This is a genomic window from Gilliamella sp. BG1 (assembly GCF_046635625.1).
In the GTDB taxonomy this organism is placed as follows: domain Bacteria; phylum Pseudomonadota; class Gammaproteobacteria; order Enterobacterales; family Orbaceae; genus Gilliamella; species Gilliamella bombi.
Genome location: NZ_JBIDFG010000010.1, coordinates 1 through 47,404, shown reverse-complemented (window position 1 = coordinate 47,404; position 47,404 = coordinate 1). Strand labels below are relative to the sequence as shown.

The following is a 47,404-nucleotide window of genomic DNA, read 5'->3' as shown; positions in this document are numbered from 1 at the left end:
AGGCACAAGGCACAAGGCACAAGGCACAAGGCACAAGGCACAAGGCACAAGGCACAAGGCACAAGGCACAAGGCACAAGGCACAAGCTAACCTACGTCTTAAATTTATCTAATAACCCTATTCGACGAGTTTTTGCACGAAACTCATTTATATCTTCGAAATTATCCATAAAATTATTTTCAAAAGTTCCATTGGTATTAGCGCTATTGTTGTTATTGCCGTACTCCATAGAATCGCAGGCTTTGTCGGCAACGACTTCTGAGCGCATTCACGGTACTGCGCCTTATTTAACTTTTGATGGCGGTGTTACTAAAGTGACTAAAACAGATGACTTATTAACTATTAAATTATCAAATGGACGAACATTCACACCGCAAAATAATCCTTCATCATCGACAGTTCCAATCGAGTTACCTAACATAGGGGATACTTTGGCTAATATCGATATGATAGTCCAGCCAGCTGATTCAGTGAGCTTAAATGATTTGGTGACACAAGGTAAATGGGGCGATGATGATGGTGATAATCAGGTAACGGCAATGGGGAATATATCGGTATCATTTATGGATAAAAATGGTAATACCGTTAGTCGTCGTGATGCTTTAGATATTTGTAAGGCACCTTATAAGATAACATTAAGTAGTACGGGAGGTAGTTTAGCAACGCAGTATGGCGTGCCCAAAAGTAGTACTTTCAGTGAAGGTACTGCGGTGTATTATATCACTCCGCCGCCACAACCAGTTATTTGTTCGGTCAGGCCGAATTTGCTATATGGTGGTACGACTGGTATCGATTCTAACGACAATCCTAAATTCGCTGGTCCATCTAGCATATGGAGTACTACTAAAGGTTTTCTAACTCAATCTACAAGTTCATCATCTTACGATTTAAATTTCCCAACTACAGGTGCGCATAATTTATATTTTGATTTACTCATAACTGGAGTAGATATAAATGAATTGACATGGGCACCTGTCACGCATGAGGGAATCACTGCAACAGTGACCAATGTTGTGCCTAATGATAGGTGGATTCCTAATTGGGATAAGGGAAAAGCCGTAGCTCGTGTTAAGCTAACAGGTCCAGAGGCAAGAAATCAATGGAACAATCCTAAACCTAATCAAATAGCTAAGCCAAGGTTACCGAAGACCTTTGAGTTAGTGGGGAGGGATCGTAGTAATAATGTAGTGGTGAGGTATGGATTTAAGTTAAAGCAGTGGTTTGTTAACCGAGGAAGTAAATACGATACAGTTTCTGTTCAAACAACATGGTGTAGTCGTTTGGGGTATCGTCTTTCGCAGATAAGAGATTTAACCAATGCAGTCAGAACAGCTAGTGTTCCTATTTCTGGCGCCACACCGCCTTCAGTTTGGAATGGTTACCAGCGTCGAATTGGAGCTGGATTTTTCACGGAGTGGGGTTACATGTCTCATTATGCTGATGCGGACTTCGCCTACAGCACCCACTCCCACTATGGTTACTGGATGAGTGATGCCATATCTAACAGTCAGTTTTATGTCTACTCCGACACTGGCTATATCAATAGCAATAACATGGGTGCCACCTTCGGCTATTATGCTGTTTGCACCACACCTTAGTTTTTAGCTTTTATTACTTAATCCTTAGGGCGAAGGGGCGATTTTGGTACAAATAGAGGTAATCTAACAAAGAATCCAGCCCCCGCTCAGTTGGACGCTGAGCAGGTATGACTGCATTAATGACTGAAAGTCAAAAAATGCTCCCGACCGACTACGCATAGGCATGGTTGGCATTAAAAGGGTAAGTTTTAAATGTAATTTGTTCGGTAATGTTTCGGATGTTGACTCTAGCGTTATTTATTTTCCCAAAGGTTAAAACGTCCGAAACTTAACCTCATCCACATAGACTTTACTTAAATACAAAATCCCCAAAAACGGACTATAATTATTTAATTCCATTAAAAAATAACCAATAAAAATTTAATAAAATCAATTTAATATCTAAGCTGTTTTATAGAAAAACATTTCGATTTTTCACAACACTTAAAGGTTAATATAGTCATTAATCTAGCATTAGAATAAGCCCAGAGCTGATAAAGGGCTGTAGCAAAAATAGTCAGTTAGAGTGTTGATTTTATTTGTATTTTTTGCAAAAACAAATAATTTATAATTAGTTATTTCCATAAATGATTATTTATTATAATTAAACTTGACAAAGCATGAGCAACTGTTGATAATAGCGCCGTTTTTTTAACCTGAATTTTTTGTTATAGCGAGGTGGCAAAATGCCTGTAGTTAACACTTTATCTTAATGCCGACTTGGTATCTTCTATCATATTGTCTTTTGCTTAGTATTATCTAAGCCCCTTCGTTGCAATTCAATCTATAGATTTTTGCCTTGTCGGTTTTCCCTTATTTTTTTGGAGAAAACATTATGACAATGGAATCTTATATTCAAAATTTAGAATTAATTAAATATCCACGAACACCGCACCTAGAAAGCTCACGCTTACAGTTTGGTGATAGTGAACATGGACAACGTCCTTATAAGCAATTAGCTGGTCAATATATTGTTATTGAAGAAAAACTTGACGGTGCAAACTGTGCTATCAGTTTTTCAGCTAGTGGTGAGCTGTTGCTTCAATCTCGAGGACATTACTTAATAGGTGGTTCACGAGAACGCCAATTCAACCTTTTAAAGCATTGGGCTTGCGTGCATGAATATTGGTTACTTGAGCGTTTAGAAGATCGCTATATTCTTTATGGTGAATGGTTACACAAAAAACATGCTATTTTTTATGATGCTTTACCGCACTATTTTTGCGAGTTTGATATTTGGGATAGACAACAAAACTGTTTTTTATCTACCCTAAAGCGACATCAATTATTAGCTGATGGTCCTGTTTTATCGGTGCCTGTGTTGTTTGCAGGGATTGCACCTTCTAAATTGAGCGATTTATTGGCGTTAGTCAAACCATCTTTGGCTAAAACCGCTAATTGGCGTACTTGCTTTGAACAAATCGTGATACGTGAAAGGCTTGACTTAAGCAAAGCTTGGCAACAATGCGATAACTCTGACTTGATGGAAGGGTTATATCTTAAAATCGAATCGGAAGAACAAACCATTGATCGATTAAAATGGGTTAGGCAGGATTTTGTTCAGGCGATTTTAGATGCAGGGCAACATCATAGTGAACAGCCTTTTATTCCAAACCAATTGGCTCAAGGTGTTGAGTTATATACACCTCAATTAACAGTGAATTGGAATAATGGATGCCTAAACGGGGGTAAATTATGAATTACCAAGTACTAAAACAACAAATAGCAAGTACGTTGGCAACAGATGATTTTAGCCCATGGTTAACCTGTATTCCTGAATTGAATAGTTTAATAATAACGCCACAAGATCCCTCGCATCATGGAGAGGGGAACGTTTGGGTTCATACGCAAATGGTTGTGCGTGCATTATTAACGCAAGAAGAGTTTACCAACGCAACAGAAGATGAGCAGTTTGTATTATTTATGACTGCTTTATTACATGATATCGCTAAGCCAGAAACCACCGTCATAGATGAGTTGACAGGTAAAATTACACAACCAAGGCATTCCAAAAAAGGCGAGATCCGTAGTCGTATATTATTATGGCGAATGGGGGTGCCATTTGATTTGCGGGAACAAATCTGCCGAATTATTAGTGTACATCAAGTGCCTTTTTTTGCTTTAAGTGATGGCGTAAGAAATAAATCACCCGAATATTTAATTCACCGCTTATCGTGGCAATTGCCTATTTGGATGTTGTGTTTGCAAGCTAAAGCAGATATGGAAGGTCGTATTTGTGCTGATAAACGCCGAGCGCTTGATGAAGTTGAACTCTTTAGGCAATTGGCACTTGAAGAAGGGTGTTTATATCAACCTCGCCAATTTGTTGATGATTATACTCGTATCGAATATTTTCGAGGTAGTAATGTATTACCCGATTATGCATTATATCCTCAAGAAGGATCTAAGGTGATTATGCTAGCTGGTTTACCTGCATCGGGTAAAAATAGTTGGGTGAGTAAACATTATCCAACATGGGATGTTGCTTCTTATGATGATGCTAGATCTGAGCTAAAACTAAAGCACGGTGAAAACGAAGGGCTGGTTATTCAGTTTGTGTTAGCAAAGGTTAAACAGTGGTTAAGAACAAAACAACCTTTTATTTGGAATGCGACCCACTTATCGCAAGAAATGCGTCAAAAAGCACTCGATTTGCTTTATGCTTATCATGCGAATGTGGAAATTGTCTATCTTGAACAACCAGAAAAAGAGTTGTATCGCCGTAATTCAGCACGAGATACTACGTTGCCAAATAAAGCAATTCAGCGGTTATTAAATAAATGGGAAGTTCCATTACCGACTGAAGCACATAAGGTGAGTTATTTTATTAATCAATAATTATTACTCATCTTTGGTTATATTAATTGGGGCCGATATTAAAGCCCCAAAATTAATTGGAGAATAGTGTTAAATATTAAATTCTGTTATTTTTAATTACTTTTTATATCAATAAATCTTATCTTTTTATTGTCTTGTTTTATCCATTATATTGAGACAAAAACCAAGTAATCGCAATTAAATCCGCTGATCCGCCAGGGCTTAAATTACGTTTTATTAATTCACTATCAAGATGATATAAATTTTCTCGTACTTTGGGATTGATTACGCCACCTTGTTTGATGAGTTTTTTCGCTTGTTCTTGGACAAAGGTCAAGCCATCAAGTCCACCTCGTGAAACTACATTAGTGTCTTGATTAAAAGCAAGTAAATGTAACATCGCTTGTAATAAGCAAGTTTCTTCATCATAGCCGTTCTTTTGCATTTGTTGAAAGATAGGCAGTGAGATATTTCTAACTGTTGCATAACCTGATTCTGCTTCTCCTCTTGCTCCTGTAAGGTTATGGAGTTTAAATAGCTTTTCACCAACAGAATTTGTTAGATTATTTTGTTTTAGCTCGCTTTGAACAATGCCTTGGCAAATGGATGAAACTTCGTTACAAATGCTTTGTATATTGATTGGTAAGTTTAATTGCTCTAACTTGCCAATAGCGCCGAGCAACAAACCAAAGGCAAATATCCCGCCTTTATGAGTATTAACTTGATTGGTGGCTTTAAACATCGCTTGTTCGCAATTAATACCAATTGGTCTAATGCCAGCTAAAAAAAGTTGATTTTTATGCAAAGCTGATGTTTTACCATATTGGTAAAAACGTTCAAACCAGACACAAATAGCACTAATACTTTGAATAAAGGTTTGGAAATCCATATCACGATGTGCTCCACTATTATTCATATCAACTAATCCGGGTTTTGGTGATAAGCAAATTTCTTTGATTAATGCTTTAGTTGCTAATTGCGCTGGTAAACATCGGTTAGGGTCATTATTGAGTTGTAATTCTAATAATGCTACTTGCTGAGAATAATCACTCATTACTATTGGTTACCTATAGGGATTCGATTTAATTAATTTGCATGATGCTATGATGTAAACACCAAGCCACTCTTTTAAATGGATTGGTGTGTGATAAAACTAATAATCGTTATGTGTTGATACAGCTAGTACTTCCCGATTTCCATTATGGCTTGGTGCGCTAATAATGCCTTCTACTTCCATTTGTTCGACAATTCGGGCTGCTCGGTTGTAGCCAATTCTAAATTTTCGTTGTACGCTAGAGATAGAAGCTCTTCGTGTTTCTATGACAAAAGCAACAACTTGGTCAAATAATGGATCGAGTTCTTCATCTGACGAGTTGGAATTGCCATTTTCGCTATCATCGGTCGCAACTGTGACATTTTCAACGTATTTTGGTGTGCCACGTGCTTTCCAATCTTGCACAACGGCGTGCACTTCTTCATCACGCACAAATGCACCGTGAACACGAATTGGAATGGAGCTATTAGGGGCTAAATAAAGCATATCCCCCATACCAAGTAATGATTCTGCTCCCATTTGATCTAAAATAGTACGAGAATCAATTTTGCTTGATACTGTAAAAGCGATACGAGTTGGTATATTCGCTTTGATTAAGCCCGTAATGACATCCACCGATGGACGTTGTGTGGCTAAAACTAGATGAATACCTGCTGCTCGCGCTTTTTGAGCAAGCCGAGCAATTAGTTCTTCGACTTTTTTACCGACAGCCATAATCAAATCAGCAAACTCATCGACCATGACCACAATATAGGGTAATTTTTCGAGTGTTGGCATATTAAGATCCATACTATCAGTTGGTTTCCAAAGTGGATCGGGAATTGGTCTGCCCATTTGTTCTGCTAGTTTTATTTTTTCGTTATAACCAGCAATATTACGCACACCTAATGCTGACATTAGACGATAGCGTCGTTCCATTTCGTTAACACACCAATTTAATGCATTAGCGGCATCTTTCATATCAGTAACCACTTGTGTTAATAAATGTGGTATTCCTTCATAAATAGATAACTCTAGCATTTTGGGGTCAATCATAATAAACCTGACATCTTCAGGTTGCGATTTATATAAAATGCTTAAAATCATCGCATTAACACCAACTGATTTACCCGAGCCAGTAGTTCCAGCAACAAGTAAATGAGGCATTTTAGCAAGATCAGCAACCACTGATTGCCCAGCGATATCTTTCCCTAATACGACAGTTAACGGCGATTGAGCATCTTTAAATTGAGGGCTGTCTAAGACTTCTCTAAAATAGACTGTTTGACGATTTTTATTGGGCAATTCAATACCTACATAAGGTTTTCCCGGAATAACTTCAACTACACGAACCGATGGCATTGATAATGATCGTGCTAAGTCACGATCTAGCGTTGAAATTCGTGCCGCTTTGATACCTGGTGCAAGTTCAATTTCAAATCGAGTAATCACCGGTCCCGGTAAATAATCAACCACTTTTGCCTTCACTCGATAATCCGATAAACTTTTTTCAATCAGTTCCGACATTGCGTTTAAGGCACCATGATCGACTTCGATTCGAGCTGTTGGTGGCGTAGTTAATAAGTTCAGTGACGGTAGTGGCGTAGTCGGTTTAGGTAACGGTTTATCATTACGTCTTAATAACGGATGAATTAAGCTATCTTCGTCATTTTCATTGAAATGATTATGTTGAATATCTTCAACACGATCTTCTTCAGGATAGATATCGTCAATAATTGGATTTGCTTTTTTTAGCGCTTCAGTGTCAACATATTCTAGTTGCTCTACGTCTGCTTTCACTTCTTTTATTTCAGTTTCAGTCTCTGTATCTGTTATGTTTTCTATATCTTCTATAGATGCAGTGTCTTTTGTACTTGTAATAACCTGTGGTTCTTGAATAAATGGTTGTTTGGTTTCAGTTGTTTCTATAGCTGAAAGGTTGATGGATGATTCAAACGGTGTTTGTTCATTAGTAAAATTAATTTTGGGTTCGTTGTGTACTGATGTAAACAGTGGTTTACTTGGTGCATCTGAAATTGTGTATTTTTCTGGTTCATCGAATGGTAGTTTTTCTTCTGATTTTTGTGTTTGTATTACCTGTTTTATTTGTTCTATTGATGAAGACAAGGTTTGCTCTTGCTCTGGAGTAGCTTTGTTTCCATTCATGTTTTGAATAATTGATTCAAGGCGAGATAAAATCTCGTTAGGATCGAGCTCTTTATTTGGTGGATTATCACTTGTTAGGGGCGCTGTTGTTGACTGCGGTACTTGAGTATCTTTGTGGGATGATTTGATTAATTCATCGGTTGTTTTTATTGAGATTGTTTTATCGTCAGCCGATATGATGGTATTTGCAGTCTGATTTTGAGTTGTTTCAACACTAGAGATAGTATTTGATGTTGGAATGATATTGATATCATCATCTGATTTTTTATCTAGTTTTGTATCAAAAGGTATTGTAAATTGAGGATCTTTTATTTCCTCATCAGTCTGTGCTATTGGTTTCTCGTTTAGTGAATCTGGTTGTTTAAGTTTATTGGCTGTGCGAGGCTTAATTAACCATCTAATCGGTAGTAGTAAAATCATGACAAAAGCACCTAATTTTTCAATTAGATTCAACCATGATAATCCAGTTAATAATGTGACACAGGCCAAGCAAGTTCCAAGAAGAATTAAGGATAAAGTAATACTATCTATAATTGGTAAAAGGCTTTCGATGACAATCGCACCTAAATAACCGCCCGCTTCAAATTGTTCAGAATCAGCAATATTTAAAGCAAAAAATCCTGTAGCACTAAATATAAATGCTAACACACCAATAATCCGAAATGAGAGACTAAAGTAGTTTATAGGATCATTAGCATGTTTATAAAAATAAACGATTGACTGTAAACAAATAAAAATAGCGATAAAAGGTAGGCTATAAGCAATAAAGCCTAAAAATTGAAAAAGAACGTCACAGATGTATGCACCAATATAACCGCCAAAATTACTAATAGGGTAGTGCCAAGCTGTACGAGACCAACCTGGATCGGATGGATCGTAACTGAATTGCGATAGAAATAAACAAACAGATAAACCTATTATTGTTAGTAGAATCAATTGAGTGATGATCTGTTTTTTTGTAATTTTGGGCTTTTTCAAACAAGTACCTAAAAACTATTGCTATTAAAATAGCTGGCATTTTATCATAAATTGTGCTTGCTCACAGAGCCAATACTGTTTAAAACGCAATTTATTGTTGGGTTATTATGCAACAGGAAGTAGGCTAGTTTTAAATCTTATACCATTTTGTACATATCGTTGTGCATTAGTGATATTTGCTGTAATTTCAGCTTTAGTTAATTTGCGGATAATTTTTGCGGGTGATCCCATAATTAAACAACCTTCTTCATAAGGTATGGTGTGTGTTACTAGCGAGTTGGCGCCAACAAGGCAATTTTTTGCAATTTTAGCATTGTTTAATATAGTACTACCCATACCAATTAATACATTATCTTCAATGGTGCAACTATGTAGGATAACATTATGCCCAATAGTGACATTCTCGCCAATAATGCAAGGGATATCTGTTTCAATATGGATGGTAGTGTTATCTTGCACATTGCTATTTTTACCAATATGTATGGGAGCAATATCACCGCGTAAAACAGCGTTGAACCAAATAGAAACACCCTCTTGTAAAACGACATCACCAATGATATCAGCAGATTTTGCGATAAAACAATTTTGATGAATTTGTGGATGTAAATCACCTAGTTGATAGATCATAATTATTACCTTTTATTATTTTTGACACTCAAAAATAAGCTCACAGAAATAAAATTACATAACACCATAGAGCCAACCATTAGCCACTCTGTTGTATTATTGACCGTTATGGATTGTGCAGTTGGAGTTGATACCAATAATGATAATAATATGCCTATTGCTCCAGCGATTGCAAAACGAATTGTACCGGCAAGAGATGAGGCTGTACCTGCAATATAGGGATAAAAGTCTAAAACGATTGCCATACTATTTCCACCAATGGTTGACATACAACCAATATATCCTGCAATGCAAATAACAAGATAGGCAAATCCGAGATTAAATAATGTTACGATGGTAAGGCCTATTGCCATAACAAATTGGACCAAAAGACCGAACTGCATCATTTTAATCGAGCCAACATGTTTAACAAAACGGCTATTTAATGTATTCATAAACACCATAACTATTATATTGAATGCAAAGTAGTAGCCAAAATTAGTTGATGCAACACCGTGTAGATTCATATATACAAAAGGTCCTAAGCTTAAAAATGAAAATAATCCAGCTCCAGAAAATGCACCTAACATCATATAAGTTAATACTTGGCGATGCCTGAACAGTGTAATAAAATTACTTAAAATACGAATTAAACTAAATTTATTGCGTTTTGTTTTTGTAAGTGTTTCAGGAATAAATGCGATCACTAGACCAAAGCAAGTCAAAGCAATTAGGCTAATAGTGTAGAAATTGGCTTGCCAATTAAACCAATATAAAATAAATCCACCAATAATTGGTGCGAGTAATGGTGCTACGTTGGATATCAGCATGACAAATGACATCATTTTAGAAAATTCGTCACGATCACGATAAATATCTTTCATTAACGCATTAATGACTATTGCTGTAGCCGCTGCCGCAATGCCATGGAAAAAGCGAGCTGTAATTAATTGATTAATATTGTTGGCAATACCACAGCTTAACGCCGCAACTATAAAAATAATTAGACCCAAAATGAGAACATTACGACGCCCATAACTATCTGTGAGTGGTCCAAATAAAAGTTGTCCAACAGAAAATCCTAATAAATAGCAACTAATTGTTAGCTGTACCGTGCCATCGGTTACATTAAAGTCGCGTGCAATCGTTGGCATACTAGGTAAATACATATCTATGGATAAAGGCATCAACATAGAAAGTAATCCAAGGATAAAAATAAGCGCTTGTTTGGAAATTTTGATATCACTTAAACAATCTTGAGTTGGCACGTCATACTTCCTTCAAATTTTTTAAAATACACCTAAAAAGATGTCATATAAATGAGATAAAATTATTTAAAAAATATTCATTTATCTAAATGGAAAGTTGCTATTAAGATTAATGTAAATTATATGTGTCAATTAAACGAGTCGATTTCATCTTGTGAAAGTGGTCGATATTCACCTTCAGGTATATCAAGAATTACCTTACCTATTTGTTTGCGATGCAATTCAACAACATGGTTATTGACTGCTGCAAACATGCGTTTAACTTGATGATATCGTCCTTCACTAATAGTTAATTCAGCGTGAAAGTCATCAATAATATTTAATTTCGCTGGTTTGGTAAGTGATTTCTCATTTTTTAATTGGATACCATTTTTAAATATATCAATCAGTTCAATACATAATGGCTGTTCAACTGTGACGATATAGACTTTTTCGCAATGATGTTTGGGTGATGTAATACGGTGTGACCACTTACCATCATCAGTAAGTAGAACAAGTCCTGTAGTATCAAGATCAAGTCTACCTGCTGCATGCAATTTTTCAGGCATTGGTTCATCAATAAAATAAAGTATAGTAGGGTGGTCAGGATCATCAGTCGAACAGACATAACCTTGAGGTTTATTAAGCATAAAGTAACGATTATTGGTTACGGGTATGATTTCATAACCATCATACTCAACCACTTGCTCGGGTAATAACTGGTAAGCACCTGATTTTATAATTTCACCATCGACAGTCACTTTTTTAGCTTTGAGTTCTTTGGTTACAATAGTGCGGCTAGCGCCTAAGTGATGAGCGAGAAATTTATCTAATCGCATAATTTAAACAATATCCTTGTATTACTCTAAAGGTGTATATATATCAAAACGGTGATTTTTAGTTTTAATTTCGGCCGTCGGTTTTTGATTGGCTAAAAATGGTGCATAATCGGGTCTTTTCACTACAATCCGTTTTTTTGCTAATTTTCTTGCTGGTTTTAATAAGCTATCTGCATCATTATCACTGCCCACTAATTGTTGAAAAATGCGCATCTCTTTTTTGACAAGCGCACTTTTTTGTCGATGTGGAAACATTGGATCGAGATAAATAACATCAGGTTTTTCAGGGTAAGTACTCAATCCCTCAATGCTTGAATGATAAATTAAACGTAAATGTTGCTCAAGCCAACTACCGATTTTGGGATCTTGGTAGGCACGCTGCAAGCCATCTTCTAGCAATGCAGCAACAACAGGATGTCTTTCAAACATAGTGACATGGCAACCGATTGATGCTAAAACAAATGCATCTCGACCAAGCCCTGCTGTGGTATCAAGAACTGTAGGTAAATACTCACCTTTGATACCTACTGCTTTAGCAATTGCTTCGCCACGTCCACCACCAAATTGGCGACGATGAGCCATTGTTCCAGAAACAAAGTTTACGCATATTGCCCCTAGTTTTGGTTCGTCAGTTTTTTGTAACTCAAGTTGATTGTTTTGGGTAACAAGAGTAAATGGAAGATCAGCATGTGTGGATAACCACTGCTCAGCTAATAATTTTAGCTGAGCAAAGTTAGAATTAGTGGATACCATAATGACGAAGTAATGCTTCAAGTTGAGGTTCACGGCCTCGGAAGTTTTTAAATAATGTCATAGGCTCATCGCTACCACCCTGTGACAAGATATTATCAAGAAATGCATTGCCTGTTTTAGCGTTGAAAATACCTTCTTCTTCAAAACGTGAAAATGCATCAGCAGATAATACTTCTGCCCATAAATAGCTATAATAACCAGCAGCATAACCACCAGCAAAGATATGGCTAAATGCGTGTGGAAATCTTCCCCATTCAACGGTAGGAACAACCGCAACTTGCTTTCTTATTTCAGCCAATGTATTTAAAATATCAGGATCTTTTTGTGTATGTAATTTAAAGTCAAAAAGACCAAATTCCAATTGGCGTAAAATAAATAGTGCTGCTTGATAGTTTTTAGCATCTAGCATCTTTTCTAACATATCAGTTGGTAACGGTTCACCAGTTTGATAATGCCCAGATATGAATGCAAGCGCTTCAGGCTGCCAACACCAGTTTTCTAAAAATTGACTTGGTAATTCAACAGCATCCCATGGCACCCCATTAATACCAGAAACTGACGAAGTATCAATTTCGGTTAACATGTGGTGTAAACCATGACCAAATTCATGGAAAAGGGTTGTAACTTCGTCGTGTGTAAATAGTGCTGGTTTGTCGCCAACAGGGCGATTGAAGTTACAGGTTAAATAGGCAACGGGTTTTTGTACATGACCATCAGCAAAACGCATACGACCAATGCAGTCATCCATCCATGCACCACCGCGTTTATGTTCTCGTGCATATAAATCAAGATAGAAACTACCTTTTAATTCACCATTAGCTGTATATAGATCATAAAATTTAACTTCAGGATCCCAAACTTCAACGCCTTGTCGCTCTTTGGCTGTAATACCAAAAATGCGATGCACTACTTCAAATAAACCATTAATAACTCGTTGTTGAGGGAAATAAGGACGCAATTCTTCATCGTTGATAGCGTACAAATGCTGTTTTTGCTTTTCACTATAATAAGCTATATCCCATGGTTTGATGTCACTTGCGCCAAAAAACTCATAAGCATAACGTTTAAGATCTGCTAACTCTTTTTCACCTTGAGGTTTAGCTTTAGTTGCTAAATTAGTCAAAAATTCAATCACTTGGTTGGTTGAGCTTGCCATTTTTGTTGCTAGTGATTTATTAGCATAATTATCGAAGCCTAGTAATAGTGCAAGCTCATTACGAAGCGTTAAGATTTGTTTGATAATTTCAGTGTTATCCCACTTACCTGCGTTTGGTCCTTGATCTGACGCACGAGTATTATAGGCTTGGTAAAGTTCAAATCGTAAATCACGATTATCACAGTAGGTCATGACGGGAAGATAACTAGGTATATCTAAGGTTAGTAACCAACCCTCTTTATCTTTTAATTTAGCCTGTTCTTTTGCGGCAGAAAGCGCACTTTCAGGCATGCCAGATAGTTCTTTGATATCGGTAATTAATTTTGACCATCCCATGGTGGCATCGAGCACATTGTTACTATATTTTGAGGATAATTCTGATAATTTTGCAACAATTTCACCGTAACGTTTCTGTTTGTCATCGGGTAAGCCAATTCCAGATAATTCAAAATCACGTAGTGCATTATCAACCACTTTTTTCTGTGCTTTGGTTAAAGTAGCATATTGTTCGCTTTCTTTGAGTTGCTTATAAGCTTGATATAAAGGTTTATGTTGCCCAACCCATGTGCTGTACTCAGATAGTAATGGCAGACAAGCTTCATAAGCTTCACGTAATTCAGGGCTATTTTTAACTGAGTTAAGATGACTAACTGGAGACCAAGCTCGTCCAAATTTTTCGTCTGCTTCATCAATTGGTTGAATTAAGTTATCCCAAGTATATTGGCTATTTTGCTTTAATACTGCTTCAATGGTATTTCTGCAGTTTTTTAAAGTTTCTTGTATAGCAGGCAAAACATGTTCGGGTTTAATTTGTGAAAAAAGGGGTAATGGTGCATCTGTTAATAATGGATTAGTCATGTAGCGATACCTTTATACAAATGGTGTTGTCTATTGATACAACATAATATGGTGGCGAAAACAATTAATTCAAGGGATTATCATGCTAAGAAATGGTTATAATCCCATAAGTTTGCGTTCACGTTGCCATTCAGTGGGGGTATAAGTCTTTATAGAAAGCGCATGAATACGGTTATCATTAATAAATTCAGCCAAAGGGGCATAGATTGCTTGTTGTTTTTTCACTCGATTTAAATCGGCAAATAATTCTCCTACAGCAATAACTTGGAAATGGCTTCCATCATCGGTTAGGACATGTACATCATCAAGTTCAAGCGAATTTTTTAATTTGTTTATAATTTCTTGTTTATCCATTATTCATACTCATCATTAATGTAAATTATGGGGGAATTTTTTGTTAAAAAGTTTCAGGTAACTATGTGTTTCAGTATAAAACTTAACATTTTTTAAATATTAATTACAGGTTGTAGATCATACAATGTAATTAATGTTTGTAGCTGAGGATTAATACCTTTGAGCTTTACATGATATTTATTGCAAAAATAAATTAAAGTTGCGAGCCCTGAAGAATCAACCCGAGTAAGTTGCGCAACATCAATGCAATTTACACCATTTAAAATAGTATTTTGTGTTGACCACAAATCGTTTAAAGAGTGAACATCAAGTTCACCCTGTAAAGATAATATTTCTTGTTGTTTTTCTGTTTTTATTCGCGACATTATGGCTAGCCTTTTGGTTTAGCGTTTGGGTCAATATTGCGATTTGAAAGATCAGTTAATTGTTTAGTTAATGCGTCAATACCATCTTGGCGTAAAATTGTTGACCACTCATTTTGCTTGGTGGTGATCATGCTGACGCCTTCTGCAACTAAATCATAAGCTTTCCATTCGCCAGTGACAGAGTTTTTACGCCATTGGAAATCAATTCGCAATGGTTGTTGGTTTTTATTAGGTTGGTTTAATAAAACACGAATAGAGATAAGCGTTTTGCCTGTTAAATCTTTTGGCGATTCAACCTGATAAGTTTGGCCATTATACATAGATAATGCTTGAGCAAAAGTTTGTACCAAATAGTTTTCAAAAGCAGCGAAATAGGCTTTACGTTGCGCATCTGTAGCACTTTTATAATAATTACCTAAAATTAATGCGCCAGCATACTTTACTTGTACATAAGGTAATAAATCTGTTCTTACGATCTCTTTTAGTTTGTTAGGATTTGATTTTAATGTCGCAGATTGTGCATTCATGGTGCTAAAAATCTTATTAGCAGCCATTTCCATCTCTTTATAAGGATCATTTTCAGCAAACGCATTAGCACTAAATATTAAAGCTAATGCAAAAAAAATAGTGTGTTTAAATTTGGTTAACATAGTAACAAAACTCCTTAATTTTCATTTATATCTTGTGTATCTTGTTTCTTATCTTTATCATCGGTCGAACCTCCAGTACTATAAAGGAATTGACCAATTAAGTCTTCAATAACCATTGCTGGTTTAGTGTTGTATATTACAAAACCATCATGAAAATAAGCTGGTTCATGATTATTTGTTGGCAAATTGTTGCTTGTGCCTTCGCTATCCAATGAATCAAGTTCTAATTCAGTACTTTTATCAAGTCCAAAGTTAATATCAATAAATTGTTCACCTAATAAACCTGATGTTTTAATTGAAAGCGAACTTGAAACTGGAATTTGATTGTATTGTGCATCAATATCTATTGTTACATAGGGTTTATATACATCAAGATCTGATGATTTTAGTGTTATATTACTGACTCGACCAATCACAACGCCACCGATTTTGATTGGAGAGCGTGCTTTTAATCCGCCAATATTATCAAATACAGCATAAACTCGATATGAATTATGACTAGCAAATGATGTTGGATCCGTTACACGGAAACATAAAAAAAGTACCGAGCAAATGACCAGTACCATAAATAATCCTACTGTGATTTCAACTTTACGACTCATGTTTAATGACCTCAATGACTAAACATTAATGCGGTTAAAATAAAATCTAACCCCAAAATTACTAATGATGAATAAACAACAGTGCTTGTTGTTGCTCGACTAATTCCTTCTGATGTTGGTACACAATCATAACCATTGAAAAGTGCAATCCAAGTGCTGGCAATGGCAAATGCAAAGCTTTTTACAAAACAGTTACCTAGATCATGCCACCAATCAACATTACTTTGAATAGATGACCAAAAAAAGCCTGCATCAATACCTTTCCAATCAACACCTACAATAACACCACCTAAAATACCAACGGTAACAAAAATTGCAGTTAAAAATGGCATACTGAAAAAACCAGCCCAAAAACGAGGTGCAATAATACGTCGTAATGGATCAATTGCCATCATTTCCATACTTGATAGCTGCTCAGTTGCTTTCATTAAGCCGATTTCAGCCGTTAATGCAGAGCCAGCACGACCTGCAAACAGCAAACCAGCAACAACAGGACCTAACTCACGAAGTAGGGCAAGGGCTACCATCATTCCAAGGCTGGCTTCAGCACCAAAAGTGGTCAGAATAAAATAACCTTGCAAGGCCAAAACCATGCCAATAAAAAGACCAGAAACAATAATAATAGTGAGTGATTGTACTCCAACAAAATAAAATTGCTTAATAAGTAATGGGAATTGTTTATTAAATTGTGGCTTACCAATTAATGCCCTAAAGAGCATCACACCAGAACGACCAATCATCGCAATGATATCAATAAACCATTGTCCTAATTTTGCCAGTAAATTTAACATTATTTTGTACCTCTGCTTAGGTCTAATTTGTAATCTTCAGCAGGATAATGAAAAGGTACTGGACCATCAGCCAACCCGTCAAGGAATTGTTTTACTCGTAAATCATCATTATCACGTAATTGTTGTGGTGTACCACCTGCAATAATATGTTGTTCGGCTACAATATAAGCATAATCTGCAATACTGAGCACTTCGGTCACGTCATGGCTAACAACGATACAGGTTAATCCTAATGATTGGTTTATTTCAGATATCAGTTTAACAATAACACCCATAGATATAGGATCTTGCCCAGCAAAAGGTTCATCAAACATAATTAAATCGGGATCAAGCGCAATGGCTCTAGCTAATGCTGCTCGCCTTGCCATACCACCAGATAGTTCCGATGGCATCATTTGAGCTGCACCACGTAAACCAACAGCTTGTAATTTCATTAAGACTAAATTATGCAATATAGGTTCAGGTAATTTGAAGTGCTCACGTAGTGGGTAAGCAACATTATCAAACACAGTTAGATCGGTAAATAAAGCTCCCGATTGGAATAACATGCTAATACGTTTGCGTACTTCATAAAGTCGGGAGCGAGACATGCTTGGAATGTCTTCACCATCGAATAAAATTTTTCCTGACTGGGGTTTTAATTGACCACCAATGAGCCTTAGTAGTGTGGTTTTACCAATTCCTGAAGGTCCCATGATTGCTGTCACTTTTCCTTTCGGGACATTCAAACTCATATTTTTATAAATAGGCCTTGTTCCACGATAAAAAGACATATCGTGAATTTCAACCAAATTTTGTTGTAATGCGTTTGTCACATTGATTTCCTAGATTTCTAGAATGGTAAAATTTTGCTTATTTTACTTGATATTTGTAAATAAAGAAATCAATTAAACGTTTTGCCTATTTGTGTATAACTGCTCAATAAATAGTTTTTATACTCGATGGCTGATTTTTATAGGCAAACAGAGGTTTTACGTAAAATATCTTATTAGAGAGATAAAAGATAATTAAGGCTATTTTTCTAAATAATAAATGGGGAAAGTTATATTTTAGCTCCCCCCATTTTTTACTGATCATGCATAACTAAAAGTGATTATGTGTTTTATTCATGCCGTGCTTTACGAGCTAAATAATTACCAGTGCTTTGAATAAATTGTATAGCAATAACTAATATCACCACGCAGATATAAGTAACAGTATTATCAAAACGTTGATAACCGTATGACACAGCTAAATCACCAATACCGCCAGCACCAATAGCACCAGCCATCGCTGTAGCACCAATTAAACCTATAGTAGCAGTTGTAAGCGTTAAAATTAAAGAGCTAAATGCCTCTGGTAACATAAAATACCAAATAATTTGTATTGGCGTCGCTCCCATTGATTGAGCCGCTTCAATAATACCACTATTCACGTCAAGTAATGAATTTTCAACTAATCTAGCAATGTAAGGAGCAACATAAAATGTTAACGGAACAATCGCTGCTATAGTGCCAATAGAGCTATTTACAATGACCTTTGTTAAAGGTTGGATAGCAACTAATAAAATAATAAAAGGCAATGAGCGAACTATATTAATAATCGGATTGATAATACGAAACACTCGACTATTTTCTAATAGTCCATAAGGTCTTGTTGTAACTAAGCAAATACCAAGTGGAATTCCGATTAATGAACCTAAAATTAAGGAGAAAACTACCATAATTAGGGTGTCATAGGATGCTTGAACAAATTGTTCAGTGGTTACTGATGTTGCAAAGCAAGAGGCCAAATAGTCAATTATAGTATTAAATATTTCCATTTTTACTCATCTCCCAATGTTTAATTTCAGTGACTTGCACACCGCGCTCACGTAAGTAATGTACTGATTCTTTGATATTACTATCGTTACCTTTTAGTTGAACAAACATACTACCTAAAACCGTTTTTTCGATTTCTGACATATGGGCAAACAAAATATTGACGATAACTTTTTGTTGCAGTATAAGTGAATTCATCACGGGTTCTGACGCAGATCTTCCTAAGAATTCGAGCTTAAATAATTTAATATTGTCTTTTTTACCTTCTATTTCTAACAAATTTTCCACAACACCATTTGGAATTTGATCGTTGATCACTGAGCTAACAAAATTTTGAGTAGTTTGGTGTTTTGGTTGTCCAAATACGTCAAGTACGTTACCTTGTTCTATAATCTTGCCTTTTTCCATTACTGCAACTTTATGGCAAATTTGTTCAATTACATGCATTTCGTGAGTGATTAACACGACTGTTATTTTATATTCTTCATTGATTTTTTTGATTAAATCTAAAATAGCTTGAGTGGTTTGTGGATCAAGTGCTGAAGTTGCTTCATCACATAGTAAAATATCAGGATCGTTGGCTAATGCTCGGGCGATACCAATGCGCTGTTTTTGCCCACCAGAAAGCTCTTTGGGATAGCTGTTAGCTTTATCACTTAATCCAACAAATTCCAAAAGTTCATAGACTTTTTGTTTAATCGAATGTTTATCTTTTTTGATTAAAATTAAAGGAATAGCAATATTTTCAAATACGGTTTTTGATTCAAGTAAATTAAAATGCTGAAAAATCATACCAATTTTTTGACGGGTTTGACGTAATTCATTACTAGATAATTGATTTAATAGTTTATTTTGAATAATGACATTGCCTTGTGTTGGTTTTTCAAGAAAGTTAATTAAGCGCACTAAGGTACTTTTACCTGCGCCGCTGTAACCAATAATGCCGTAAATATCACCTTTACTGATGGTTAAATTAATATCGTTTAAAGCTTGTGTTGTGACGCCATTTCTTTCATATTGTTTTGAGACATGTTCAAATTTAATCATTGTTCATCACCTATTTATTTTGTTCTAGTTGAATAAGTGCTTGCTTAGGCAATTTGGCTGAATCATTTATTGCAGGTGTTTATATGGCATATTCAACGATTGACAATAATTGATATATCTAACGGTATCACAGGTTAAATTGTTGCTCTAATAATCGTTTTTTATATCTTATTCCATATAGTTATAAGATAGAATTACTTGGAATAAATGAATGCTTTTTTCTGTGTTAGAGTGTATTTAATGCTTATAGCTTATAGAGGATAGCTGAAATGAAAAATGCGTTTATCAAACAAAAAATATTTAAATACATATCAGTCGTTTTAGTTGCTAGTTCAGTATTTTTGACTATTGGTTGTGATAATTCGTCTAAACCAGTCGATAATCAGACAAAAAAAGAAATTAGCATGGGCGTATCACCAGGTCCATATAACGATCTTTTTAATGATGCTGTTAAACCCATACTTGAATCAGAGGGTTATAAGGTTAAATTAGTGAATTTTCCGCATTTACTTGAATCAGATGTAGCTTTAAGTGAAGGTAGTATTGATTTAACCGTTGCACAGCACACAGCTTATATGAATGTGTTTAATGCCCAGCGTAAAGCAAATTTAAAATCGGTTGTGCATGTACCATCGGTACCTGCGGCAATATTTTCAAATAAGTTCACCTCACTAACGCAAGTTTTTTCAGGAGCAAAAGTTGCTATTCCACAAGATGCTTCTAATGCAGCTCGTTCATATAATCTACTAGAAAAAGCTGGTTGGATAAAATTAAAAAATAATACAAATCCTATTATTGTTAGTAAAAATGATATTGCTCAAAATATTGCAGGGATTGAAATTATTGAAATGGATTCGGCCAATATTCCTAGAGTGCTTAATGAATTAGATTTTGCGGTAATTCCAGGTAGCATTGTTTATTCTGCTAATATTGACTCGAACAAAGCATTACTTTCTGAAACCATCATTCCTGATTTGGAAATTATGGTTGTAGTGAATGAAGGAAACGAAAATAGTCGATGGGCTCAAGATGTGAAGCGTATTTATCAATCTCAACAATTTAAAGATTATATGAAAACACATAACCAAAATGGTTATTGGGTGATGCCTCAAGAATAAGCATAGCAAGGTAAAGTAATGAAGAAAAGCCCGTTTTATAACGGGCATTTTAGTATCGTGCCATCTGTTTATCAATTGTTAGCGCCCAAGCATCAATCCCTCCTGTAAGATTATAGAGAAAGTTAGGATCAAACCCGTTTTCTGCTAAATAATGAGCAACAGTTAGGCTACGTCTGCCGTGATGACAATAAATAACAATATCGATTTCATCTGGGATTTTATCTAGATATAAAGGGATCATATTCATTGGAATATGAGTTGCGTTGCCAATACTGCAAATGGCTATTTCATTGGGTTCTCGTACATCGAGTAGAAATAGATTATCTTGCTGATTTAATTTTTGTGCAAGTTCTGTGGGAGTGATTTCTTTTATTGTCATTATTTAAAACTTATTAAAGTGCTTGTAAAAAAGTTTCAGGAAACTATACGTTTAAGTATAAAATTTTAACTTCAATTTTAAATTTATTAATAGCATCCTACAACGATATTGCAGAATGCTATTTCCTACTTAGGCTTCTAGTGCCTTGTTAATTTTCTCAAATAAATCTTTAGATAAATTTTCAATTTTTAGCAATGCCTCAAGTGCTTTTCGCATCTGCTGTTGACGCTTTTTGTCATAACGTTTTAATCGAATTAGAGGATCGATAAGCCTTGCTGCAACTTGCGGATTTTTTTGGTTTAACTCAGTAAGAATTTCAACTAAAAATTGATAACCACTGCCATCTTCAGCGTGAAATGCCACAGGGTTATTATTTACAAATGCTCCAATTAATGCACGAATCCGATTTGGGTTACTGAGTGTAAATGAGCGGTGAGTTAATAATTTTTTCACGGTAACAAGAACATTCTTTTCTGGGCTTGTTGCGTTTAGTGCTAACCATTTGTCCATAACAAGTCCATCTTGATGCCATTTGTCATCAAAGTTAGCCAATAACTCAGTTCGACAATCAAGTTCAGCTTTTACAGCAACACTCAAGGCGGCTAAACAATCAGTCATATTATTTGCTTGATAATATTGTTGGTTAACCAATGTATTGGCGTGCGAATTATCATCGGCATGAGCTAATAAAGTTAAACAACAGTTTTTAAGTGACCGCTTAGCAATGTCATTATGTTTAATTTGATATTGTGATGTTTTATTGTGGTGATAAATGGCTAATAATTCATCATAAAGTTCGTTTGCAAAATGCGTTAACAAAAATAGACGCACTTGATGAATTGCGATTGGATCAACCACAGTAAATAAATTCGCCAACTCGTTTTCAGATGGCAAGGTTAAGATTTGTGCAATAAGGAAAGGGTCAGTTTTTTCTGATAACAATACGGCTCTAAATGCATCTAATACTGAATCAGGCAACATTAAATTTTGATTTTCTTGATAATTTTTCACATTCAAGCGAACATATTTTGCTAATAACATTTGAGCTGCATCGTAACGGCTAAATGCGTTAGTAGCGTGTTGCATTAAGAAAATAAGATCATTATCTTGATAATCATAAGTTAACTTAACAGGTGCTGAAAAATCACGTAATACTGAAATAATCGGTTTTTGAGTTACGTTATCAAAGATAAATTGTTGTTTGTTTTGTATTAAATTTAAAACATGGTGAACAGATTTGCCTTGGTATTGCAGTGGAATTATTTCACCATTATGTTGATATAACTCGATATCAAGTGGGATATGCAAAGCTTGTTTTTGTGCTTGATCTTGAGTAGCTGGCGTATATTGTTCTACTGTTAAAGTATATTGTTGATTTTTCTCGTTATAATTATCGGTAACGGTTAATTCAGGTGTTCCTGATTGGCTATACCATAATTTAAATTGAGTTAAATCAATACCTGAGGCATCTTGCATGGCTGCAACAAAATCATCACAAGTTGCGGCACTACCATCATGGCGTTTAAAATAAAGTTTCATCCCTGCTTGGAATTTATCTTCTCCTAATAAAGTATGCATCATTCGAATAACTTCAGCGCCTTTTTCGTACACGGTGACTGTGTAAAAGTTATTCATTTCTATTACTTGTTCAGGCCGAATAGGGTGAGACATTGGGCTAGCATCTTCGGCAAATTGAACGGTGCGCAAAAGTTTGACATCCTCAATGCGTTTTACTGAACGAGATCCCATATCAGCGCTAAATTCCTGATCTCGAAATACAGTTAATCCTTCTTTTAAACTAAGTTGGAACCAGTCGCGACAGGTTACCCGATTACCAGTCCAGTTGTGAAAATATTCATGACCAATTACACCTTCAATACCTAAATAGTCATCATCTGTTGCTGTTTGTGGCTTGGCAAGCACATATTTTGAATTAAAGATATTTAATCCTTTGTTTTCCATTGCTCCCATATTGAAAAAATCAACCGCTACAATCATAAAGATATCTAAGTCGTATTCAAGCCCAAAGCGTGTTTCGTCCCAACGCATGGCATTTTTTAAGCTTGTCATAGCCCACTGCGAACGATCTAAATTACCTTTATCAACGTAAATTTCTAAATCAACTTTCCGTTTTGATTGCGTGATAAACTGATCTTTTAAAATATCAAAATCACCAGCAACTAATGCAAATAAGTAAGCCGGTTTTGGAAAAGGATCTTGCCATTGTACCCAATGACGTCCATCAGCAAGCTCGCCTTGCGCTATGCGATTACCGTTCGAAAGTAGATAAGGATAATGTTGTTTATTCGCGGTAATACGTGTTGAAAAGCGAGCAAGAACGTCAGGTCTGTCAAGATAATAGGTAATATGGCGGAATCCTTCTGCTTCACATTGAGTACAGAGCGCTTCGCCTGATACATATAATCCTTCAAGTGCTGTATTGTCAATTGGTTTAATTTCGTTAACAATCGTTAATGTAAATTCTGCTGGAACACGCTGAATGATTAAGCCAGCTTTTGTGAGCTGATAATCATGCCATGGTTGTTCGTCAATATTAACAGAAATCAATTTAAGATCTTCACCATCTAAAATTAAATTGTCCACTTCATTATTTTTCTTAATAACACGGCTACGAGCTGTGACGGTTGTTATTTCGGGAGCTAAATCAAAATCAAGATCAATGTCGGTAATGGTAAAATCGGGTGATTTATAATCAAGACGATTTTTGGCAATAGGCAGCGATTCAGGTGTTTTTGTATTCATGTTGTTATGACCTTTTGGTTTGAAATCAATTTATATTTTATATTGGTTGATATTATAGCTGATTAAAAACAATCTTATTACATAATTAATCTATATCTTCATTATTATTCTGCTATAATCTTTGAAATTTTTATTTAAAGCAATAGCACTAAATTTACATGTTACCAGCAATAATTACATCAATATTAGATACTGATGCTTATAAGTTGCATATGCAGCAGGCTGTATTTCATTACTACCCAGAGGTAACTGTCGTTGCGCAGTTTCGTTGTCGTAGTGATGATTTATTGGGACAATATGTTGATGAAATAATACATCAAGTGAAATTAATGGAATCATTAGCGCTGTCTGATGATGAATTTAACTATTTATCAAATATTTCCTTTTTTAAATCTGACTATTTAAATTGGCTTAAAAAATGGCGTTTCAATAGTGATTTGCTCACTATAAAAAATGAAGATGGAGTGCTTTCTATTACAATTGAAGGTGAATGGCTAGATGTTATTCTATGGGAAGTGCCATTACTTGCCGTTATCAGTGAAATTGTTCATAAAGATCGTTCACCTAATATTGGAGTTTCTGAGGCACTAGCTCGGCTAAAAGATAAATTGGCGTTGTTTAATGAAAAAACAGCTAATATGGATATGTCGGGCTTTAATTTAATGGATTTTGGTACGCGTAGGCGTTATTCGTTTGCGGTGCAAGAGGCAGTTGTCAGTTATTTGAAAACACACTTTCATAACTTTCATAGTACTAGCAATTATTTACTGGCTTATCGTTTAGGGCTTACTCCTGTTGGAACCCAAGCGCACGAGTGGTTTCAAGCTCATCAACGTTTAAGTGCTAATCTTCAAGATTGCCAAAGAAATGCTCTTCAAGTTTGGTTAGATGAATATCCTCATGACTTAGGAATAGCATTAACAGATTGTATTACAATGGATGCATTTTTACGTGATTTTGATTTGCATTTTGCTTCTCATTATCAAGGGCTTCGTCATGATTCAGGTGATTCAATTCAATGGGGTGAAAAAGCAATTGCTCATTATCAGCAATTGGGCATAGATCCACAAACTAAACTTTTGGTTTTTTCTGATAGCTTAAATTTTGATAAGGCGATTAAAATCTATCAACATTTTAATCATCGCGTAAAATTATCTTTTGGCGTCGGTGGTTTTTTAGCTTGTGATATTCCATCTAAAGATGCCAATACCAAAGCATTGAACATTGTGCTTAAATTAACGGAATGTAATAATCAATCAGTGGCTAAACTATCAGATAGTCCAGGTAAAACGATATCTCAGGATTTAGATTTTATTGATGAATTAAAACGAACTTTTAGTGTTAAACAATGATAATAATTCATGTTTAACTTATTATTAATATTAGAAACTAAAAATTAGTAATTAGTAATAAGAAACAAGTTATTCAAGAATTCCATTTCGTTATGGGATAGTCTTTAGAATATATCTGTATTACTTTAAATATTACTTAAACAAATTAATGTAGAGATGGATAATTAAATGACTTCAGTTGCACCTATTGTTGATGTGTTACAAGGCAAAATTGCTGTTGGTAGCACTATTTCAGTTCAAGGCTGGGTAAGAACTCGCCGTGATTCTAAAGCAGGTATTTCATTTTTAGCTGTTTACGATGGTTCTTGCTTTGACCCTATTCAAGCTGTTATTGAAAATAATTTACCTAATTATGAACAAGAAATCTTGCGTCTAACAGCTGGTTGTTCCGTTAAAGTCGCTGGTAAAGTAGTGGAGTCACCAGGTCAAGGTCAAAAATATGAATTACAAGCAACGCAAGTTGAAGTGTATGGCTTTGTTGACGATCCCGAAACTTACCCAATGGCAGCAAAGCGCCATTCAATTGAATATCTTCGTGAAGTGGCTCACTTGCGTGCAAGAACCAATATTGTTGGTGCGATAACGCGTGTACGCCATACGCTTGCGCAAGCAATTCATCAGTTTTTTAATGATCGTGGCTTTTATTGGCTATCAACTCCTATTATTACCGCATCAGATACTGAAGGGGCGGGCGAAATGTTCCGCGTTTCAACACTTGATATGCTAAATCTGCCTAAATCTGATAATGGTAAAGTTGATTTTGATAAAGATTTCTTTGGTAAAGAAGCTTTTTTAACCGTTTCTGGACAATTAAACGCTGAAACTTATGCTTGTGCACTTTCTAAAGTTTATACTTTTGGTCCAACATTTAGAGCAGAGAACTCAAATACTACTCGCCATTTAGCTGAGTTTTGGATGATGGAGCCTGAAGTAGCGTTTGCTGATCTAGATGATAACGCTAAGCTTGCTGAGGATATGTTGAAATATGTGTTTAAAGAAGTGCTAGAAAAACGTGCTGATGATATGCAATTTTTTGCTCAGCATGTCGATAAAGAAGCAATCAATCGTCTTGAAAACTTTATTAATGCTGATTTTGCTCAAGTGGATTACACTGATGCTATCACTATATTACAAAATTGTGATGCTAAATTTGAAAACCCAGTCAGCTGGGGAATTGATTTAGCTTCAGAACATGAACGTTATTTAGCTGAACAACATTTTAAAGCACCAGTGGTAGTAAAAAACTATCCGAAAGATATTAAAGCGTTTTATATGCGTATGAATGATGACGGTAAAACGGTAGCGGCAATGGATGTTTTAGCGCCAGGAATTGGTGAAATCATTGGTGGATCTCAGCGTGAGGAGCGTTTAGATATGTTGGATAAGCGCATGGAAGAATTGGGACTCAAAAAAGAAGATTATTGGTGGTATCGTGATTTACGTCGATACGGTACTGTGCCGCATTCTGGTTTTGGTCTTGGTTTTGAACGTTTAATTGTTTATGTAACAGGTGTTCAAAATGTGCGCGATGTTATCCCATTCCCAAGAACGCCGCGTAATGCAAACTTTTAAGTTGATTAAAATCCCTAACAAGAATTTATTGAGAGTTACAGTAGGTAGATATTAATCTGTTTTAGTTTAAAAAACAATCAAACAGGCTTAAATTTAGACTTAGACACTACATTTAATGAAAAGTTCGCTTGATTTTAAAAAAAATTTATACATAATTTACACTACTGTAAAAAGTAGAAAAATAATAGATAAAAATATTATTTTTTGGATGAATAATTATTGTACGAAAATTGACACTAAACTTATGGAAGTGTCTTTTTAAAAAATAACCATGAGGGTAAAAAATGAAACGTAATCTATTAGCAATCGCTATCCCTGCGCTTTTAGTCGCAGCTGGTGCAAATGCATCTATCGAAGTTTGGAACAAAGATGGTAATAAAGTTGACTTTTATGGTCGAGTAAAAGCAGCTAACAACATTACTGACCGTGGTCAAAAAGGCGAAGGTGATGATACTTCAGCTCGTTTAGGTATGTCAGGTCAAACTCAAATCACTGATAGCGTAACTGGCTATGGTCGTTGGGAATACGAAGCTAAAGCGGGTAAAAATTCTGATAATGAAGTACGTTATGCATTCGCTGGTTTAAACTTTGGTGATGCTGGTTCATTCGACTATGGTCGTAATGACGGTGTGTTAAAAGCAATTACTGCTTATACTGACGTATTACCACAATTTGGTGGTGATGCAGCAAACAACGATTGGAACGTACTTTCAGCTCGAACTAAAGCTGTTGCAACTTATCGTAACAATAACTTCTTCGGTTTAACTGATGATATCAGCTTTGCATTACAATATGCAGATAACGGAGATAACTCAAATGATTTTAAAGAAGATGCAATTAGAGGTGAATCTCGTGAAGCTTATGGTGCAAACGTTCAATGGAACATCTTTGACTCTGGTTTAACTGCTGGTGCGGGTTATGCGCAAACTTCAAACAGTGATAATCGTCAAAGTACTTGGGCTGGTGGTCTTAAATATGATAACTATAATTTATATTTAGGTGCTAACTATTTCCAAAGTAAATTAAAGAATAGTCTTGCTACTTATTACCATGATCCAGTGAGTAATAAAGATTTTTACTTGAGAAATACTGATCTAAAAGTTAGAGGATTTGAATTAGTTGCTCAATATGGCATCGATCTTGAGGTTGGTCGTTTAACTCCTTCTCTAGCTTATGTTCAACACAAACTTAAATCTTCTGATTATGACAACTTTTCAAAATATGGTTACCTTTGGAAGTATCGAGGTTTTAGTTCACCAGAAGTTAAATATGTATCTGTAGGCGCAACTTACGATTTAAACAAAAACTTTAGTGCGATTGTTGAATATAAATTCAATCTTCTTGATCGTAAAGACATAGGTGCGGCACATAATACAGAACACCAACGTGATCGTCACATGAACAAACCAGGTACTAAAGATGTGTTAGGTGTTGGTTTAATCTACCAATTCTAATCTCTTAATATCTTATAAAAAGGCACTTAGGTGCCTTTTTTTTCATCTTTTAAATTCATTCCCACCTAAAAAAACATTTTATGCCTAAAAAAATTTATAATAAATATTAAAATATTCGAAAATTCGCAGAATAAATCTAAATTCCATTGTTAAATAGGCAATGTGGCATTAGAGCCATGTTTATTAGGCAAAATGGCTATCACAGTAATAATATAATTGCTAATTGCTAATTGCTAATTGTTAATTGTTAGCAGTTATTTGTTAAACCAGAGCAAAGCAATTTGCATCTTTAATAATATAAAATACCTTTGAGGGTAAAAAATGAAACGTAATCTATTAGCAATCGCTATTCCTGCACTTTTAATTGCAGGTACAGCAAACGCTTCTATTGAAGTGTGGAATAAAGACGGTAATAAAGTTGACTTTTATGGTCGTGTTTACGCATTAAACTATATTACTGATCGCAATAACCAAACAGGTGAAGGTGACAAGACCACTGCACGTTTAGGTATGTCAGGTCAAACACAAGTGACCGACAGCGTAACTGGCTATGGTCGTTGGGAATATGAAGCAAAAACAGGTAAAAATGCTGATAATGAAACTCGTTATGCATTTGCTGGTTTAAACTTTGGTGATTTTGGTTCATTCGACTATGGTCGCAATGATGGTGTATTAAAAACATTAACATCTTACACTGACGTTTTACCAGAATTTGGTGGTGATGCTTCTGATAATGATCTTTATGCATTAACAGCTCGTACTAAAGCCGTTGCAACCTACCGTAATTCAGATTTCTTTGGCTTAGTGAATGGTTTACGCTTTGCCGTTCAATATGCGGATAACGGAGATAACAGCTCAACACGTCATTTCGGTAATTATACTCTTAATGATAAACGCAATAGTGCTGAAGCATGGGGTTCAGTTGTTGATTGGGATGTGCTTGATACTGGTTTATCTGTTGGTGCTGGTTATGCACAAACTGGTGGTCATAAAGATGCTAAAGCATGGTCAGCTGGTATTAAATATGACAACGACAACCTTTATTTAGCTGCGTTATATATTCAAGGTAAACAAAAATATGGCTGGGATAATGCCTCAACTACTCGTAGCGCTAATGATTTAAAAACCAAAGGCTATGAATTAGTTGCTCAATATGGTATTGACTTTGAAGTAGGACGTTTAACGCCATCTGTTGCTTATATCCAACATAAAGTTAAAGACGCATCTAGTTATTCAAGTGATGCAGGGCTTAAAGGTAATGATTTAGCTAAATATGTTGATGTTGGTTTAACTTATGACTTTAACAAAAACCTACAAGCTATTATCGATTATAAAATTAACTTGTTAGATAAAGATGATATCGGTGCACGCCGTGCTTTATATGAAGATGGTTCATTTACTAAATCACAAATCAAGGGCACAACAAAAGACATAGTAGCACTTGGTTTAATTTACCAATTCTAATTGATTGTATCTTTGTTTTTAAAAGGCACTTCGGTGCCTTTTTTATTATCTATTATCAATTAAATAAACCTTGCACTTTGATTAATACTCTGTTAAAAATTAAAAAAATATAATAATGAATTAGGATACAATGATGCTATATACCACACGTAAATTACTAGCTAAAAAAAATATTGCTTTAGTTGCTCACGATCATCTGAAAGATTCTTTATTAAATTGGTGTAAAAAAAATCGTGAAGAGCTTTCTCGTCATAATTTATGTGGCACGGGCACTACTGGAACATTAATAAAGCAAGAAACAGGATTAAATATCATGCCAATGTTAAGTGGTCCGATGGGGGGAGATCAGCAGATAGGTGCATTAATTGCAGAAGGTAAAATTGATATCTTAATCTTTTTTTGGGATCCACTTAATGCTGTACCTCACGATCCAGATGTGAAAGCGTTGTTACGATTATCTACTGTTTGGAATATTCCAGTTGCCACTAATCAATCCACAGCTAATGCATTGATTCAATCTTCTATTTTTACGCAAGAAGTTGATATTGAAATTCCTGATTATCAAAACTATTTAACTCAAAGAGTTAAATAAATGCAAATACCATCTCAAATTCGTAAAACAGGTCGGTAAATACTTTTACTTGATAATCTGTTTATTGTCTTGGGTTTTTATGTTGTGTTTCTGCTTGTTTCAACCCACTTTGTTAGCCAAGTTTGTTGGAGTGCACTTTTTGTTGGTTTTGCGTTAGGATTTCGGCAATTTATTCACAAGGTTTTGGTATATTATTGGCAATGGTATTGCTGATTGCTCTAGCTAAAAACCTATAATGTTATGGATAACTTTAAGTTATCTGCATTATCAATTTCAAAATGAGTCACCAATACACCCTATTAAAATGCGGAAGATTGGCTAATTTTGCCATCTTTAAATAAAATCGCTTCGCCAGTATTAAGTTTTTGCCATATCTCATTTGAAGTTAATGGTAAGGTTGAAATGATAGTAACAATATCATTGGGTGTTGTATGTTTTTGAAAATCAATTTCTACATCTTCGTCCAATAATTTTGCTTTGCCAAATGGTGCTTTGCGGGTTATCCAATGCAAATTCGTTGTACAATAGGTAAACACATATTGCCCATCAGAAAGTAGCATATTGAATATGCCTAGTTGGCTTAATTGATCGGCACATTGCTTAATAAAATTAAATAGCTCAAGATCATCGACAGGTTTTTGTGAATATTTTTGCTGTAATTGATTAATTAAATAGCAAAAAGCGTATTCGCTATCGGTTTCTCCAATAGGTTGAAAAAGCCCTGTATCTAAATTTTGGTAATTGGTTAATTGTCCATTGTGGGCAAAAGTCCAATTTTTACCCCAGAGTTCGCGGGTGAATGGGTGGGTATTTTCTAGTGCGACACCGCCTCGATTTGCTTGTCGAATATGAGCAATCACAGCTTTAGATTTGATGGGATATTCTTTCACCATTTTAGCAATAGGCGAATAGCTACAAGGCTCAGGATCTTTAAATGTTCGGCAACCTTTTCCTTCGTAGAAAGTAATTCCCCAACCATCTTTGTGAGGACCTTTGTCCCCACCTCGTTTAATTAAACTAGTAAAACTAAAGCAGATATCGGTTGGCACATTAGCACTCATACCCAATAATTCACACATATTATTTTGCCATCTCTTTTTCAATTAACAGAATAAGAATATGAATAACTTTGATATGGATTTCTTGCACACGATCGGCATAACCAAAATGTGGAACACGAATATCAACATCAGCAAGTCCATTCATCTTACCACCATCTTTACCAGTTAACGTAATAATTTTCATCCCTTTTTGTTTTGCTGCTTCAATAGCCCTAAGCACGTTAGCTGAATTTCCTGAAGTTGAGATACCTAAAAGCACATCACCTTTTTGACCTACACCTTCAACATAACGTGAAAAAATAGAATCAAATCCAAAATCATTACCTACACACGAAATGTGGCTTACATCTGATATGGCAATCGCAGGATAAGCAGGGCGATTATCACGATAGCGACCAGTTAATTCTTCAGCAAAATGCATAGCATCACAATGAGAGCCACCATTACCACATGATAAAACTTTACCACCATGTTTAAACGAATCAGCAATTAAAATAGCAGCTTTTTGGATTTGTTGGAGATTTTTATCGTCTGAAACAAAATTAGTTAATACGTCAATAGCTTGGTTTAATTCATCACGAATATTGTCAATATACACAGGTATTTCTCCATCAATAATAAATAAATCTATAGACTATTGTAATTTGTTCAAAATTGCTTGCAAGCGATAAAAATAAGATTCCTTATTTTGGTAAAAACATATTTAGTAAATATGCCATTAAGTGCAAAAATAAACATTGAAATAGAAATAAATTAAGGTTGTTTCTAATAATGATGGTTGAAATAACAACAAAATTTAAATTAATTTTAAATTTAACAAATAATACATTTGCAAATAGTTAAATTCTTTGCGTTTATTTTAAATAATATATTGGGTAGAACTTGGTCGTAACGCTATTTGCCAATAGGATAAGTCTATAATTCGTGATACAATTTATTTAGTAATTTTCACGCAAAACAGAGTGAAATGGCATAAAATAGAATTAATAAGGAATTTATATGCAAACGATTGAAGGTAAAGTTGCTGCACCAAAAGCTAAAGTTGCAATTGTAGTGGCGCGTTTTAATCATTTTATTAATGATAGCCTAGTAAATGGTGCAATTGATGCATTGACACGTATAGGACAAGTTGATGATAAAAATATCACTGTTATTTGGGTTCCTGGTGCTTATGAAATTCCTCTAGCTGTTAAAGTTGCCGCACAGTCAAAAAAATATGATGCCGTGGTGGCGTTAGGTACCGTAATTCGTGGTAGTACAGCGCATTTTGATTTTGTTGCTGGTGAATCAAGCTCTGGATTATTAAGTACAAGTTTAGATAACACTATTCCAGTAGGGTTTGGTATTTTAACCACCGAAAGTATAGAACAAGCAATTGAACGTGCAGGCACTAAGGCAGGCAATAAAGGGGCTGAAGCTGCATTAACTGCGCTGGAAATGCTAAATATTATTAAAGCAATTAAGGAGTAATTTTGTGGCATTAGTTAATCCTCGTCGTCGAGCAAGAGAATGTGCGGTACAAGCCATTTACTCTTGGCAAGTTTCTAGAAACGATCTTGCTGATGTTGAGACAAGTTTTATTGCAGAACAAGATATGAAAGGCGTCGATTCTAAGTATTTTCGTGAATTATTAAATGGTGTAGCAAAAAATACTGCCGAATTAGATGATAAAATGACGCCTTATCTCACTGAACGATCTGTTGATGAATTAGGACAAATTGAATTAGCGATACTTAGAATCGCACTGTATGAATTAATGAAACGTCAAGATGTGCCCTATAAAGTGGTAATTAATGAAGCCATTGATTTAACAAAAACCTTCGGTGCTGCTGACAGCCATAAATTTGTTAATGGCGTATTAGATAAAATAGCCCCAACCATCCGTACGCGATAACCGATTAATTGTGAGATTGATATGAACGACAATACCGAAAAAAATAAACCATCTATTTTTTACGCCAAAAATAGTGAATCTAAAAAACATTCTCGCTCGGCTATTGAAAAGCCCTCTCGATGGAAAGAGAAGCGTAAAGATGATTCATTTCAGTTGAAATCTAAACGAGATCGTCATGATCGTATTGAAACATTCAAACCTCGAAATGATAAATCTGAGTTTGCAAAAAAGCGGTTTAATGTTGAACTTAATCAATCTCAATCATCTATCGATAATGATTCACCATGGCAAAAAAAGGTTCGTGCTAATGATCAAGTACCGACCTTTGGTTATGATGGCTATCGCCAACGTAAAGAAGAAACTTTAGTTTATAGTGAAAATAGCTGTAAAGCAGTTTTCAAACATCGACGCACAGCTATTGTTAAACTATTTATTACCCAAGAGGTGACTTACCAGTTTAAAGATCTAATAGACTGGTTAGTCAAACAACGGTTAGGTTATGATGTTATCTCTAGTGAGCAAATTAGTAAAATAACTCAAACTCAGCACCATGGCGGTGTCTGCCTAATTGTAAAAAAACGTGTTCCACTTACCTTATTGGATTATTTAGAAAACAATAGTAATAAAGATCATGATTGTATTTTAGCTATTGACGATGTTCATAATCCCCATAATTTAGGTGGCTTAATTCGTAGTGCTGCTTTTTATGGTGTTAATGGCGTTATATTACGTCAAACAAATTTACTCGATAGTGGCGCTGCCATGCGTGTGGCAGAAGGTGGTATTGAGGCTGTTGAATCAATTAAAAGTGATGATTTTGTTGCTTCACTTGATATGCTTAAACAGCGTGGTTACCAAGTTGTTGCGTTATTACCGTGTCAGGCAAAATCCATTGCATCAACTCAATTGCATAAAATCAAGTTTGATAAAAAAGTTGCGTTAGTTATATTTCAACAAATTAATATAAAACTTATTAATTGTGCTAATGTTGTTGTCCATTTAAAGGGAAATGATAACATGCCTGCGTTAAATATTTCGGTTGCAACGGGTATTTTATTATCTAATTTACAAAAATAATAAAGTATTATTTTATCTTTATTATCAACTATTTGTATGGTAAAAGTTATTTTACTAATTGGTAAAATATATCAAATAGCATGATTTGATTAGAAATTGCTTTTTTTTTCTGTAAATTGTTATTAGTTATTGTGTGTTATTGGTAATGGTTATGGCTTTAAAGCATAAAGTTGGTTTAATTTTTGGGAAGTTTTATCCTTTACATTGTGGTCATATTTATTTGATTGAAAAAGCAATGAGCCAAGTTGATGTGTTACATATCATATTGGGCTGTGAGGAATCACGTGATAAGCAGCTATTTGATAAAAGCCGCTTACCCAAACAACCACAAGTTAGCGACCGCTTTTCATGGTTAAAAGAGACGTTTAAAGATCGCCACAATATTCATATCCATGTACTTGATGAAGCTGGTATTGAATTTTATCCCAATGGATGGCAAGATTGGAGTTGTCGCGTTAAGCAAATTCTTTCCGAACATAAAATTAAGCCTAACGTAGTATTTACTAGTGAACCGCAAGATGTCAAAAATCATGAACTCTATTTTGGCTGTCCGGTAATCATTGTTGATGCCAATCGAGATTTTATAAGCATCAGCGCAACCCAAATCCGTGAAAATCCTTATAAAAACTGGTCTTATATCGCACAAGCAGCAAAACCTTTTTTTGTTAAAAAAGTAGCTATTGTTGGTCAAAATAGATTTCGTGATTTACCTATTCAATTTGCCAATATTTATAATACTCAATATGTACCTAACGGTTATATTAATTATATTGAGCGAGAAATCTTAACTCAGCATAACAAACGCTATTTGAGTGAATCCGATTTTATGAAAATTGCGATGTTACATGTAGAACGGATTTCAAAAGCTGTTGAAAGCGCCAATAAGGTTGTTTTTACCTCAATTGATTTTGAAACATTAGCACAGTACTACCATCAATTATTTCAAAAAGATAATAAAATTTTAAAAGCTTTTAAAGACAGTTATCATTTTGATTTAGTCATTCATGAAAAAGATTTAAATCCAAAATCCTCACGGCTGGAACATTTTGAAACAATCACAAAAGAGGTTGAAGCATTATTGATTTAGTTCATCACATTTATTGTGGCTTATGTTAAAATAAGTCAAATATTTGTGATAGGTAAATTTTTATGTCTCAATCTTCTGACAAACAAGACGATACAAATCAAGAAAAAATTGATTTTGGTTACAAACAAGTTCCCAAACAAGAAAAAGTAAAACGTGTTGCTGAAGTATTTCATTCTGTTGCTGATAAATATGATGTTATGAATGATCTAATGTCATTTGGCATACATCGTATTTGGAAAAAAATTACCATTGAATATAGTAGCGTGCGTAAAGGTCAAAAAGTTTTAGATTTGGCAGGAGGCACTGGTGATTTAACGGCAAAATTCTCGCAACTTGTTGGTGATGATGGATTGGTTGTGTTAGCTGATATTAACGAATCGATGTTAAAAGTGGGACGAGATAAGCTACGTGACAAAGGCTTATTTAAAAACATTGAATATGTACAAGCTAATGCCGAGGAATTACCTTTTGCAGATAACTATTTCGATTGTATTACTATTTCATTTGGATTACGTAATGTCACCGACAAAGAAAAAGCATTACGATCCATGTGGCGAGTATTAAAACCTGGCGGGCGTTTATTAATTCTTGAATTCTCTAAACCGCAATATCAAATTCTGAATAAAGCGTATGATCTATACTCATTTACCATGCTACCATTGATGGGGAAAATAGTGGCAAATGATTCTGAAAGTTACCGTTATTTAGCTGAATCTATCCGTATGCATCCTGATCAAAATACATTGAAAAAAATGATGGAAGATGCAGGATTTGTCGATGTGAAATATCACAATATGACTGGTGGTATAGTTGCGTTACATACTGGCTTTAAATTTTGATGCGATGAATAATAATGACATTTTTTAGACTGTTTAAGATATTAACTGTATTTCGAGCTTATCAATTAAATGAATTGTTGCCAAAACATCGTTCATCAAAATGGTTGCGTACTTTATTATTTTGTATGTTTTGGGTTAGAGCTAAAGCAAAACATCAAGAAATCGGTGAACGTTTACAACTAGCGTTACAAGAACTAGGTCCAGTTTGGGTGAAAATTGGACAAATGATCTCAACTCGACGAGATATTTTACCAAAACACATAGCCGATGCTTTGGCAAAATTACAAGACCAAGTTAACCCTTTTGACGGTAAAATTGCCAAACAAATAATTGAGTCAGCTTTAGAGCAGCCAATTGATTATTATTTTGCAGATTTTGACGAAAAACCAATAGCATCAGCATCAATAGCACAAGTTCATAAGGCGATATTAAAACGTAGTCAAGCCGAAGTAGTTATCAAAGTATTGCGTCCTAACATTTTACACGTTATCCAAGCCGATATTAGTTTGATGTATTGGGTGGCTAAACAATTAACTAAGCGGATTGAATCAGGCGAAAAATTACGAGCGGTTGAAATAGTGCATGATTATGAAATGACACTATTAAAAGAGTTAGATTTACAAAAAGAAGCTTACAACACGGCTAGATTACGCGATAATTTTATCAATAGCGACATTTTATATATCCCTTATGTTTACCAAGATTTATGTCGAAAAAATGTGATGGTTGAAGAGCGCATTAAAGGGATCCCCATTGCAGATATCGATCAGTTAAAGCAAAATAATGTTGATATGAAATTACTTGCAGAACGAGGAGTACAAGCTTTTTTTACCCAAGTGTTTCGTGATAACTTTTTTCATGCTGACATGCATCCAGGCAACATTTTTGTTGATATTACAGAACCACAAAATCCACGTTATATTGGTATTGATTGTGCGATTGTTGGTATATTAAGTGCTGATGATCAACGCTATCTTGCAGAAAATTTCTTAGCATTTTTCAATCGAGATTATCGAAAAATAGCCGAAACCTATATTGCATCAGGCTGGGTACCAGCAACAACAGATGTTATTGCACTTGAAATGGCAATGCGCAATGTATGTGAGCCCGCATTTTCAAAACCACTTTCTGAAATCTCATTTTCACAGATTTTACTGCAATTATTTCAAGTTGCACGTCAATTTGACATGGATATCCAACCCCAACTAACCTTACTTGAAAAAACGCTATTTTATATTGAAGGACTTGGTCGTCAGCTTTATCCAGAACTTGATTTGTGGCAAACAGCAAAGCCGTTTTTAGAAAAGTGGTATCGAGATAAATATAGTGCTAAAAAGATACTACAACAAGCTTGGGAATCGTTGCCTCAGTGGCGGGTCATGTTGCCACAGTTACCAGAAAAATTAAATGATTATGAACGAATTTCTAAACAAATGAATGTTCAATTACAGCAAATCAATCAAGAACTTCAGCGTAGTAAAAAGCGTGAACGAAATTTATATACAGCGATTGCACTATTTTGTGCATTATGTATTATTATACTAATTGTGCATTAAGAATTGAGCACAAAACTAGTTATTTGGGAAAATTGTAGTTTGTGTGTATAATTTAGGTATTAACCTTACTGGAGATAATTATCATGATGCCAAGCTTGCCTCAACTCCTCATATTAGTTGCTGTTGTTGTTTTGTTATTTGGAACAAAAAAATTACGAACATTAGGCTCCGATCTTGGTGCATCAATTAAAGGCTTTAAAAAAGCGATGAATGATGATGACGGCCACGACCAAAAAGAGCAAGACAATTTACAAAAAGTCGAGAATATTGACTCATCAGATACTAACAATACAGATACTAACAATAGCAAAAAAGAGTAACCCGTGTTCGACATCAGCTTTGGTCAGTTACTATTGGTATTAATTATTGGTCTGGTGGTTTTAGGGCCAGAAAGGTTACCTATTGCCATAAAAACAGTTGCAGGATGGATAAAAGTACTCCGCCGAATGTCTGCTACTGTACAGTTAGAATTAAATAAAGAACTTAAACTGCAAGAGTTACAAGACAGTCTAAAAAAGGCTGAACAAAGTGGTTTAACAACACTTACGCCAGAGATTCAAGAATCAATTGATGATTTAAAGCGCGTAACAGAATCATTACAAAACGAGATCGACTCTGCAACGCTGATCGATTCTCACTCTCACTCAGATAAAAATAAATCATGACCGACGACGCTACACAACCATTAATTGGACATCTTGTTGAACTTAGAACACGGCTTCTACGCTCTATTATCTGTATTTTGCTAGTATTAGCTTGCTTACTCTATTTTTCCAATGATATTTATCATATCGTGGCAAATCCACTTATCAGCCAATTACCTCAAGGTAGTAGCATGATAGCAACAGATATTGCAGCGCCATTTTTTACTCCAATTAAGCTAACTGCTGTGGTGGCAATATTTATCTCAATTCCTTACATACTGTATCAAGTTTGGGGATTTATCGCACCAGCACTATATCAACATGAAAAACGTCTAGTAATGCCGTTAATTGTATCAAGCACAATTCTCTTTTATCTTGGTATCGCATTTGCTTACTTTGTGGTGTTTCCACTAGCATTTTACTTTTTTATTCACACTGCACCTATTGATGTAGCTATCAATACAGATATTACAAAATACCTTGATTTTGTAATGACACTCTTTATTGTTTTTGGATTTGCTTTCGAAGTGCCAGTTGCCATTATACTACTTTGTTGGACAGGAATAACTACGCCTAAAAGTCTACGAAAAAAGCGCCCTTATATAATTGTTGGAGTGTTTGCCGTTGCAATGTTTGTTACACCTCCCGATGTATTTTCACAAATATTACTAGCTGTACCTATCTGTTTACTGTTTGAAATCGGCACTTTTTTTGCCCGTTTTTATCAACCACGAAAAAATGACAAAACAGAAGATAACGACAGTTATGAATCTGATAAAGATAGTTAACAGATAAAAGATGAATTAACTGAATAATTAAGGATAACAAGTCATAATGAAGACCTCATTACCTGATTTTAATTGTGCCAATGTATTAGTTGTAGGCGATATTATGTTAGATCGCTATTGGTATGGAGGAACTAATCGGATATCCCCCGAAGCGCCAGTACCTGTAGTTAAAATTGACTCTTTAGAAGAGCGACCAGGTGGTGCGGCTAATGTTGCTATGAATATTACATCGCTTTGTGGTAACGCAAGACTAATTGGATTAACAGGTATTGATGAACCAGCCAAAATTCTTGATGAACTGCTAAGTAACCACAAAGTTCAATGTGATTTTGTCTCTGTTTCAACACACCCAACCATAACTAAACTACGAGTCCTATCACGCAATCAACAATTGATCCGTATTGATTTTGAAGAAGGATTTGGCAATGTTGATGCAACTCCTATTCTTGAGCGTATTCAAACAGCATTGGCGACGCATAAAGTATTGGTTCTGTCGGACTATGCTAAAGGTGCATTATCAGCAGTTCAAGCAATAATTAAGCTTGCTAATCAAGCAAATGTACCAATTCTAGTTGATCCTAAAGGGACTGATTTTAAACGTTACCGCGGTGCAACAATCTTAACCCCTAATATGTCAGAGTTTGAGGCGGTAGTTGGTCATTGTCAAAGTGAAGATGAAATCATAGAAAAAGGCCACCAACTGATTAAACAGTACCAACTAAAAGCGCTATTGGTTACACGAAGCGAAAAAGGCATGACATTGCTTCAATTAGATAAACCAACTTATCATCTACCGACTCAAGCTAAAGAAGTATTTGATGTAACAGGTGCTGGCGATACTGTAATTGCCACATTAGCTGCAGCTTTAGCCGCAGGGCAATCTTTAGAGGAAAGCTGTTTCTTAGCCAATGCGGCAGCGGGTGTTGTTGTTGGTAAACTTGGCACTTCAACAGTATCACAAGTAGAGTTAAGTAATGCCATTCGAGCACGTGCCGATGACGGATTTGGTGTAATGACAGAAGAAGAACTTAAAGAAGAAGTTCAAAAAGCACGGATGCGTGGTGAAAAAATTGTCATGACCAATGGTTGCTTTGATATTTTACACGCAGGACATGTTTCTTACCTTGCTAATGCGCGTAAACTTGGTGATCGTCTAATAGTTGCTGTGAACAGCGATGCCTCGGTTAAGCAGTTAAAAGGTGAATCAAGACCAATAAACCCACTTATGCAACGAATGATTGTATTAGGTGCACTTGATTCAGTTGATTGGGTCGTATCATTTGAGGAAGAAACACCACAGCGATTAATAGCCACTATTTTACCCGATGTATTAGTCAAAGGTGGTGATTATAAACCTGAAGATATCGCTGGCGGTAAAGAAGTTATTGCTGCTGGTGGAACTGTTAAAGTGCTCAATTTTGAAGATGGATGTTCAACAACCAACATTATTAATGCAATAAAAAAAACGCTAAGCTAAATAATCACAAATAAAATTGGCTACTTGGAAATAAGTAGCCAATTGGCTTTTCAGCTCTTAATAACCTTAGTTAATTCTTGTTTAAGATAAAAATCAGTAAAAAAAATTAATACACTTTAATCAATCGTTAATAACTATTGTTAAATTTCAAAATTAATACTTTTTTTATTGTGATCTTTATGCAAAGCTAATAAGCAAATAACGAAAAAGAGTATTAAGGATATTTTATGACCAAACATTATGATTACATTGCCATTGGTGGTGGTAGTGGAGGGATAGCATCAATTAATCGAGCTGCGTCCTACGGAAAGAAATGTGCCATTATTGAAGCCAAATTATTAGGTGGAACCTGTGTTAATGTTGGTTGTGTACCCAAAAAAGTAATGTGGTATGGTGCTCAAATTGCAGAAGCTATAAAACATTATGGTCCCGATTATGGTTTTGATACCACTATTAATCAATTCAATTGGGATAAATTAATTGCTAGTCGAACTGCTTATATTGATCGCATTCATCAGTCTTACGATCGGGTTCTTACTAATAACAAAGTTGATGTCATTCATGGCTATGCAAAATTTGTTGACTCTCATACCGTTGAGGTAAATGGCGAACACTATAGTGCTGATCATATTCTAATTGCTGTTGGCGGAAAACCAAGCATTCCCAATATTCCAGGTGCGCAATATGGCATTACTTCAGATGGCTTTTTTGCTCTAAAAGCCTTGCCAAAACGTGTGGCAGTTGTTGGCGCAGGTTATATTGCTTGTGAAATAGCAAGCGTATTACACGGCTTGGGTGCACAAACACATCAATTTGTTCGCAATGCTACACCACTACGATCTTTTGATCCGCTTATTGTTGAAACCTTAATGGAAGTTATTGCTACTGAAGGACAACAATTACATACTTTTGCGGTTCCAAAATCGGTAATTAAAAATAGTGATAATTCACTAACATTAAACCTCGAAAATGGCGAAAGTTACACAGTTGATTGTTTAATTTGGGCGATTGGACGTGATCCAGCAACAAATGACATGAATTTACAGGCGGCAGGAATTGCGGTTGATAATAAAGGTTTTGTTATCGTCGACAAATACCAAAACACCAATGTCCCAGGCATCTATTCTGTCGGTGATGATATTACAGGCGCTATAGCGCTAACACCTGTTGCAGTTGCCGCAGGGCGCCGCTTATCAGAAAGGTTATTTAACAATAAACCTGATGAACATTTAGATTACAGTAATATTCCGACCGTCGTATTTACTCATCCTGCAATTGGTACAGTAGGATTGGCTGAACCAGAAGCAATACAGCAGTATGGTGAAGAAAACGTAAAAGTGTATAAATCAACATTTACAGCAATGTACACCGCAGTAACACAGCATCGACAACCTTGTCGAATGAAATTAGTATGCGTGGGGAAAGATGAAAAAATTGTTGGTATTCATGGTATTGGTTACGGAATGGACGAAATGTTACAAGGCTTTGCAGTAGCGCTTAAAATGGGAGCAACTAAAAAAGACTTTGATAATACGGTGGCTATTCACCCAACTGCTGCCGAAGAGTTTGTTACCATGCGTTAAAAACGACCGATAGTAGTAATAAAAAAGCAGGCTATTAGTCCTGCTGTTTTGTTAATATTTTTATATATTAGGGCGTGTTGATCTTTCGTGATTATTTTTATAATTAATGTTTTTATTATTTAGGCTTTTATCGATTAATGATTTGCATCACTTTGCCAGCCATTTTTAGCTAAAGGAAAGAAACCGACCCCAACCGCAATTAACGCTACAAAAGAGATGTAAATACCAGCACCAAGATAACTATATTGACCTAATAAATGTTCAGGGCTTAATAGATAAATGGTTAATGTTGGTGTAAATGCACTAAATAGCGCATAGGCTAAATTATACGAAAATGACAAACCCGAATAACGGATCGCAGGAGGGAAAGCTCTTGTACCAACTATTGCTGTCATTGCAACAGAACCAATAAATAGCCCAAATACAGCCCAAAGCGAATAAAGTTTAGTTAAGGACATATCTGGCGACAAAGAGCTATAAAATACAATGCTCATAATAGCAAGTCCGCCCCAGTTAATTAGCATAGTTTTGGTTGTACCTATTTTATCTTCTAACCAACCAAAAATAACGCAACCGATAGTCAAAGTTAGTGCAGCAATACAACCACCAATACGCCAATCAAGATTAGCAAAATGGTACATACCACCTACAATACGACCCGGTGTAATCAAAATACCCACCATAATTGCCGTCGACAACGACCAAGTCAAAAGAGCCACAATTAGGCAAGCTGTTTTATGTTTTTGAAGCACGGTAACGACAGGAATATTCTTTTCAATTGCTTTGCGTGCCGCTAACTCTTTAAAGATAGGTGTTTCAGATAAAAATCGACGTAAATAAACCGAAATAACGCCAAAAATACCACCAATAATAAACGGAATACGCCAAGCATAATCTAAAATATTTACGGTGGTAAAACAAAGATCAATAACGATAGTCACAATAAAGCCAAGTAAAATACCGCCAGTAATACCTGAAGTTAACGTACCGATACCTAAACCATAACGTTGCTTTGGCACATGCTCAGCAATGAACACCCAAGCTCCTGGCATTTCACCACCAATAGCAGCACCTTGAAGCATACGCATTACTAATAATAACAGAGGTGCAAAAATACCAATCACTTCATAAGTTGGTAAAACACCAATGATAAATGTAGGTAATGCCATCATAGCCACGCTTAAGGTAAACATTCGCTTACGTCCCACTTTATCACCAAAGTGCGCCATAATTATGCCACCAACAGGACGAACCAAATAACCAGCAGCAAAAATGCCCCATGCAAATAAATCTAACGTTAATGGCGATAAAAAATGCGGTAAAAATAGTGGTTTTACAATGGTATCGATGTAAAGCGCATAAATAACAAAATCATAAAATTCTAATGTACCACCCAAAGAGGACAAAACTAACGTTTTAAAATCCTGCCGATTTAATGGTCGAGCACTAGGCTGCCATTCCGCGTTGATTACAGACTGACTCATGGAAAAACCTTATTATTAAATTAAGTTAGAAAATAAAAAATCTATCTTTTATTGATTTAAGTTAAAAACGTGAGATTCATTCTGCCACAAAAAAAAGGCTTTTTTTTCATCATAAAAAAATTTAATGTATGTAACAAAACTACTTATTTGATTTATAATTCAACTAATCGAAGCTTAAAAAATATAAATCACGATAAAGCATAATCAATAATGGATAAATTGGATAAAATTTGATGACAAATAGCAACAAAGTACGCTGTAGTTGGGTTTTGGATGACCCAATATACATTCATTACCACGATAACGAATGGGGCAACCCCCAATATGATAGCCTTAAACTATTTGAAAAAATTTGCCTTGAAGGGCAACAAGCGGGATTATCGTGGATCACTGTTCTGAAAAAACGAGATGAATATCGACGTTGCTTTTTTAATTTTGACCCACACAAAATTATTCAGCTAACGCCTGAAGATATTGAACATCTTTTAAAAAATAAAGGACTAATTCGTAATCGTTTAAAGCTAAATAGCATTGTAAAAAATGCTCATGCTTATTTAAACATGCAAAAAAATGGTGAAGATTTCTCGCAATTTATCTGGTCGTTTGTTGATAATAAACCAATTATTAACCATTTTAATGATAAAAGCGAAGTTCCCGTAAGTACTGATATATCAGAAAAAATGTCAAAAGCGCTAAAAAACAAAGGTTTTACATTTGTTGGTTCTACCATCTGTTATGCTTTTATGCAGTCCATGGGATTAATTAACGATCATTTTGAAAATTGTTATAAAAAATAAAGGAAAAAATGGATGATAGCAAAATCAATAAAGTATGGTATAGCCTTAATATTAGCCTATTTCATTATTGCTAACATTGCGATTTATATATCTTCGTTGCAAAAACCAATAAAAAATGCCGATACCTTGGTCGTATTGGGAGCCCAAGTGATTAACACACCAGCCATAGCTTCTTCAACCTTAGCCGAGCGTTTAAATATTGCCATAAATTATTTACAAAATAACCCACAAACCAAAGTTGTTGTTTGTGGCGGACAGGGCAAAAACGAATCTGCAACTGAAGCTAGTGTAATGGCTCAATATTTAATTGAAAAAGGGATCGATGCTAATCGAATTTATCAAGAAGACAAATCAACCCGAACAGCCCAACAATTTATCTATGCAAATCGTATATTACCTTTAGGCAAAACGGTTGTGGTAACCAATGATTTTCATTTATTGCGATCGCTAATGCTTGCTAAACGTTCAGGAATTAACGAAGTATCAGGCTTAGCGGCGCCATTAGATTTGACTAAAAGAGATAAATATATCGCATTAATAAGAGAACCCCTAGCACTAGCAAATTCTTGGTTATTCGACCATCCAAGCGATAGTAATCCCCCTGAAAACCAATTACCCAGTCAACCATCTAGCTAGAATTATCGGCGCATCACGGCAAAAGCACGGGTAACTACTGTTTTTGCCCTGCGTCCATGATATCATTAATTATTGAAATTTAAATCAGCTACAGATAAATATGAAATCAGACACAATTGTTGCACAAGCAACACCACCAGGTCGTGGTGGCGTAGGTATATTGCGCATTTCTGGACCCCAAGCCCAAGCCGTGGCTCAGGCAGTATTAGGGCAAATACCCAAACCAAGGTATGCGCATTATCTTCCTTTTTTAGCTACTGATGGTTCAATCTTAGATGAAGGTATTGCGCTGTTTTTCCCAAATCCACACTCTTTTACAGGCGAAGATGTACTTGAATTACAAGGGCACGGTGGTCCAGTTATTTTGGATCTACTTTTAAAGCGTATATTAGAACTTCCTAACATCCGCATTGCAAAGCCGGGAGAGTTTTCAGAGCGTGCATTTTTAAATGACAAGCTAGATCTGGCTCAAGCCGAAGCTATTGCTGATTTGATTGATGCTAGCTCAGAACAAGCGGCAAAATCGGCAATATCATCTTTGCAAGGAGTATTTTCTAAAAAAGTGAATGCCTTGGTTGAATCCTTAATTCATTTACGCATATTTACCGAGGCAGCAATCGATTTTCCTGAAGAAGAAATTGACTTTTTATCTGACGGCAAAATAGAAGCACAGCTTAACCAAGTAATAACTCGTTTAAGCGAAGTTCGCCAAGAAGCTAAACAAGGAACACTGTTACGAGAAGGCATGAAAGTAGTCATAGCAGGGCGTCCTAATGCAGGAAAATCAAGCTTACTTAATGCGTTAGCTGGGCGTGAAGCTGCCATTGTGACCGATATCGCAGGCACCACGCGTGATGTACTGCGTGAACATATCCATATTGATGGCATGCCACTACACATTATTGATACCGCAGGTTTACGAGAAGCTAGTGACGAAGTGGAACGAATTGGTATAGAACGTGCTTGGCAAGAAATTGAGCAAGCTGATCGTGTATTATTTATGGTTGACAGCACAACCACAACAGAAACCAACCCAGAAAAGCTATGGCCTGAATTTATTGAACGCTTACCTAAAAATATGCCAGTAACCGTAATTCGTAATAAAGCCGATTTAACAGGCGAAAAGCTAGGATATAGCGAAGTAAACGGCTACTCACTCATTCAACTTTCGGCACGAACAGGCGAAGGCGTTACCTTATTGCGCGAACACCTAAAACAGGCCATGGGCTTTACTAGCAGCACTGAAGGTGGATTCTTAGCCCGACGCCGCCACCTTCAAGCACTTGAAAAGGCAGCCGAGCACTTAAATAATGGTAAACACCAACTAGTCACCTTCCATGCTGGTGAATTGCTTGCGGAAGAGCTAAGATTAGCGCAAGAATCCTTAAGCGAAATCACAGGAGAATTTACTTCTGATGATTTATTAGGCCGTATATTCAGTTCGTTTTGTATTGGTAAATAGGTCAAACATTAATTCTACGCTAAATAGAGTCTATAAAGCAGAACATTGCCTAGTTGTTGGTACATTCCAATATCAAAATGTGCTGACAACTAAGAAAATCAGCATCTCAAGTAAGAATTTTTTATCATGAACAAATTAAAGCTAGCATGTAATATTTAAATGCATTCAAATAGGCTTAAACAAAATATAAAATTCCCAAAGATACTTTATAGCGAATTAATTTCACTAAAACAAAAAATCAAATAAAATCAATATCCTACCTAAGCGATTTTAAAGCAAAAAACACATCGATAGCACCACAATATTAATAAGTTTGCCTTATCAGAGCGCCAAAATATACCGATAACGAAATAAAGCTAGCACGTCAAACTGGGTTGTTGGGCGTGTTTGTGTTTTAGATGTTATCAGCAATATTAATTATTCCGCAAAAATCAAAAAGTCCTAAAGCTAATACCCTATTTTAATTATAAAATTCACCTATCTCTAAAGCCAATCGTTTTCATCTTTACATTTCTTTACAAAAAAGTCCGCCAAAAAACTAGCCAACTATTTTATAAATGGTTATACTTTCATCGCTTTAGAAAGGTAAGCTTATTAAATAAGCGAATAATTATAAAAAATCTAAATAAAACAAAATATTACTTGACAGGTGGAACAAAATGCAGTACCATTTTAGGCACAAGGCAC

41 protein-coding genes and 2 pseudogenes are annotated in these 47,404 nt (G+C 35.4%); 23 read left to right on the top strand and 20 right to left on the bottom strand.

From position 1 onward, the window contains the following. The 3 genes and pseudogenes from ACGH80_RS06725 to ACGH80_RS06715 all read left to right on the top strand — a co-directional run. Positions 1-1,598, top strand: a pseudogene (locus ACGH80_RS06725) (hypothetical protein); the annotation flags it as partial. An 814-nt stretch (positions 1,599-2,412) separates the two neighbouring features. After that, the gene (locus ACGH80_RS06720) at positions 2,413-3,276 is read left to right on the top strand and encodes an RNA ligase family protein (protein ID WP_411630731.1); all 864 of its coding nucleotides are present in this window, start codon (positions 2,413-2,415) and stop codon (positions 3,274-3,276) included. Continuing rightward, the gene (locus ACGH80_RS06715) at positions 3,273-4,415 is read left to right on the top strand and encodes an AAA family ATPase (RefSeq protein ID WP_296302533.1); all 1,143 of its coding nucleotides are present in this window, start codon (positions 3,273-3,275) and stop codon (positions 4,413-4,415) included. Before ACGH80_RS06720 ends, ACGH80_RS06715 begins: the two co-directional genes overlap by 4 nt. Positions 4,416-4,554: 139 nt before the next feature. Here ACGH80_RS06715 and citG read toward each other — a convergent pair whose 3' ends face one another. The 15 genes from citG to ACGH80_RS06640 form a co-directional block, all read right to left on the bottom strand. Beyond that, positions 4,555-5,448, bottom strand: coding sequence for a triphosphoribosyl-dephospho-CoA synthase CitG (citG, locus tag ACGH80_RS06710; RefSeq protein ID WP_065636796.1), 894 nt, complete (start codon positions 5,446-5,448; stop codon positions 4,555-4,557). A 99-nt stretch (positions 5,449-5,547) separates the two neighbouring features. Then, on the bottom strand, positions 5,548-8,571 hold the full coding sequence (locus ACGH80_RS06705; protein WP_411630730.1) for a DNA translocase FtsK 4TM domain-containing protein: 3,024 nt from the start codon (positions 8,569-8,571) through the stop codon (positions 5,548-5,550). A 105-nt stretch (positions 8,572-8,676) separates the two neighbouring features. Then, entirely contained in the window at positions 8,677-9,198 is a 522-nt protein-coding gene (locus ACGH80_RS06700; RefSeq protein ID WP_034911455.1) for a gamma carbonic anhydrase family protein, read from the bottom strand. Positions 9,199-9,203: 5 nt separating this feature from the next. After that, positions 9,204-10,445, bottom strand: a complete 1,242-nt coding sequence (locus tag ACGH80_RS06695) for a Bcr/CflA family multidrug efflux MFS transporter (protein WP_065589432.1) — start codon at positions 10,443-10,445, stop codon at positions 9,204-9,206. 128 nt (positions 10,446-10,573) lie between these two features. Then, positions 10,574-11,263: a 16S rRNA pseudouridine(516) synthase RsuA gene (rsuA, locus tag ACGH80_RS06690; RefSeq protein ID WP_296300461.1), complete on the bottom strand. Its 690-nt coding sequence runs from the start codon at positions 11,261-11,263 to the stop codon at positions 10,574-10,576. Between the two features lie 21 nt (positions 11,264-11,284). Then, positions 11,285-12,016, bottom strand: coding sequence for a class I SAM-dependent methyltransferase (locus ACGH80_RS06685; RefSeq protein WP_411630729.1), 732 nt, complete (start codon positions 12,014-12,016; stop codon positions 11,285-11,287). Further along, positions 12,003-14,030 (bottom strand): oligopeptidase A, encoded by a 2,028-nt coding sequence (gene prlC / locus ACGH80_RS06680; protein WP_411630728.1) that lies wholly within the window; start codon positions 14,028-14,030, stop codon positions 12,003-12,005. The genes ACGH80_RS06685 and prlC overlap by 14 nt, the downstream gene beginning before the upstream one ends. A gap of 96 nt (positions 14,031-14,126) precedes the next feature. Further along, a complete protein-coding gene (locus ACGH80_RS06675) occupies positions 14,127-14,384 on the bottom strand; it encodes a BolA family protein (RefSeq protein ID WP_065560910.1) in 258 nt (85 codons plus the stop codon). Between the two features lie 92 nt (positions 14,385-14,476). Further along, positions 14,477-14,749 carry an STAS domain-containing protein gene (locus ACGH80_RS06670; protein ID WP_296208569.1) on the bottom strand — a complete coding sequence of 91 codons (273 nt, stop codon included), beginning with the start codon at positions 14,747-14,749 and terminating at the stop codon, positions 14,477-14,479. Between the two features lie 5 nt (positions 14,750-14,754). Beyond that, positions 14,755-15,399, bottom strand: a complete 645-nt coding sequence (mlaC, locus tag ACGH80_RS06665) for a phospholipid-binding protein MlaC (RefSeq protein ID WP_065589436.1) — start codon at positions 15,397-15,399, stop codon at positions 14,755-14,757. A gap of 14 nt (positions 15,400-15,413) precedes the next feature. Then, positions 15,414-16,001 carry an outer membrane lipid asymmetry maintenance protein MlaD gene (gene mlaD / locus ACGH80_RS06660; RefSeq protein WP_085164251.1) on the bottom strand — a complete coding sequence of 196 codons (588 nt, stop codon included), beginning with the start codon at positions 15,999-16,001 and terminating at the stop codon, positions 15,414-15,416. An 11-nt stretch (positions 16,002-16,012) separates the two neighbouring features. Then, the gene (gene mlaE, locus ACGH80_RS06655) at positions 16,013-16,792 is read right to left on the bottom strand and encodes a lipid asymmetry maintenance ABC transporter permease subunit MlaE (protein WP_141671397.1); all 780 of its coding nucleotides are present in this window, start codon (positions 16,790-16,792) and stop codon (positions 16,013-16,015) included. Further along, complete coding sequence (mlaF, locus tag ACGH80_RS06650; protein ID WP_218055882.1) at positions 16,792-17,607, bottom strand: phospholipid ABC transporter ATP-binding protein MlaF; 816 nt, start codon at positions 17,605-17,607, stop codon at positions 16,792-16,794. The genes mlaE and mlaF overlap by 1 nt, the downstream gene beginning before the upstream one ends. Positions 17,608-17,894: 287 nt before the next feature. Continuing rightward, complete coding sequence (locus ACGH80_RS06645; protein WP_411630747.1) at positions 17,895-18,494, bottom strand: methionine ABC transporter permease; 600 nt, start codon at positions 18,492-18,494, stop codon at positions 17,895-17,897. 85 nt (positions 18,495-18,579) lie between these two features. Then, a complete protein-coding gene (locus ACGH80_RS06640) occupies positions 18,580-19,638 on the bottom strand; it encodes a methionine ABC transporter ATP-binding protein (RefSeq protein WP_296208595.1) in 1,059 nt (352 codons plus the stop codon). Between the two features lie 269 nt (positions 19,639-19,907). Here ACGH80_RS06640 and ACGH80_RS06635 point away from each other — a divergent pair, with 269 nt between their 5' ends. Further along, positions 19,908-20,756 carry a MetQ/NlpA family ABC transporter substrate-binding protein gene (locus ACGH80_RS06635; protein WP_141671398.1) on the top strand — a complete coding sequence of 283 codons (849 nt, stop codon included), beginning with the start codon at positions 19,908-19,910 and terminating at the stop codon, positions 20,754-20,756. A gap of 49 nt (positions 20,757-20,805) precedes the next feature. Here the strand turns inward: ACGH80_RS06635 and ACGH80_RS06630 are convergent, their stop codons facing one another. Both ACGH80_RS06630 and pepN read right to left on the bottom strand, forming a co-directional pair. After that, positions 20,806-21,135, bottom strand: coding sequence for a rhodanese-like domain-containing protein (locus ACGH80_RS06630; protein ID WP_065560916.1), 330 nt, complete (start codon positions 21,133-21,135; stop codon positions 20,806-20,808). A 129-nt stretch (positions 21,136-21,264) separates the two neighbouring features. After that, the gene (gene pepN, locus ACGH80_RS06625) at positions 21,265-23,898 is read right to left on the bottom strand and encodes an aminopeptidase N (RefSeq protein WP_411630726.1); all 2,634 of its coding nucleotides are present in this window, start codon (positions 23,896-23,898) and stop codon (positions 21,265-21,267) included. Positions 23,899-24,056: 158 nt separating this feature from the next. Between pepN and pncB the strand changes: the two genes are divergently transcribed. The 5 genes from pncB to ACGH80_RS06600 all read left to right on the top strand — a co-directional run bounded on the left by pncB (position 24,057) and on the right by ACGH80_RS06600 (position 30,332). Beyond that, positions 24,057-25,250 carry a nicotinate phosphoribosyltransferase gene (gene pncB, locus ACGH80_RS06620; RefSeq protein ID WP_411630725.1) on the top strand — a complete coding sequence of 398 codons (1,194 nt, stop codon included), beginning with the start codon at positions 24,057-24,059 and terminating at the stop codon, positions 25,248-25,250. Positions 25,251-25,418: 168 nt separating this feature from the next. Continuing rightward, positions 25,419-26,822, top strand: coding sequence for an asparagine--tRNA ligase (gene asnS / locus ACGH80_RS06615; protein ID WP_411630724.1), 1,404 nt, complete (start codon positions 25,419-25,421; stop codon positions 26,820-26,822). Positions 26,823-27,106: 284 nt separating this feature from the next. Next, positions 27,107-28,276, top strand: a complete 1,170-nt coding sequence (locus tag ACGH80_RS06610) for a porin (protein ID WP_174798652.1) — start codon at positions 27,107-27,109, stop codon at positions 28,274-28,276. Between the two features lie 321 nt (positions 28,277-28,597). After that, positions 28,598-29,740 (top strand): porin, encoded by a 1,143-nt coding sequence (locus ACGH80_RS06605; RefSeq protein WP_411630723.1) that lies wholly within the window; start codon positions 28,598-28,600, stop codon positions 29,738-29,740. A 133-nt stretch (positions 29,741-29,873) separates the two neighbouring features. Further along, positions 29,874-30,332, top strand: a complete 459-nt coding sequence (locus ACGH80_RS06600; protein WP_174798706.1) for a methylglyoxal synthase — start codon at positions 29,874-29,876, stop codon at positions 30,330-30,332. A 299-nt stretch (positions 30,333-30,631) separates the two neighbouring features. Here the strand turns inward: ACGH80_RS06600 and ACGH80_RS06595 are convergent, their stop codons facing one another. Both ACGH80_RS06595 and lpcA read right to left on the bottom strand, forming a co-directional pair. After that, positions 30,632-31,411, bottom strand: coding sequence for a class II glutamine amidotransferase (locus tag ACGH80_RS06595; RefSeq protein ID WP_411630721.1), 780 nt, complete (start codon positions 31,409-31,411; stop codon positions 30,632-30,634). A 1-nt stretch (position 31,412) separates the two neighbouring features. Beyond that, complete coding sequence (gene lpcA / locus ACGH80_RS06590; RefSeq protein WP_065589449.1) at positions 31,413-31,991, bottom strand: D-sedoheptulose 7-phosphate isomerase; 579 nt, start codon at positions 31,989-31,991, stop codon at positions 31,413-31,415. 401 nt (positions 31,992-32,392) lie between these two features. Here lpcA and ribE point away from each other — a divergent pair, with 401 nt between their 5' ends. From ribE to gorA, 11 genes and pseudogenes are all read left to right on the top strand, one after another. Then, positions 32,393-32,863, top strand: coding sequence for a 6,7-dimethyl-8-ribityllumazine synthase (ribE, locus tag ACGH80_RS06585; RefSeq protein WP_034911536.1), 471 nt, complete (start codon positions 32,393-32,395; stop codon positions 32,861-32,863). Between the two features lie 4 nt (positions 32,864-32,867). Continuing rightward, the gene (gene nusB, locus ACGH80_RS06580) at positions 32,868-33,287 is read left to right on the top strand and encodes a transcription antitermination factor NusB (protein ID WP_034911540.1); all 420 of its coding nucleotides are present in this window, start codon (positions 32,868-32,870) and stop codon (positions 33,285-33,287) included. A 21-nt stretch (positions 33,288-33,308) separates the two neighbouring features. After that, positions 33,309-34,364 (top strand): TrmH family RNA methyltransferase, encoded by a 1,056-nt coding sequence (locus ACGH80_RS06575; protein ID WP_411578395.1) that lies wholly within the window; start codon positions 33,309-33,311, stop codon positions 34,362-34,364. Between the two features lie 151 nt (positions 34,365-34,515). Continuing rightward, a complete protein-coding gene (nadR, locus tag ACGH80_RS06570) occupies positions 34,516-35,451 on the top strand; it encodes a multifunctional transcriptional regulator/nicotinamide-nucleotide adenylyltransferase/ribosylnicotinamide kinase NadR (protein ID WP_174798646.1) in 936 nt (311 codons plus the stop codon). Between the two features lie 62 nt (positions 35,452-35,513). After that, complete coding sequence (gene ubiE, locus ACGH80_RS06565) at positions 35,514-36,290, top strand: bifunctional demethylmenaquinone methyltransferase/2-methoxy-6-polyprenyl-1,4-benzoquinol methylase UbiE (protein WP_034911549.1); 777 nt, start codon at positions 35,514-35,516, stop codon at positions 36,288-36,290. A gap of 14 nt (positions 36,291-36,304) precedes the next feature. Then, the gene (ubiB, locus tag ACGH80_RS06560; RefSeq protein ID WP_174798645.1) at positions 36,305-37,846 is read left to right on the top strand and encodes a ubiquinone biosynthesis regulatory protein kinase UbiB; all 1,542 of its coding nucleotides are present in this window, start codon (positions 36,305-36,307) and stop codon (positions 37,844-37,846) included. A gap of 86 nt (positions 37,847-37,932) precedes the next feature. Then, on the top strand, positions 37,933-38,166 hold the full coding sequence (gene tatA, locus ACGH80_RS06555; protein WP_051634208.1) for a twin-arginine translocase TatA/TatE family subunit: 234 nt from the start codon (positions 37,933-37,935) through the stop codon (positions 38,164-38,166). Between the two features lie 3 nt (positions 38,167-38,169). Further along, positions 38,170-38,457: pseudogene (gene tatB / locus ACGH80_RS06550) on the top strand (Sec-independent protein translocase protein TatB); the annotation flags it as partial. A gap of 50 nt (positions 38,458-38,507) precedes the next feature. Next, entirely contained in the window at positions 38,508-39,278 is a 771-nt protein-coding gene (gene tatC, locus ACGH80_RS06545) for a twin-arginine translocase subunit TatC (RefSeq protein ID WP_065609060.1), read from the top strand. Between the two features lie 46 nt (positions 39,279-39,324). Further along, positions 39,325-40,755, top strand: a complete 1,431-nt coding sequence (hldE, locus tag ACGH80_RS06540; protein WP_411630720.1) for a bifunctional D-glycero-beta-D-manno-heptose-7-phosphate kinase/D-glycero-beta-D-manno-heptose 1-phosphate adenylyltransferase HldE — start codon at positions 39,325-39,327, stop codon at positions 40,753-40,755. A 227-nt stretch (positions 40,756-40,982) separates the two neighbouring features. Further along, the gene (gorA, locus tag ACGH80_RS06535; protein ID WP_411630718.1) at positions 40,983-42,338 is read left to right on the top strand and encodes a glutathione-disulfide reductase; all 1,356 of its coding nucleotides are present in this window, start codon (positions 40,983-40,985) and stop codon (positions 42,336-42,338) included. Between the two features lie 134 nt (positions 42,339-42,472). Here the strand turns inward: gorA and ACGH80_RS06530 are convergent, their stop codons facing one another. Then, positions 42,473-43,822 (bottom strand): MFS transporter, encoded by a 1,350-nt coding sequence (locus tag ACGH80_RS06530; protein WP_174798641.1) that lies wholly within the window; start codon positions 43,820-43,822, stop codon positions 42,473-42,475. Positions 43,823-44,055: 233 nt separating this feature from the next. On the opposite strand from ACGH80_RS06530, the gene ACGH80_RS06525 reads away from it, so the two are divergent. The 3 genes from ACGH80_RS06525 to mnmE all read left to right on the top strand — a co-directional run bounded on the left by ACGH80_RS06525 (position 44,056) and on the right by mnmE (position 46,717). Then, positions 44,056-44,619: a DNA-3-methyladenine glycosylase I gene (locus tag ACGH80_RS06525; protein ID WP_174798640.1), complete on the top strand. Its 564-nt coding sequence runs from the start codon at positions 44,056-44,058 to the stop codon at positions 44,617-44,619. 12 nt (positions 44,620-44,631) lie between these two features. Next, on the top strand, positions 44,632-45,255 hold the full coding sequence (locus ACGH80_RS06520) for a YdcF family protein (protein WP_174798639.1): 624 nt from the start codon (positions 44,632-44,634) through the stop codon (positions 45,253-45,255). A gap of 100 nt (positions 45,256-45,355) precedes the next feature. Beyond that, positions 45,356-46,717 (top strand): tRNA uridine-5-carboxymethylaminomethyl(34) synthesis GTPase MnmE, encoded by a 1,362-nt coding sequence (gene mnmE / locus ACGH80_RS06515; RefSeq protein WP_296317207.1) that lies wholly within the window; start codon positions 45,356-45,358, stop codon positions 46,715-46,717. Positions 46,718-47,404 lie beyond the last annotated feature (687 nt).

Coding starts and splice junctions, on each gene's coding strand:
- nadR (WP_174798646.1), top strand. CDS start 34,516: ATGGCTTTAAAGCATAAAGTTGGTTTAATTTTTGGGAAGTTTTATCCT.
- ACGH80_RS06640 (WP_296208595.1), bottom strand. CDS start 19,638: ATGATTAAATTTGAACATGTCTCAAAACAATATGAAAGAAATGGCGTC.
- prlC (WP_411630728.1), bottom strand. CDS start 14,030: ATGACTAATCCATTATTAACAGATGCACCATTACCCCTTTTTTCACAA.
- ubiE (WP_034911549.1), top strand. CDS start 35,514: ATGTCTCAATCTTCTGACAAACAAGACGATACAAATCAAGAAAAAATT.
- ACGH80_RS06605 (WP_411630723.1), top strand. CDS start 28,598: ATGAAACGTAATCTATTAGCAATCGCTATTCCTGCACTTTTAATTGCA.
- tatA (WP_051634208.1), top strand. CDS start 37,933: ATGCCAAGCTTGCCTCAACTCCTCATATTAGTTGCTGTTGTTGTTTTG.
- ACGH80_RS06685 (WP_411630729.1), bottom strand. CDS start 12,016: ATGGTATCCACTAATTCTAACTTTGCTCAGCTAAAATTATTAGCTGAG.
- rsuA (WP_296300461.1), bottom strand. CDS start 11,263: ATGCGATTAGATAAATTTCTCGCTCATCACTTAGGCGCTAGCCGCACT.
- ACGH80_RS06575 (WP_411578395.1), top strand. CDS start 33,309: ATGAACGACAATACCGAAAAAAATAAACCATCTATTTTTTACGCCAAA.
- asnS (WP_411630724.1), top strand. CDS start 25,419: ATGACTTCAGTTGCACCTATTGTTGATGTGTTACAAGGCAAAATTGCT.
- ACGH80_RS06610 (WP_174798652.1), top strand. CDS start 27,107: ATGAAACGTAATCTATTAGCAATCGCTATCCCTGCGCTTTTAGTCGCA.
- hldE (WP_411630720.1), top strand. CDS start 39,325: ATGAAGACCTCATTACCTGATTTTAATTGTGCCAATGTATTAGTTGTA.
- ACGH80_RS06635 (WP_141671398.1), top strand. CDS start 19,908: ATGAAAAATGCGTTTATCAAACAAAAAATATTTAAATACATATCAGTC.
- ubiB (WP_174798645.1), top strand. CDS start 36,305: ATGACATTTTTTAGACTGTTTAAGATATTAACTGTATTTCGAGCTTAT.
- tatC (WP_065609060.1), top strand. CDS start 38,508: ATGACCGACGACGCTACACAACCATTAATTGGACATCTTGTTGAACTT.
- mnmE (WP_296317207.1), top strand. CDS start 45,356: ATGAAATCAGACACAATTGTTGCACAAGCAACACCACCAGGTCGTGGT.
- mlaD (WP_085164251.1), bottom strand. CDS start 16,001: ATGAGTCGTAAAGTTGAAATCACAGTAGGATTATTTATGGTACTGGTC.
- ACGH80_RS06715 (WP_296302533.1), top strand. CDS start 3,273: ATGAATTACCAAGTACTAAAACAACAAATAGCAAGTACGTTGGCAACA.
- gorA (WP_411630718.1), top strand. CDS start 40,983: ATGACCAAACATTATGATTACATTGCCATTGGTGGTGGTAGTGGAGGG.
- ribE (WP_034911536.1), top strand. CDS start 32,393: ATGCAAACGATTGAAGGTAAAGTTGCTGCACCAAAAGCTAAAGTTGCA.
- ACGH80_RS06520 (WP_174798639.1), top strand. CDS start 44,632: ATGATAGCAAAATCAATAAAGTATGGTATAGCCTTAATATTAGCCTAT.
- mlaC (WP_065589436.1), bottom strand. CDS start 15,399: ATGTTAACCAAATTTAAACACACTATTTTTTTTGCATTAGCTTTAATA.
- ACGH80_RS06700 (WP_034911455.1), bottom strand. CDS start 9,198: ATGATCTATCAACTAGGTGATTTACATCCACAAATTCATCAAAATTGT.
- ACGH80_RS06645 (WP_411630747.1), bottom strand. CDS start 18,494: ATGGTAGTTTTCTCCTTAATTTTAGGTTCATTAATCGGAATTCCACTT.
- ACGH80_RS06530 (WP_174798641.1), bottom strand. CDS start 43,822: ATGAGTCAGTCTGTAATCAACGCGGAATGGCAGCCTAGTGCTCGACCA.
- ACGH80_RS06595 (WP_411630721.1), bottom strand. CDS start 31,411: ATGTGTGAATTATTGGGTATGAGTGCTAATGTGCCAACCGATATCTGC.
- citG (WP_065636796.1), bottom strand. CDS start 5,448: ATGAGTGATTATTCTCAGCAAGTAGCATTATTAGAATTACAACTCAAT.
- pncB (WP_411630725.1), top strand. CDS start 24,057: ATGTTACCAGCAATAATTACATCAATATTAGATACTGATGCTTATAAG.
- ACGH80_RS06720 (WP_411630731.1), top strand. CDS start 2,413: ATGACAATGGAATCTTATATTCAAAATTTAGAATTAATTAAATATCCA.
- pepN (WP_411630726.1), bottom strand. CDS start 23,898: ATGAATACAAAAACACCTGAATCGCTGCCTATTGCCAAAAATCGTCTT.
- ACGH80_RS06675 (WP_065560910.1), bottom strand. CDS start 14,384: ATGGATAAACAAGAAATTATAAACAAATTAAAAAATTCGCTTGAACTT.
- mlaE (WP_141671397.1), bottom strand. CDS start 16,792: ATGTTAAATTTACTGGCAAAATTAGGACAATGGTTTATTGATATCATT.
- ACGH80_RS06600 (WP_174798706.1), top strand. CDS start 29,874: ATGCTATATACCACACGTAAATTACTAGCTAAAAAAAATATTGCTTTA.
- ACGH80_RS06630 (WP_065560916.1), bottom strand. CDS start 21,135: ATGACAATAAAAGAAATCACTCCCACAGAACTTGCACAAAAATTAAAT.
- ACGH80_RS06525 (WP_174798640.1), top strand. CDS start 44,056: ATGACAAATAGCAACAAAGTACGCTGTAGTTGGGTTTTGGATGACCCA.
- ACGH80_RS06670 (WP_296208569.1), bottom strand. CDS start 14,749: ATGTCGCGAATAAAAACAGAAAAACAACAAGAAATATTATCTTTACAG.